The following is a 51,291-nucleotide window of genomic DNA, read 5'->3' on the forward strand; positions in this document are numbered from 1 at the left end:
CTGCGGGCGGCTCGGGCCGAGCAGGTGCTGCAGGTGGGGTCGGCTTCGCGGGTGCTGCGGCCGGCGGCGGAGCCGGATGCGCAGGCGGCGCGGCTGCTGGAGGCGGTGCTTGCGGATGCGGCGCAGCGGCGGGCGGTGCAGGATGTGCGGGTGCGCCCGGTGCCGGCTTTGGCTTCGGCTTTCCGTCAGGTCCGAGCTCTTCCTTTTGCTGCGCCTGTGCGACGACCAGCGGCGAAGTTTGGGCGTGCGACGCTGAGGTGGCGAATTGCATCACCGTCAGCGCAGTCGTGGCAAGCAGCACGAGACGAAGCTTTGTCATGATCTTGGAGTCCCCGGCGGAAAGTCTGGGCAGGAAGGAAAGAAAGTCAGAACCGAACAATTCGGCAGGACGATGAATTGCCAGCGGTTAGGCCGGATTGTGGCGAGCGCCGAATCATCGGCGAAGTTTATTTCGACATCATAACGGGTTGCATGTGCCTTTGTTCACTGGACATTCAGAAGAAACGCTCCGACACATTCGCAATCGATGTGGAACTAAGGCGCGAGGGTGATTCACCGCGCGGCGGGTCGATCTGTCGCAGGCGGCGGGCCCGATGGTCCGGGCGGTCCGCGCACAGGTGATTCGTCGGGCGTCTTGCCGGGTAACTCGTCCGGTCGCGGTGGCTCGCCGGGTTCGCGCGCCGGCGGAGGAATCTCCGGCTGCGGATTGCCGGGCGGAATTCCCGGCGGCGGCTCGCTCGGCGTGCCAGGAGTTGCCGGCGGAATGTCCGGGGGCTCGATCGGCATCACATCGAGACCAGGCGGCTGATGCCGATGCCAAATCTGGCGCTGTCAGGTCGCATCGCGCGCATCGATCGCTCCATCGCAGTTCGAAGCGACAACGAACCGTGCGCGACACCGTTCCTGTGCGCCTCATCAGGGCGCGTGGCAGACCGCCTCGATGTTGTGGCCGTCGGGATCGAGCACGAACGCGCCGTAATAGTTCGGATGATAATGCGCGCGAATGCCCGGTGCGCCGTTGTCGCGGCCGCCGGCCGCCATCGCGGCCTTGTAGAAGGTGTCGACGGTGGCGCGGTCCTTGGCCGTGATGGCGATGTGCACCGGCTTGTTCATCGCGCCTTCGCCGCCGATCCAGAAATCCGGCTTGCCGTTGGCGCCGAAGCCTGCCGCCGGCGCGTGCCCGGTTACTTTCGCGGGCACTTCCATGATCAGGCCGTAATCAAGCGGCGCCAGCGCCGCCTGGTAGAATGCCTTCGCGCGTTCGTAATCAGAGACCGAAAAGCCGATATGGTCGATCATCGCGAGCCTCCCTTGTTGTGCCGCATTGGTATCTGCGTTCTCGTTTCACCTTCCCTCAAAGGGGAGGTGAAGGTGTAGCCCGGATGAAGCGAAGCGCAATCCGGGGCTGCTCTAGCCGCGGATAGTCCGATCCCGGATTTCGCTGCGCTTCATCCGGGCTACGATCAGTTCCGGCGCGACCGAACTCGGCCGCGCGCATCTCAACCCCGCACCAGCAGCGTGTTGCTTCGCGTCCGGCCCTGATCGACGTAACCACGCGTGTGCATGTCCGCAATGCAGTCGTCGGTCCATTCGTCCTTCGACAGATGTTCGATCACGACCGCGCGCGGCCAGAGTTGCTCCGGCGCGTCGCGGAAGAAGCCGATCAGCACGCGGTCCTCAAAGCCTTCGACGTCGACCTTCAGCGCATCGACCTTATCGGCGCCGGCTTCCTCGAGGATCCGTTGCAGCCGCAGCGACGGCACCTTGAATGCCTTGCCCGTGGGCGTCCCCGTGACGATGTGGCTGGCGCCGAGATTGTCGCCGTCGGTCTCGATCATCAGCTCGCCGTCGGCGGGGCCTGCGGCCGCCGCAACCAGGCGCACCTGCGGAAAGCCGGAAGCCTGCGTGTTGAATTTGAGCCGCGCATGCGTCATCGGATGCGGCTCGATCGCGATCACCTTGCCATCGGGGCCGACATCGCGCGCCAGCGCGAGCGCATAGGTGCCGACATTGGCGCCGAGATCGACGAAGGTGCCGCCAGCGCCGACATGGCGGCGCAGGAACGCGAGCTCTTCGAGGTTGTAGTCGGGGTTGAACAGCGCACCACGCTCGGTCGCGCTGTGCTGGTGATAGAAGCGGAACGACGCGCCCTGATAGGTCACATCAAGCGGTCCCGAACCGAACAGATTGACCAGCCGCGACAGCCAGGGCCGGAACGCACCGCGCTTCAATCCGGTGCCATGCGCAAGCCGGATGATGGCGGCCTGCGCCGGGTTGGGCGCCAGGGCGCCGAACGGCGCCGGCGAAATGTCGTTGCTGGGGATCACGCATTGCCCTCGTCAAAAGCGGCGCATGCATAGCCGGTTTTGACGGGAGCGCCAACGCCCGTCACGCCGCCTTGCCCGATGCCTGCCGCTGGCCCAGGAAGCGGCCGAGCAGCTTTCGCTTGCCCTTACGCGGGATCAGGTCGACGTCGCTGACCAGCTTGGCGCCGCCTTTGCGGCGCTCCAGCACGATCTTGCGGCTATGGAACGCTTCGAGCTCGATGCGATGGGCGACGCTGACGATGGTCGCCTTCGGCAATTCCGTCGTCACGGTCTCCATCATCTTGTCCTGGCTCTTCTCGTCGAGCGCCGAGGTCGCCTCGTCGAGCACGACAATGTCGGGGCTGTGCAGCAGCAGGCGGGCAAAGGCGAGCCGCTGCTTCTCGCCGCCGGACAGGGTCTGGTCCCACGGCGCATCCTCCTCGATCTTGTCCTTGAGATGGTCGAGGCCGACCTTGTGCAGGGCGTCGCCGATCTCCTCGACGCTCCAATCCTCCGCCGCGCCGGGATAGGCCACTGCGCGCCGCAGCGTGCCCGAGGGCACATAGGGCTTTTGTGGCAGCATGAACAAGCGGCGGTCCGCATGCAGGCCGACACTGCCGCCGCCCCACGGCCACAGGCCGGCGATGGCGCGGACCAGCGTGCTCTTGCCGCTACCGGATTCGCCGGCGACCAACAGCCGTTCTCCAGGCTCGACCACGACCTCGGTCTCGGCGACCACGGCGGTGCCGTCATCGAGCGTGACCGAGAGGTCGTTGAGGCTCAGCATCGCCTCGCCCTCAGTCTCGGCGCGTTCGATGCGTCCGAAGCCGTCGCCGGTCTCGGCGCGTTCGAGGCCGTCGAGCGACATCATCAGCGATGCGATGCGGCGCGCACATGCGTTCCAGTCGGCGAGCCGCGGATAATTGTCGACCAGCCAGCCGAACGCCGTCTGCACGATGGTGAAGGCGGATGCTGCCTGCATCACCTGGCCGAGCGTCATGCTGCCCTCGAGAAATTTCGGGGCGCACAGCAACAGCGGGACCACCGGCGCGATCAGGTTCGATCCCTGCGAGACCAGCGTCGTGCGCATGTGCTGCCCGGCGAGTCGCGCCCATTGCCGCAGCACCTTCGAGAACGTCTTGTCGATGCCGTCGCGCTCCTCGGTTTCACCGCCAAGCAGCGCGATGCTTTCGCCGTTTTCGCGGACGCGGGTCAGGATGTAGCGGAATTCCGCTTCCGCCTGGTTCTTGTCCTCGGAGATCTGCACGAAGCTGCGGCCGATCGCCGTGATCGAGCCCGACGCGATCGCCGCATAGATGATCGCGGCAATGACCAGGAAGCCGGGAATGCTGATGGACGAGCCGCCGAGCGTCAGCGTCAGGGCGCCGCCGATCGTCCAGAGCACGGCGATGAATGTGATGGCGGACAGCAGCGCCGAAGTCACCCCGGCGATGAAGTCGACCGGCGAGTCGGTCGCGATCCGCAGGTCCTCCGCGATGCGGTACTCCGGATTCTTGTGATCGCCGTCGACCAAATTGAGCTGGTAGTAGCGGCCGTTGGTCAGCCAGCGCGATACGACGGCGTTGGTCAGCCAGGCGCGCCAGCGCCGTTGAATCCCCATGCGGCCGAATACCTGTGCGACGCCCAGCAGGGCGCTGCCGATTGCGAGGGGAAAGAAGATGGCGGTGAGGTGGAAGACAGTCGCCGAATCGCGCTTTTCGATCGCATCGAAGATCGCGCGATTCCAGACGTTGATGCCGTATTGGACGGCGACGTTGGCGACGATCAGCAGCAGCAGGCCGATCGTGAACAGCCACGCCAGCCGGTCGCCATTGCGGCCCCAGTAGCCGCGCGCGGTGATCCAGAACCGCGTCAGCAAATAATCCTTGCGCGCCCGTTCGGCCTCTTCGGGCGACAGTTCAGGATCGGGTTCGAGGGTTTCCGGCGGCGGTGGTTCGACATGGTCGTCGTCTTCGGCGACGACTTCGACGAGTTCGGACTTATCGTCCGCTTCGGTCTTCGCGTGGTCCTTGCTTTCAGAATCGCTTCGCTTTGCGCTTGCCTTCCGACGCGGGGCGGCCTTGCTCGAGGATTGCTTGCACGCAGATCCGAATTTTGCCGCGGCTTTGCCCATGGCACGTCAACGCCAGAGAAATCAGCCGGTTCCATCCCATTTCCGGCAGCAGACCGCGAGCATCCTCGCTTGTCATTGCACGGCTGAAGTCTTGAATCGATCTATCCCCAGCGTCGTCCTGGCGAAGATCAGGACCCATTATCCCGAATGCGAATTGTTGCGCGACGCTGGGCCACGACCCCGTTCATCACCGAATGCGGTGGTGATGGGTCCTGGCCTTCGCCAGGACGACAGTGTGCTGAGCTGTGCCAGCGCAATCACCTCACCCTGCCGGCGCCTGATCCCTTCGCAGCCGGCGAGAGCGCGCGGCCTTGTGCAGCACGCGCGCCAGCTGCTCGGCCGAATAGGGTTTTTGCAGCAGCTCGAAGCCGCCGCTGCCCTGCTGCGACAGCACCTGGCTGTAGCCGGAGGCAAGCACGATCGGCAGATCGAGCCGCTGCCGGCGGATCTCCTCCGCAAGCTCGATGCCGCTCATGCCGGGCATCACGACATCGGTGAACACAAGATCGAATCTGCCGGGGTCGACGGCCAGCTCCTCCAGCGCGTGGGTGGCGTTCTCCACCAGCACACAGGTGCATCCGAGCTGGGTCAGCGTGTCGGCCGCGAACTTTCCGACCTCGGCATTGTCCTCGACGATGAGGACCGACGCGCTGGCCGGATCGACCGGAGGCGCATCCTCCGTGAGCGGCGATTGTGCGTTGTGTCTGCCGACGACGCGCGGGAGATACAGCGTGAAGGTCGAGCCCTTGCCGATTTCGCTGTTGACGGTGACCTCGCCGCCGGATTGCTTGGCGAAGCCGAACACCTGCGACAGGCCGAGGCCGGTGCCGTGACCGACTTCCTTGGTGGTGTAGAACGGCTCGAAGATGCGGCCGAACAGCTCCTGCGGAATTCCGACGCCGGTATCGGCCACCGACACTGCGACATGGCCGTGCGGGCTCGGCGGCGTGCTCATCTCGGACGGCAGTTTGTCGACGGCGCGGACCGCGATCGTGAGCCGGCCGACGCCGTCCATCGCATCGCGCGCATTCACTGCCATATTGATGATGGCGGTCTCGAACTGGCCGGCATCGGCGTTGACGAGACAGGTCTGGTCCGGCACCTGTGCTGTGATCTCGATGCGCGAGCCGATCAGGGTCGCGATCATCTCGCTCAGGGTGCGGACGTTCTGGCAGGCGTCGAACACCTCGGGCTTGAGGGTTTGCCGGCGCGCGAATGCGAGCAGCTGGTTGGTCAGCTTGGCGGCGCGATTTACCGTGTTGGAGATCGCATCGATGTAACGCTGCCGCCGCGGGTCCGGTAGGTCCGGCCGCCGCAACATGTCGACCGACGCGCGGATCACGGTGAGCAGATTGTTGAAGTCGTGCGCGACGCCGCCGGTCAGTTGCCCGAGTGCCTCGAGGCGCTGGCCATGCCGCAATGCCTCCTCGGCTTCGATGCGCTTGCTGGCCTCCTCCTCCAGGCGCTCGGTTCGCTGATAGGCGAGCACCAGCAAGCCAAACAGCAGCGCGGTGGCCGGGATGCCGAAGATCAGGTGCTGGGCCATGGTCGTGATCCAGCGCGCCCGGATCGCCAGGGTTTCGAGGCCGGCGCTGACATAGATCGGGTATTCGGACAGCCGCTCATAGCGCATGCGCCGTTCGATGCCATCAACGGGGGAGCGGATCGTCATGGTGCCGGCCTGCGGATTGGCGGCCATCTGTTGTCCGAGCGGCCCGCTCGGCTCGAACCGGGCGTCGTGGTCGACAATCGGGTAGTGCGCCAGCACCGCGCCGTCGGTCCGGATCAGCGCCAGGAAGCTGCCGGGCTCGCGGCCGATCCGCGCATAGAAGTTCTCGAAATACTCCGGAAGCACCGAAGCCTGGATCACGCCGCCAAAGCTGCCGTCCGCGTTGCTGCGGCGCCGCCCGACGCTGAAGAATCGCGCGCCCTGGTAGGGCGGCCGCGGGGTCAGCACCTCGCCGATATAGGTGCCGATGTCGCGCTCGGCATGGATCCGGAAGTAGTCCCGATCCGAGAAATCAATGTCGGGAGCCGGCTCCACCAGGCTGTTGACCAGGGCATGGCCGCTGGCATCGAATATCCAGATCGATTTTACCTGGGGAAGCGCCTCGGCGACCTTGCGCAGCCGCTCGTGCAGGCTCTTCTCGCGCGCGACGATCTCGGCATCGCTCATGCCGCGGACGACCTCGGTGACCTCGCCCAGGCTCCGGTCGATGGTCTCGAACACCTTGAGCGCGTGCTCATGGGTGACGTCGAGGGTCCGCTGGATCTCCTGGTCGGCGGCCTCGCTGTTGGAGATCCGGGACATTGCCGAAGCAAACAGGAACAGCGCCAGCGGAAGGGCCAACGAGGCGGCCATCATCCATTGCAGCAGTTTCAGCGAATTGCGTTGTGCGGTCGGCACGGGCGCTCCGGCTCCTTGCAGACCTTAACGCAAACCATTGTGCCGGAGGAAGCAAATCCCCGTCCCGGATGGCCGTATCGGAGCTCGTCCACCGTTCGTGGTAACGAAAGTCCTTGCGGAGCGATCGGTCGGCTGCCGGCTCGAATTCAGGCCCGGCGTGGAAGGGCGATACCGCCGGCGTGGCTGGCCGAGTTTCCGCCAGCCTGCCACGCCGGGAAGGCGACGCCCAGAAGGACCCGGAGGGATCACGACCTCGTTAGCTGGAGCGCGGCAGTCAAGCGGAAAATCGGCCGGGATGACGGGCGCGGACGCTGTTTTTAGGAGTTCTAAAACCTCTCACGGGCAAATGCTTGACCCTGTGACTACCTGCTGAAAAACAGGCCGCATGACAGGCGATCCAGACACTTCCCAGGATAATCTTCAGGACATCCGGCTCGGACATGCGGATCGCGGTTTTGTCGGAAAGATCATCAGGCTCGATGCGCTCGTGACGGGTTCATCGCTCTCTCCGCAGGAGCTGGAGCAGCGCTTGGTGGAGATGGGATTTGTCGAGGGCGCGCGCGTGGAAATCCTGCATGAAGGCACGATCCGGCGGGATCCGATCGCGGTGCGCGTCGACAACATCACGATCGCGCTGCGCCGGAGCGAAGCCATGGCCGTGATCGTCGAATGACAACTGCATCCCTGCGTCTGGCGCTGGTGGGCGCGCCGAACACCGGCAAGACGTCGCTGTTCAACAGCCTGACCGGCAGCCGCCAGAAGGTCGCCAATTATCCGGGCGTCACGGTCGAGCGCAAATCCGGCGGCTTCGTCACGCCCGAGGGCCGCAGCGTCACCGTGCTCGACTTGCCCGGCACCTATTCGTTGCGCGGCCGCAGCCCGGACGAGGAGATCACCCGCGACATCGTGCTCGGCCGCTTGGACGGCGAGGCGGTGCCCGATCTGATGCTCTGCGTCGCGGACGCCACCAATCTGCGGCTGACCCTGCGGCTGGTGCTCGAGCTGAAGCGCGTCGCCGGCCGATGATGCTGGTGCTCAACATGATCGACATCGCAAAGCGCCGCGGCGTGACGATCGATCTCGACCGGATGTCGCAGGAGCTCGGCCTGCCGATCGTGACCTCGGTCGCGGTCCGCAAGGGCGGCGTCGACGAACTCTTGAAGCGGACCGACGAATTCCTGGCGAAGTCGCACGAGGCGGCGGCCAGCGAGTGGACGACGCCGACGATTGCCGACCTCAAGGCTGCGCAGCGCGAGGCGGACCGCATCATCGCGGCAGTGGTGACGCTGCCGACCAAGCCGGACACGCTGACCAACCGGATCGATTCGGTCGTGCTGCATCCGATCTGGGGTCTCGTGATCCTGGCCGTAATCCTGTTCGTGATGTTCCAGGCGGTGTTCACCTGGGCGCAGCCGGCGATGGAGCTATTGTCGGACGGCTTCGCCGCACTCGGGCAGTTGATCCATGACGTGATGCCCGAAGGCTGGGGCCTGCTGCAGAGCTTCCTGCAGAACGGCCTGATCTCGGGCGTCGGCAGCGTCATCGTGTTCCTGCCGCAGATCATCATCATCTTCCTGTTCATCCTGCTGCTGGAAGATTTCGGCTACATGGCGCGCGCCGCGTTCCTGATGGACCGCATCATGGGGGGCGCCGGGCTGCATGGCCGCGCCTTCATTCCGTTGCTGTCGAGCTTCGCCTGCGCCATTCCCGGCATCATGGCGACGCGGGTGATCGACAATCGCCGCGACCGCCTGACCACGATCCTGATCGCGCCGTTGATGACCTGCTCGGCGCGCATTCCGGTCTACACGCTGATCATCTCGGCCTTCGTTCCGGCGACCACGCTGTGGGGCTTCGTCAATCTGCAGGGGCTCGTGATGTTCGGGCTCTACGCCGCAGGGATCACCAGCGCGCTGACGGTCTCGGCGATCGCAAAGTTCTTCCTGTGGCGCGACCATGCGCCGGCGCCGTTCATGCTGGAACTGCCCGACTACAAGATGCCGCGGCTGAAGAGCATCGCGATCGGCGTGTTCACCCGCGCCAAGATGTTCCTGTATCGCGCCGGCACCACGATCCTCTCGATGATGGTGCTGATCTGGTTCCTGGCTTCGTTCCCGCAGGCGCCGGCCGGCGCCGAGACCGGCGATCAACTACAGCTTTGCGGCGATGATCGGCCATGCGCTCGAGCCGCTGCTGCGGCCGATCGGCTTCAACTGGCAGATCGCGGTGGCGTTGATCCCAGGCATGGCGGCGCGCGAGGTCGCGGTCGCGGCGCTCGGCACCGTCTATTCGATCGAGGGCGGCAAGGAAGCGGCCGATCAGATCGGCCAGGTGCTGGCGCAGAAATGGACGCTGGCGACCGCGCTGTCGCTCCTGGTCTGGTACATCTTCGCCCCGCAATGCGCCTCGACGCTGGCGGTGATCCGCCGCGAGACCGGCGGCGCGAAATGGATGGTGGTGACGTTCCTCTACATGCTCGCGCTGGCCTATGTCGCGAGCTTCCTGACCTTCAACCTGGCGCAGGCGTTGGGACTGCATTAGACGGAGGATTGAGTTCCGTCATACCAGCCAGGGGTCGCAACGGGTACAATGGGTCGAACGAGGAAGTAGACTTCATTCGAAGCGCATCACGCGCTTCCTGCGGGACCACGCTATGTCGACGTTCGGCCTGGAGCGGGTATTTTCGCCGCGAAGCATCGCGGTGGTCGGCGGCAGCCCACGCCCGTCGTCGCTCGGCGCGGCGGTGCTCCGGAATATCAAAACGAGCGGCTTCGCCGGCAAGCTCGGCGTCGTCAACCGGCACTATGCCGACGTCGATGGCGCGCCGACCGTTCCCGACCTGAAGTCGCTGCCGTTCACGCCGGACCTCGTCGTCATCAGCGCACCGGCGGCTGCGGTTCCCCAGATCGTGGCGGAAGCAGGCGCCGCCGGCGTTGCCGGTGCGGCGATCCTGTCGGCCGGTCTCGGTCATGGCGTGGGCTCGCTCGCGGAGATCGTGGAGCAGACGGCGCGGCGGCACGGCATGCGCCTGATCGGGCCGAATTGCCTCGGTGTCATGGTGCCGCGCGTCAAGCTCAATGCGAGCTTCGCCTCGCATCAGCCGTCCGATGGGCATGTCGCGCTGATCTCGCAGTCCGGCGCGGTCGCGTCGGCGATGATCGAGTGGGCGGCGGAGCGGCGGCTCGGCTTCTCCGGCATCGCCTCGATCGGCGACCAGCTCGACGTGGACGTCGCCGACCTGCTCGATTACTTCGCGCTCGACGATCATACCAACGCGATCCTGATCTACCTCGAAGCGGTCAAGGACGCGCGCAAGTTCATGTCGGCGGCGCGCGCCGCGGCACGCATGAAGCCGGTCGTCATTGTCAAATCGGGGCGGATGGCGGAGGGGGCGAAGGCAGCCGCGACCCATACCGGCGCGCTGGCCGGCTCCGATGCGGTCTATGACGCCGCGTTCCGCCGCGCCGGCATGCTGCGCGTCTACGACCTTCGCCAGCTCTTCGATTGTGCCGAACTGCTCGGCCGCGGCTTCGTGCCGCGCGGCAACCGGCTGGCGATCCTGACCAATGGCGGCGGCCTCGGTATCCTCGCGACCGACCGGCTGGCCGAGCTCGGCGGCGTTCCCGCGACGCTTGCGACCGAGACGATCGAACGGCTCGACAAGATGCTGCCGACAGGCTGGTCGTGCGCCAATCCGGTCGACATCGCCGGCGATGCCGACGCCGCCCGCTACGTGGTGGCGCTCAACGCGCTGCTCGACGACGCGAACAGCGACGCCGTCCTGGTCGCAAATGTCGAGACGGCGGTGGCACCGGCCGTGGGTATTGCGGAAGCGGTTGCGCAATGCGTGCGCGATCGCCGGTCAAAACGGAGTGCGGTCGCCGCGCTGGTGCTGGCGGCCTGGGTCGGCGCCGACGAGCGCACCGGCGCGATCTTCGAGGCGGCGCGGATTCCGCACTTCCCGACCGAGGACGATGCGGTCCGCGCCTTCATGTATCTGGTACGCTATCGCGAGGCCTCCACGGCGCTCGCCGCGACCCCGCCCGGCGTCGCGTCGGTGTTCACGCCGGAGACGGCGGCGGCGCGGCACGTCGTCGTGAAAGCGTTGTCGGAGGGACGGGCGTGGCTCGATCCAGCCGAGGTCGTCGCCCTGTTCGAGGCCTATCGTATTCCGATCGTGACGACGCTCGTCGCCGACACTTCCGAGGACGCCGGTGCGAAGGCGGCGCCGTTCCTCGCCGAAGGGCATGCCATCGTGGTCAGGGTGTTCTCGCGCGACATCAGGCACGCGTCCGATGTCGGCGGGGTGATCCTCGACCTGCGCACCAAAGATAGTGTCGTCGAAGCCGCCAGGACAGTGCTGGAACGCGCACGCAGCGCGCGGCCCGATGCCACCCTGCAGGGCGTGACGATCCAGCCGATGATCGTGCGGCGTGCTGCGCGCGAACTGATCCTCGGCATTGCCGACGATCCGACCTTCGGTCCGGTGATCGTGTTCGGCCGCGGCGGTCCGGCGGTCGAGGTGATCAACGACAAGGCGCTGGCGCTGCCGCCGCTTGACATGAATCTCGCCCATGAGCTGGTCGGACGCACGCGCGTCTCGCGGCTGCTCGGCGGCTATGGCGACGTGCCGGCTGTCCCACCCGATGTGGTGCCGCTCACCCTCGTCAAGCTGGCGCAGATGGCCGCCGACATTCCCGAGGTCGCCGGGCTCGATATCAATCCGATGCTGGCGGACGAGAGCGGCGTGCTCGCGCTCGATGCGCGCGTCGCGATCCGCAAGCCTGCGCGGCTGTTCGCCGGTCAGACCCGGCTCGCGGTCAGGCCCTATCCCTCGCAATGGGAGGGCGAGCTTGCGTTACGCGATGGCTCGCACGTCACGGTGCGCCCGATGCGGCCGGAGGACGAGCCGATGGTCGAGGCGTTCTTTCGGCGCGTCACCGCCGAAGATCTCAGGCTGCGCTTCTTCCACGCCATGAAGGAGTTCTCGCACGCCTTCATCGCGCGCCTCACGCAGCTCGATTATGCCCGCGCGATGGCATTTGTGGCGCTCGATCCAACCACCGGCGAGATGATGGGCGCAGTCCGGCTGCATTCGGACTCGCTGTACGAGAACGCCGAATACGCGATCCTGCTGCAATCCGATCTCAAGGGCAAAGGCCTTGGCTGGGCGCTGATGCAGCTCCTGATCCACTATGCGCAGTCGGAGGGACTGAAGCGCCTGTCCGGCCAGGTGCTGACCGAGAACACCACGATGATCGGGATGTGCCGCGATCTCGGCTTCACCGTCACGATGGATCCGGAGGATCACAGCATCGTCGACGTCGTGCTCGACCTCCGCAAGCCGGGAGTCGCTGCGGTCGGCTCGGATATCCTGATCCGGCCGCCGGCGGCTGGCCGCTGAAAACAGCGCCAGCCGTATTCGGGTCGGATCAGATCTGGCGTTCGACCATCTTGAACTTGAGCTCGGCGATCGCCTCGGAGGGATTGAGGCCCTTCGGGCACGCCTTGGCGCAGTTCATGATGGTGTGGCAGCGATAGAGGCGGAACGGATCCTCGAGATTGTCGAGCCGCTCGCCGGTCGCTTCATCGCGGGAATCGGTGACCCAGCGCGTTGCCTGTAGCAGCGCGGCGGGGCCGAGGAAGCGTTCGCTGTTCCACCAGTAGCTCGGGCATGAGGTCGAGCAGCAGGCGCACAGGATGCACTCGTAGAGACCGTCGAGCTTCTCGCGATCCTCGTGGCTCTGCCTCCACTCCTTCTGCGGCGTCGGCGTCGTGGTCTTCAGCCACGGCTCGATCGAGGCATACTGGGCGTAGAAATTGGTCAGGTCGGGGACCAGGTCCTTGACGACAGGCTGGTGCGGCAGCGGATTGACCTTCACCGCGCCGCCGGCGCCGACGTCGTGCATCGACTTGGTGCAGGCCAGCGTGTTCTGGCCGTCGATGTTCATCGCGCAGGAGCCGCAGACGCCTTCGCGGCAGGAGCGGCGGAAGGTCAGCGTCGGGTCGACGTGGTTCTTGATCCAGATCAGACCGTCGAGCACCATCGGACCGCAATCATGGGTGTCGACATAGTAGGTGTCGACGCTCGGATTTTTGCCGTCGTCCGGGTTCCAACGATACACCCGGAATTCGCGGGTCTCGGTGGCGCCGGCCGGCTTCGGCCAGGTCTTGCCGCCGGAAATCTTCGAATTCTTCGGAAGTGCGAATTCAACCATGCTTGCTCGCCTTCGTTCTCAGTAGACCCGCGCCTTCGGCGGGATGTACTGCACGTCATTGGTCATCGTGTAGCTGTGCACCGGACGGTACTCGATCGCGGTCTTGCCGGCCGGATCGATCCAGGTCAGCGTGTGCTTCATCCAGTCCTTGTCGTTGCGGTCCGGGAAGTCCTCGCGCGCATGCGCGCCGCGGCTCTCGGTGCGGTTCGCCGCCGAATCCATCGTCACGACCGCCTGCACGATCAGATTGTCGAATTCCAGCGTCTCGACCAGGTCGGAATTCCACACCAGCGAGCGGTCCGAGACCGAGATATCGCCGACGCCGCCATAGACCTTGTGGATCAGGTTCTGGCCTTCCTGCAGCACGTCGCCGGTGCGGAACACCGCGCAATTGTTCTGCATCACATGCTGCATGCTGTCGCGCAGCTTCGCGGTCGGTGTGCCACCGGAGGCGTGGCGGAAGCGATCGAGCCGGCCGAGCGCGAGATCGGCCGAATCCTTCGGCAGTTCCGGCTGCTTGGCGTTTGCCGTCAGCTTGTCGGCCAGCCGCAGCGCGGCGGCGCGGCCGAACACCACGAGGTCGATCAGCGAGTTGGAGCCGAGGCGGTTGGCGCCATGCACCGAGACGCAGGCCGCTTCGCCGATCGCCATCAGGCCCGGCACCACCGAATTGTCGTCGCCGTTGCGCTTGGTCAGCACCTCGGCGTGATAGTTCGTGGCAATGCCGCCCATGTTGTAGTGCACGGTCGGCACGATCGGGATCGGCTCGCGGGTGACGTCGACATTGGCGAAGATCTTCGCCGATTCCGAGATGCCCGGCAGCCGCTCATGCAGCACCTTCGGATCGAGGTGATCGAGGTGCAGGAAGATGTGATCCTTCTTCTTGCCGACGCCGCGGCCCTCGCGGATCTCGATCGTCATCGCGCGCGAGACGACGTCGCGCGAGGCGAGGTCCTTGGCCGACGGAGCGTAGCGCTCCATGAAGCGCTCGCCCTCGGAGTTGACGAGATAGCCGCCTTCGCCGCGGGCGCCCTCGGTGACGAGACAGCCCGAGCCGTAGATGCCGGTCGGATGGAACTGGACGAACTCCATGTCCTGCAGCGGCAGGCCGGCGCGCAGCACCATGCCGCCGCCGTCGCCGGTGCAGGTGTGCGCCGAGGTGCAGGACGCATAGGCGCGGCCATAGCCGCCGGTCGCAAGGATCGTGGTCTGGGCGCGGAAGCGATGCAGCGTGCCGTCGTCGAGCTTGAGCGCGATCACGCCGCGGCAGACGCCCTGGTCGTCCATGATCAGGTCGATGGCGAAGAATTCGATGAAGAACTCGGCCGAATGCCGCAGCGACTGGCCATACATCGTGTGCAGCATGGCGTGACCGGTGCGGTCGGCGGCGGCGCAGGTGCGCTGCGCCTGGCCCTTGCCGTAGTCCATGGTCATGCCGCCGAACGGGCGCTGATAGATCTTGCCGTCTTCGGTGCGCGAGAACGGCACGCCCCAATGCTCGAGCTCGTAGACCGCGTCGGGCGCATTGCGCACCATGTATTCGATCGCGTCCTGGTCGCCGAGCCAGTCCGACCCCTTCACGGTGTCGTACATGTGCCAGCGCCAGTCGTCCTGATGCATGTTGCCGAGCGAAGCCGAGATGCCGCCCTGCGCCGCAACCGTGTGCGAGCGGGTCGGGAACACCTTGGTGATGCAGGCGGTGCGCAGTCCCGCTTCCGAGCAGCCGACCACGGCGCGCAGGCCCGCGCCGCCGGCGCCGACCACGACAACGTCGTAGGTGTGGTCCTGGATCGGATAGGCCTTGCCGTTCGTGGCCGGGCCACTGCCGTTGGTGGCCTTGCCGTTACCTTCACCGGCCATGGGTCAAACTCCCGATGACAATTTGAGAATTGCGTAGATCGAGGCCATGGCGACCGCGACGCAGAAGAAGTTGTTGGCCATCACGCTGGCGATCTTCAACTTCTCATTGTGGATGTAGTCTTCAATCACGACCTGCATGCCGATCTTCATGTGCCAGGTGCTGGCGATGATGAAGAGCAGCAGGATGATGGCGATCGGGATGGAGCCGAGGATCTGGGCGGCGCCAGCATGGTTGCGGCCTATCAGCATGATGACCACGACGACCACCGGGACGATCAGCAGCGTCATCGCGACCGCGGTGAGGCGCTGGCGCCAGAAATCGGAGGTGCCGGAATGCGAGGCGCCGAGATTGCGGACGCGCGCCAGCGGCGTGCGCATCGAGGAGGGGCCGCTCATCGTCCACCTCCAACAGCGTAGGCAATGATCCAGATCAGCATGGTCAGCGCGATGCCGGCGACCAGCGCGCCCCAGGTCAGGGCTTCGCGCTCATTGGCCTTGAAGCCGTAGCCGAGGTCCCAGACGAAATGGCGGATGCCGCTGCACAGATGGTGCATCAGCGCCCAAGTGTAGCCGAACACGATCAGCTTGCCGATCGCGCTGCCGGTGAAGGCCTGCACATTGGCGTAGGCGGTGGGGCCGGAGGCGGCGGCGATCAGCCACCAGGCCAGCAGCAGGGTGCCGAAATAGAGGGCCAAACCTGTTGCGCGGTGGACGATGGACAGCGCCATCGTCAGCGTCCACCGGTAGGTCTGCAAATGGGGTGAAAGCGGTCGTTCGATCCTGGCGGTCATCGGCGGGCTTTATGATGTGAGGGACCGCGCCCGGCCCATCGGGGAACGCGGTAGAGGAGTTCTATTTACGGACTAGGATCAGCCCGCGCAACGGCCAAATAGCCTTCGGTCGAACCGAAGTTCATTGTTAGACTTGCCGAATTCTGGTTGATCCGCAGTTTGGTATACCAGATGCAAGCATCGGTGAACAAAGAAATGAATCGATCGTCCGCAACATCGGCTGGCGTGTTCACTGACGCGCAGACGGAGCCCGGAAGGCATCGGTTTTGCCCCATTGTTCCACCAGATAGTCGACGAATGCCCTGATCTTAGGCGATGCGAGGCGTGACGGCTGGAGCATCAGATGCAGTGGCGTCGGGGCCGGCTCATGATCCAATAGTAGCCGTCGCAGGCGGCCGCTCGAAAGATCGGACTGCACCTGCCACGACGGCACGCGAACGACGCCCGCACCATCCCGCGCCGCAGCAACCAGCGCGTCGAGGCTATTCATCCAGAGCCGACCGGATATGCGGAATTTGCGACCCGTCTTCGAGCTGTCGGCAAAACGCCACGCGGCGCTGCCGGGCGAATCGGAAAACACCAGGCAGTCGTGACCCGCAAGATCGTCCGGCGTGTGTGGTTCGCCGCGTCGCGCCAGATAGTCCGGCGCCGCGCACACGATCATCTGCAGGTCGGTGAGCTTGCGCGTGACGAGCTGCGAGTCGCGCAAGCGGCCGATGCGGACAGCGAGATGGATGTCCTCCTCGACCATATCGACAGCGCGGTCGATCAACAGCAGGTCGACGGAGATTGCCGGATAGCGGCGCAGAAACTCGACCAGCATCGGTGCGATCACCAGCCGCCCGACCAGGCTCGGTGAACTCAGCCGAATCCGGCCCGACGGCTGATGCGGGTCGCGCGCCAGCGCCGCCTCGATCTCCCTCATCTCGCCAAGAATCGATTTCGCGCGCTCGTAGAGAATTTGGCCATCGTCGGTCAGCGCGAGCCGGCGCGTGGTGCGCAGCAGCAGGCGGGTGCCGAAATGCTCTTCAAGCGCGCTGATCTGGCGGCTCACCGAGGTCAGCGAGCTCGGCAACGCGCGCGCCGCCGCCGACAGGCTACCGGTCTCGACCGCGCGGACAAACGCTGCCATCGCCGCAAGCTGGTCCAAGCTAGATCCTTCCGCATTTCGCAAGAGAGCCTGCTCAACAGCATAGATACTCCCGAATCTCAAAAGGGGCTATTCCTCTGGCGAACAGTCTCAAGACGGCGCCAATACCAAACGTGTGGCGCCAAACACTGCACCAAGGGACATGATGGCCGGCCTGGATCCCAAGGAATTGCTCGAGCTTGCGCTGCTGCTGATCGCGGTCGGTGCGCTGTCCGGCTTTCTCGCCGGCCTGTTCGGCATCGGCGGCGGCGCGATCCTGGTGCCGGTGTTCTACGAATGCTTTCGCCTCGCCGGCGTGCCGCTCGAAGTGCGGATGCCGCTCTGCATCGGTACCTCGCTCGCGATCATCATCCCGACGTCGCTGAGCTCGTTCCGCGCCCATTATCGGCGCGGCGCGGTCGACATGGAAATCCTGAAACGCTGGTGGCTGCCGATCGTGATCGGCGTCGCCGCCGGCAGCGTCACCGCGCGCTTCGCGCCGGAGCGCTTGTTCAAGATCGTGTTCGTGATGGTGGCCTGGTCGGCGGCGGCGCGACTGCTGTTGGCGCGCGAGACCTGGAAGTTCGGCGACGACGTGCCGAACGGTTTTCTGATGCGTGTCTACGGCTTCTTCGTCGGCCTGCTGTCGACGCTGATGGGCATCGGCGGCGGCCTGTTCGCCAATCTGCTGATGACCTTCTACGGCCGGCCGATCCATCAGGCGGTCGCGACCTCCTCGGCGCTCGCGGTGCTGATCTCGATCCCCGGTGCATTGGGTTACGTCTATGCCGGCTGGCCCGCCGCCGCGCGCTTCCCCGACGTCGCCGCACTGCAACTGCCGTTTGCGCTCGGCTACGTCTCGCTGATCGGTGCGCTGCTGGTGATGCCGACCACGCTGGTCACCGCACCGCTCGGCGTGAAGGTCGCGCACGCGCTGTCGAAGCGGGCGCTCGAAGTGGCGTTCGGGACCTATCTCTTCATCGTCGGTGGGCGGTTCGTGATCAGCCTCGTCGGCGGGCATTAGCCGGGAAGGCTACGACACCTGGCCCACAAGCGAGGCCTTCGGATCATGCTATTGCCCCAGTACCGCAGGTCGCCCTGGCACTCAAAGTGGCCCGCACCTGCCAATGCCTGAATCCGGGCCGCGATCGTCTCACTGCTGATCGCCAACCCGATGTCGTCACACGCCACAAGTGCCTGACCCACAATCATCATCATCGTCCGCCATTTTGGCTCCATGACAGAGAAGATGATCTGGTCGAGTTTGGTGACCGATATGGACAGGCTTGGCGAAACCTCATCCCAGGTGAGCGTGCTGCTGATCCGTGGACGTTTCGGTCGCGGCGCCAGCTCCGGATACTGGTCATAGAGGTCGAACAGTTTCTTGTAGACGACTTCGCAGGCCTTGGTCAGATGCTCCAACAAGGCGTCGTAATCGACCTTGTCGATTTCCTTCGTGGCGATGACTGTACGATCGAGTGCCCGGCTCACTTTCAGGAGATGTTTCTTTAATTCGGCCGCCCGCTCTCGATTCATGCCAAAGGCCTCGTGACTACACCTTGCAAATATTGGGCGCGCATTCGCGCAACCCGTTGGCTCCATCCAGACGACAAACTAATCCTTTAATCGGACTTCACTGCCGCCCCATATTCGAAGGTCGCCAACACCTTCAATCCGATCGGAATCTGAGAGTAGCCGCAATCGCGCTGCGATCACCTCGTGACTGATAGGTAAGCCGAGCTGCTCGCAACGCTTCCCGGCATTGGTGAGAAGTACCGCCACCTTCTGCCACTGCGACCTCAAGAGCGAGAGGATGATCTCGTCGAGCTGGCCTTCGCCTACCGATGACGGGAGATTTACGTCGTTCCAAGTCAGCTCGCTGCATATCTCGGGTGGCGTACGATCATTTTCCGGCGGGATCAGATCGGGATATTGCTCCCAGATCTGCAACAGCACCTTGTCCTGCAAGTCGGAGACGACTTCGTGAAGCAGGTTGTCAAATTTGACCCGCTCGGCCTTGGCAAGGCCCGCGACGGCCATTCTCGCCTTGTGGATCGCCTCCCAGGCATCGAGCAAGTGATCGTTGATCCGGTCAGCCTGCTCCCGCTTCATGGTCCCTCGCGAAACTTCGCGTCCCCTCAAGCCTTCGAATAAATATCCTTATACGTATCCCGCAGAATGTTCTTCTGCACCTTGCCCATCGCGTTGCGCGGCAATTCGTCGACCACGAACACGCGCTTGGGCATCTTGAATTTGGCGAGCCGTCCGTCGAGCGCCTTCAGTACCGAGGCCTCGCTGATATCGGCGCCCTTGCTGCAGACCAGCACGGCGGTGACGCCTTCGCCGAAATCTGCATGCGGCACGCCGATCACGGCCGACTCGATCACGCCGGGCATGGCGTCGATCTCGCTCTCGATCTCCTTCGGATAGACGTTGAAGCCGCCCGAGATCACGAGATCCTTGCCGCGGCCGAGGATGTGGACGTAGCCCTTGTCGTCGATCTTGCCGAGGTCGCCGGTGATGAAGAAGCCCTCGCCACGGAATTCGGACTTGGTCTTCTCCGGCATCCGCCAGTAGCCCTGGAACACGTTCGGGCCCTTCACCTCGATCATGCCGATGGTCTCGCGCGCCAGCTCCTTGCCGGATTCGGGATCGGTGACCCGCACGGTCACGCCGGGCAGCGCGAAACCGACGGCGCCGGGCACGCGATCGCCGTCATAGGGGTTCGAGGTGTTCATGTTGGTCTCGGTCATGCCGTAGCGCTCGAGCACGGCATGTCCGGTACGCGCCGACCATTCGCGATGGGTGTCGGCGAGCAGCGGCGCCGAACCTGAGATGAACAGCCGCATGTGTTTTGTCGCGTCCTTGTTCAGGCCGGGGTTCTGCAACAGGCGGGTATAGAAGGTCGGCACGCCCATCATCACGGTGGCGCGGGCCATCAGCTTCAGGATCGCGTCCGGATCGAACTTCGGCAGGAAGATCATCGAGGCGCGCGCAAACAGCGTCACGTTGCTCGCCACGAACAGGCCGTGGGTGTGATAGATCGGCAGCGCGTGGATCAGCACGTCCTTGTCGGTGAAGCGCCAGTAATCGACCAGCGAGTACGAGTTCGACGCGAGATTGTCGTGCGACAGCATCGCGCCCTTGGAACGGCCGGTGGTGCCCGAGGTGTAGAGGATCGCGGCGAGATCGTTGTTTGCCCGTGACACGGTCGCGAATTCCTTCGGCGCCTTGTCGGCGGCTTCGGTGAGCGAGCCCCTGCCGCTGGAATCGAGCGTTTCGACCTTCGCGCCGACCCTGGCGGCGATCGCCTTGATGCCTTCGAGCTTCGAGGGATCGCAGACCACGACCGTCGGCTCGGCATCGGTGATGAAGTATTCGAGCTCGTTCAGCGTATAGGCGGTGTTGAGCGGCAGATAGACGCCGCCGGCTCGCACGGTCGCAAGATAGAGCACCAGCGCCGAGACCGACTTCTCGGTCTGCGCCGCGACCCGGTCACCCGGCTTGACGCCGCGCTCAACCAGCACATTCGCCATCTGGCCCGCGCGCGCGATCAGATCGCCATAGGTGATGCGGCTGCCGTCGAGCTGCTCGATCGCCAGCCGGTTGGGATCGTCGAGGCCGTCGAACAGGCGGGAAAACAGGTTGGCGTTGGTGGTCGTGTTCATGCAACATCCCCCGAAGGGCGAAAGAGCCGGAAAGGTCTGGCTGGATTAGCAAAAACGCCCTTCGGAAAGCAACGGAGACAGTTTGCATGACAAATAATGGGAAACGCGTGGCCTGGGTCACCGGCGGTGGAACGGGAATCGGTGAATCCGGGGCGGAATTCCTGGCTGCGGACGGCTGGACGGTGGTGGTTTCCGGCCGCCGCAAGGAAGAGCTGGACCGCGTGGTGGCCAACATCACGAAAAAGGGCGGCAAGGCCGAGGCGATCCCGCTTGACGTCAGCAGCAAGGCCGACGTCAACAAGGCGGCCGAGGCGATCGTCGCCAAGCACGGCCGCATCGACCTCCTGGTCAACAGCGCCGGCATCAATGTGCCGAAGCGCAGCTGGGCCGACATGGAACTGGAAGGCTGGGACAAGCTGGTCGAGGTCAACCTCAACGGCGTGCTCTATTGTATGCGCGCGGTGCTGCCGACCATGCGCAAGCAGCAGGACGGCTGCATCATCAACGTCGCCTCGTGGGCCGGCCGCCACGTCTCGAAGATGCCGGGCCCGGCCTACACCACGACCAAGCACGCGGTGCTGGCGCTGACCCATTCCTTCAACATGGACGAATGCATCAACGGCCTGCGCGCCTGCTGCCTGTCGCCGGGCGAGGTCGCGACCCCGATCCTGAAGCAGCGGCCGGTGGTGCCGAGCGAGGCCGAGCAGGCCAAGATGCTGCAGCCCGAGGATTGCGGCCGCACCATCGCCTTCGTCGCCAGCATGCCGGCGCGGGTCTGCATGAACGAGATCCTGATCAGCCCGACGCATAACCGGGGATTCATCCAGACGCCGGCGAACAGGGATTAGGCCGAGCTCTATCAACGAGTCGTCCCTGCTTTCGAAAGCAGGGACCCATAACCACCGATATTGGTTGTTGCGTACGCTGGAGCCGCAGCCTTCGCCAAACGACTATTCGTGGTTATGGTCCCGGCTCGCGCTTCGCTTGGCCGGGACGACAGCGTTGATGGATATCGCCATCGCGCTCTACCTCACTCGCTGATCTCGTTCAGCTCCTTGCCGGTATGCTCCGGTACGAACAGGAAGACCCCGATCGCCATCGCGATCATCAGCACCGGGATGCAGAGGAACGCCAGCGCGAACGAGCCGGTGTGCTGCTGGAGTGCGATCGAGACGAAGGGAAACAGCACGAAGCCGACGAAATAGGCGATCGCCCAGACCACGCCGTTGGCAGCGCCCCGGATCCGGGTCGGGAAGATCTCCGCCGTCAGGGTCGTGCTCGGGCCCCAGAAGCCGAGGAAGCCGAGGCACCAGAGAAGCCCGAACGTCCACAGCAGCACGCGGTCTTCGGAATAGACCCAGAGAGTCATGAAGATCGCGCCCTCGATCAGGGTCACGATGAAGGTGCGGCGGCGGCCGATCTTGTCGATCAGCCAGCCGACGACGCACAGGCCGACGAAGCCGCAGAGGCCGTAGAACACGTAGAACAGGCTGTATTCGGCGGTCGACCAGTGCTTCTCGGTGGACAGATACAGCGGCATCCAGGCGCCGACCGTGCCGTAGATGCAGGTCGAGGCGCAGGCAACGAACAGTGCGACTAGGGTTGAGGGCAGCACGTCGGGCATGAACACCTGGCTGATGCCGACCGACTTGGCCTTGGTGAACCAGTTGCGGTCGTCGTCGCTGACCGTGCCGCCGCGCGCCAGCGTCTCGGAGATGTGCCGCTTGCGGTCCTGCGAACGCACCCAATAGGGCGATTCCGGACAGGTCGAGCGGATATAGATCGCGAGCAGCGCGATCACGCCGGGCACCATCACGGCGATACGCCAGCCGAAATTGGCGGCGACGAGGCCGGTGATCGCACCGGCAAGCGTCGCGCCCAGGCACCAGGCCGAACGCGTGATGCTGATGACGCGGCCGCGCAGTCGCGCCGGCCAGGTCTCCGCCACCAGCATCGAGCCGAGCGACCATTCGCCGTTCAGCGCAAAGAACAGCAGCGAGCGCGCGATCACGAACACCGCGAAGGTCGGCGACAGCGCCGCGACCGGCATCAACAGCGAGAACAGTGCGATATTGACGGCGAGCAGCGTGCGGCGGCCGTAGCGGTCGGCGAGCCACGGCCAGAAATAGAGCCCGGCGATGCCGACGAACAGCGCGATCTGCATGCCGGAGCGATACTCCGGCAGGGTGAGCTGGAATTCCTTGATCACCATCGGCGAGATCAGGGCGAAGATCACGCCGTCCATGCCGTCGAAGCCCCAGCCGAGCGCATTGGCGGTGGCGATGTGCCAATGGGTTTTCGTGAGCTCGGTGCTGCCGGCGACGGCGCGGTAGTTGTCGTATTGCAGGTGTTTCTGTTCGAGCGGTCCGACGTCGCTGCCGGCATCGTTCACCATCGGCGCGGCGCGCCCATCCGCCGTAATGCTGCTCATGACTGGCATCCCCACGACCGCCGGCGGCGAAGCTGCGCCGCAATCTCAGGCTGAACCAATCGAACAATGGCAGCAAGCAAATTGCTTGCGGCAGCGCACGCGTCCATTCCGCTGAATGGAATGGCGCGCAGGTCGTGCAATGAGCGCGCGTACGCAGCGCGCCGCCGCCGGTTTCAGGAATCACAAAGAATTATTTCCGGAAACCGCCCGGAAAACCTCGCGTAGCTCAGCTCAACGATGGCGCTCTCATCAACCAACCCGCGCCGTTGTTGCCCCTTCATCGCCGGCGGAGACGCGCCGGCCAGATTAGCCATTGGGAGACGAAATCATGTCGAAGCGTATTGCCTATCTCGCCGCCGCCGCCTTCAGCGCGCTCGCGATCACTGCCACCGTCATCGCGCCGGTCCGCGCCGAGGAAAAGACCGTGATGGTCGGCGGCGCCGCGATGTTCCCGTCCAAGAACATCGTCCAGAACGCCGTCAATTCGAAGGACCACACCACCCTCGTCGCCGCGGTGAAGGCCGCGGGCCTGGTCGGCACGCTGGAAGGCAAGGGCCCGTTCACGGTGTTCGCGCCGACCAACGCCGCGTTCGGCAAGCTGCCGGCCGGAACCGTCGACAGTCTCGTCAAGCCCGAGAACAAGGCGACGTTGACCAAGATCCTCACCTACCATGTGGTGCCCGGCAAGCTCGAGGCCTCCGACCTCACCGACGGCAAGTTGCTGAAGACCGCCGAGGGCGAGGAGCTGACCGTGAAGCGGCAGGACGGCAAGGTCTGGATCGTCGATGCCAAGGGCGGCACCTCGATGGTGACGATCTCCAACGTCAACCAGTCGAACGGCGTCATCCATGTGGTCGACACCGTGCTGATGCCGGCGTCGTGACACCTGGCCGCCCGGTTAGGCCCTGACCGGTCCGACGAAATCGCGAGCCGGAGCCTCGCCCCGGCTCGCATTTTTGTGACCACATGAAGTGGCCTATATCGAACTGATGATCCGCCACCCCGTAACGGAACGCCGGTTCCCGGCGTATAAGCCGGTAACGACCACCAGCAGAGAACTTCCATGACGAGCCTTGCCGTCAGCGACCACCAGGCAGAGACCGCAACACCGGCGAAGGTGATCCAGCCGGTCTGGGTCCGGATCGTGCACTGGGTCAACGCCTTCGCGATGATCCTGATGATCATGTCCGGTTGGCAGATCTACAACGCCTCGCCGCTGTTCAGTTTCACCTTCTCCCACAGTATCACGCTCGGCGGCTGGCTCGGCGGCGCACTGCTCTGGCACTTCGCCGCGATGTGGCTGTTGATGGTTAACGGCCTGGTCTATCTGGCGCTGGGTTTTGCGACCGGCCGCTTCCGCAAGAAGCTGCTGCCGATCACCCCCGGCGGCGTGATTGCCGACACCAAGGCGGCGCTGACCTTCAAGCTGTCGCATGACGATCTCAGCAAGTATAATTCGGTGCAGAAGCTGCTTTATACCGGCATCATCACCGTCGGCGTCGTCATCGTGCTATCCGGCCTGTCGATGTGGAAGCCCGTGCAATTGCACTGGCTGGTGTCGCTGTTCGGCGGCTACGACATCGCCCGCTACGTTCACTTCACCTGCATGGCGCTGATCGTCGCCTTCCTGGTGATCCATGTCGCGCTCGCGCTGCTGGTGCCGAAGAGCCTGCGCGCGATGCTCATCGGGCGTGAGGGAGGGTATTATGGGTCGTCTCAGAAAACTCCTGATCCCCGGTGTCGACAAGAAGCTGCTGGTGCGCGATGCGGTGAAGACGATGCCGGAGCTGACGCGCCGCCGCTTCATCACGGCCGGCACCAGCCTCGGCGCGCTGACGCTGCTCACCGGCTGCGACGTGGTCGATTCGTCGTCGGCGGAGGAATTGCTGAAGAAGGTCTCGAAGTTCAATGACGCAGTGCAGGCCTGGATCTTCAATCCGGACGCGCTGGCGCCGACCTTCCCCGAGAGCATGATCACCAAGCCGTTCCCGTTCAATGCCTATTACGATCTCGACGATGCGCCCGAGATCGCGGGCGCGGACTGGAAGCTCGAGGTGCGCGGGCTGGTCGACAACAAGAAGTCGTGGACGCTCGACGAATTGTACAAGCTGCCGCAGGTCAAGCAGGTGACGCGCCACATCTGCGTCGAGGGCTGGAGCGCGATCGGCAGCTGGACCGGCACACCCTTACGCGATTTCCTCAAGATCATTGGCGCCGACACGCGCGCCAAATATGTCTGGTTCCAGTGCGCCGACAAGGACGGCTACAATTCACCTTTGGACATGCGCACGGCGCTGCACCCGCAGACCCAGATGACGTTCAAATTCGCCGACCAGATCCTGCCGCGCGCCTACGGTTTTCCGATGAAGATCCGGGTGCCGACCAAGCTCGGCTTCAAGAACCCGAAATACGTGCTCTCGATGGAAGTCACCAACGACTACAAGGGCGGCTACTGGGAAGACCAGGGGTATAATTCGTTTAGTGGAAGTTAGCCGTCGTCCCGGCGAAAGCCGGGACCCATACTCCGCGGCAGCGGGAATGGGCAGGCGGGGAGACGCTTCCTTCCATCACAACCACTCGTGGTTATGGGTCCCGGCCCCCGTGCGCAATTGCGCACTCGGCCGGGACGACGGAGGACTACGGCCCGGCCTTCCGCTGAAACGCCGCCAGCAGCGCCCCCAGCGCGAGCATCGCGGCAGAGACGTTCAGCGCAAATGACAGGCTGCCGACCGCATCCGTGATCGCGCCGACCACGATCGGCCCGAGCGTCTGGCCGACGCCGAAGGCGATGGTCATCGCCGCGATCGCGGTCGGCCAGGCTTCCGGCGGGTAGTTGTAGCGCACGAAGGCGGTGGTCGAGCCGACCACGGCGAAGAACGCGACGCCGAATACCAGTGCCGAGATCGCGAGCAGCAGCGGCGAGTGGCCGAAGATCGGGAGCGCCGCGCCGAGCGCGTTGACGCCGAGGATGATCGTTGTCGCGAGCCCGCCGCGGTCGAGCGCCAGCACCCGCCGCCAGACCCACGGCGTGACGAATGCGCTGACGCCGATCAGGCTCCAGAACGCGCTCTGCGCCACCGCGCCGCCGCCGCCGTCGCGGACATAGGCGATCATGAAGGTCATGTAGGCGATGTAGCCCGCGCCGAACAGGAAGTAGGCGGCGAGATAGATCAGGACCGGCGTGACCGCGAATTTGGTCCGCACGAAGCCGCCGGCGATCGCGTCAGTGTGGAATGGCGCGAGCATCAGCGGCACGGTCATGATAACCGAGAGCAGGGTCATCGCCCACCACACGATCCACCATGAGCCGGCGCCGAAGCCCTGCAACACGAAGGGCGCGATCAGGCCGGATGCCAATATGCCGATGCCCGGCCCGGCATAGAACAGGCTGAGCAGGAAGTTGGCGCGTTCCGGCCGCGACTGCGCGATCGTCGCCGCCAATGCGCCGCCGCCGACAAAGCCGATCGCGGCAGCGAAGCCGACCAGGAGGCGGGCAAAGCTCAGCACCACGAAATTGCCCGAGAGGGCGCAAAGCGCCAGCGATAGCACGCAGGCCAGCGTCGACCAGCGCACCGATGTCGCGAGCCCAAAGCGCTGGATCAGCCGCGAGGCAAACAGCGCGCCGACCAGATAGCCGGCGGCGTTGATCGTGTTCATGAAGCCGGCGGCCGAATACGACCAGGCCAACGAATCGCGCATGTCAGGCAGCACCAACGAATAGGCAAAACGGCCGATGCCGAGACCGACCGTCGGTGCGAGCGATAAAATCAGGATCAGCCGCGCGGGATGCGGGTAGGATGGGGCGGGGGCTCTCACAATTCACTCCGGCAATGCGGCCATTGTGGCAGGCCGCGACGGTCCTGCACAGCACCGGCGGCAGCAACACTGTCTTGCGTATCGGGCAATCAGGCGATCAGGACCAGCGCGACGCCGATCACGGTCAGCAGGGTTCCGGCGACGATCCGCGCTGATATCTCGACATGCTTGAGCATGACAGCGCTCAGCGCCACGGTGACCAGCGGGTAGATCGCAGCAAGGGGCGCCACCAGCGTGATCGGGCCGTTACGGACCGCGGCGAACAGGCTCAGCGCGCTGAGTCCGTTGCTGATCCCGGTCAGTGCAAACCAGAAGTGGCCCTCGCGCGGCGCCTGCACCATGAAGCTCCCCTTGCGGATCCGCTGCACGGTCAGCACCACCAGCGAGGACATGACATAGCCGACCAGGCAGGCCCATAGCGGGCTCGGCCAGATCGCCAGCCCGAGCTTGGCGATCGGCGGCACGATGCCGCGCACCAGCGCGCTCGTGAGCGGCAGCAGCAGGGCCCAGCTGCGCCAATGGCCGAGGTCGCGCGGCCGGGTCACGGTGATGACGGCGGCGCCCGCGACTGCGACCACGAGGCCAACGAGTTGCTGCGGCTGCAGCGGCTCGTGCAGCAGCACCACGGCCGCGGTGACCGCAAACAGGGGCGCCAGATTGCCCAAGGTCGAGGTGATGACCGGCCCGAGCGCCCGGTTCGAGGCAAAGGTCAAAAGCGTCAGCGAAGCCGGGAAGAACAGGCCGATCGCCATGAAGATCGGCAGCGCGCGCCAGACCACCGGCTCGCCATGCAGGATCAGCGGGGACAGTAACAGGAACAGCAGGGTGAAGGAGGGCACGCTGATCGCGGCGCCCGACAGCGGCTCGACGGTGCGCAGGCCGAGCTGCGCCAGCACCACCCCGGCGCCGAGGAAAATCGCCGAGGCGAAGGCGTAGACGATGGCTGCGGTCATGAGGTCCGTCTTGTTGGCTTCTTGTTGGCTTCTTGGGGCGCGGCGGGCTCGCTCAAGGGCCATTTTGGCCCTGCTCGGGGTGCCTTGCCAATCCGCCCGGGGCGTTTTAGCACTCGCGCCTGACGATGACGGGCATGCCCGATTGAGTGAGGTAACGACCATGGCGACCCATAAACTGCTGCTTCTCCCCGGCGACGGCATCGGCCCCGAAGTGATGGCCGAGGTGCAGCGCGTGATCGACTGGCTGAATGCGCAGGGCATCGCCAAATTCGAGACCGAGCAGGGCCTGGTCGGCGGCTCCGCCTACGACGCCCATAAGGTGTCGATCTCCGAGGGCGACATGGCCAAGGCGACCGCGGCCGATGCCGTGATCTTCGGCGCGGTCGGCGGTCCGAAGTGGGACAGCGTGCCCTATGAGGTGCGGCCCGAGGCCGGCCTGCTGCGGCTGCGCAAGGATCTCGGCCTGTTCGCCAATCTGCGCCCGGCGGTGTGCTACCCGGCGCTGGCGGAGGCCTCGAGCCTGAAGCGCGACGTCGTCGAAGGCCTCGACATCATGATCGTCCGCGAGCTCACCGGCGGCGTCTATTTCGGCGAGCCGAAGACCATCACCGATCTCGGCAACGGCCAGAAGCGCGCGGTCGACACCCAAGTCTACGACACCTACGAGATCGAGCGCATCGGCCGCGTCGCCTTCGACCTGGCGCGCAAGCGCCGCAACAAGGTGACGTCGATGGAGAAGCGCAACGTCATGAAGTCGGGTGTGCTCTGGAACGAGGTCATGACCCAGGTTCACGCACGCGAATACAAGGACGTCACGCTGGAGCATCAGCTCGCCGATTCCGGCGGCATGAACCTGGTCAAGGCGCCCAAGCAGTTCGACGTCATCGTCACCGACAATCTGTTCGGCGACATGCTGTCCGACATCGCGGCGATGCTGACCGGCTCGCTCGGCATGCTGCCGTCGGCCTCGCTCGGCGAAGTCGATGCCAAGACCAAGAAACGGCGCTCGCTGTTCGAGCCGGTGCATGGCTCGGCGCCCGACATCGCAGGCAAGGGCCTCGCCAACCCGATCGCGATGATCTCGTCGTTCGGCATGGCGCTGCGCTATTCCTTCGACATGGGCGACCTCGCCGACAAGGTCGACGCCGCGATCGCGGCCGTGCTCGCCAGCGGCCTGCGCACCGCCGACATCAAGTCGGAAGGCACCACGCCTGCCAGCACGACCCAGATGGGTGAAGCGATCCTGAAGGAATTGCAGAAGCTGTACGCTTAAGAGTACCGCGTCATTCCGGGTTCTCGCTTCGCGAGCCCCGGAATGACGAAACCAAAACAAAAATGCCCGGCCGGAGCCGGGCATTTTCGTATCGGCTGCTTGCCGAAATTCTCAGTACAGCGGGAAGGTCCGCGGATAGCCGCCGAGGTCGGATGGCGGGCTGAGCGGCTGGCGGTCGATCGGGCGGTTGTTGTTCTCGCGTCCGAACGAGGGATAGCCGACATCAGGCGGATAGGCGTAGTCGTTGAACTTGCGGTCGCCCGGCAGCACTTCGGTGCCGGCATCCAGCCACGAGCGCGTGGTGACGTAAACGCGGGTGCGTGGGCCCTGCTGATAGACCCGGTTCGGACCCTGCGCGCCGTAATAGCGGCGGCCGTCGCGGTCATACTGCTCCTGCTGCTTGCGCTTGCTCGGGGTCTGGCTCTGCGCGTTGGCCGCGGTCATGCCGAATGCGGTTGCGGTGACGGCAGCCGCAGCAAGCAACACCACGAGCTTGTTCGCGGCAGGGAATTTCAAAGACATCGCATCCTCGTCATTACGGGCCCGTCGGGGCTGGCGCGTCCGCCAAAATCACTCGGAACACATTGTAGCCATGGTGGGGAGGCCGTCACTAGGTCAATTGCGCCACACCATCAGAGATAATTAGTGTCCAGGCGCAAAAGTTTCATGAAAACCAGTGCCTTGCCACGGTCTCGCCATCAAAGCGCGCCGCGCAGCAGCGGGTTCTCGCTGCCCATCACCCAATCCGCCGACAGAGCGGGCGGGCCGGAGGTAACGCAGTCGGTGCGCTTGAGCTCGGCATGCGCGAACAGCGCGGCGAGCCTCGGGTCATTGCCGGCGGCCAGCAGGGTCAGGCGGTTCAGCATGCAGACGATCGCGGCGCGCTGGGCCGGCAGGCTCGCGCCCTGGCAGGTCCAGCCGGAGATGCGCAGATCGGGTGCGTCGGCCTGCTTGAGGAAGCCGAGGCAGGCGAGGTTGCCGTCCTGCCGCGCCGGGCGCAGCAGGGTGACGCTGCCGAACTTGCTGTCGACGATGCCGGCGGCCTCGAGCCCGCGGTCGCCGCCGGGGTCGAGCCGCCCGGCAATCTCGGTCACCGCAGGTCCCATGGCCTCGCCGCCGGGGCGGTAGATTTCCAGCTCGGCCATCGCCGCGCCATTGGCATCGGCCCAGCGGAAGACGTCCTTGCGGCCGCCCTCGGGATGCCGGAAGACTTCGTAAGTGTCTGTTTTATCTCGTTGATCTGGTCTGCTGATGGCGAAGGCCGGCGCTTGGCGGCCGGCCAGGCTCCAGCCCGCGGCAGCGGGTACCGGCATCGCCGTTGCGTCCGGCAGTTGCCGCCATAGATAGACGCCCAGGACAACGAACAGCGCGAGCACGGCGGCATAGGCGAACAGCCCGGAGAGCGTGGCGTACACCTCGTCGACGAAGCTCGTCAGGTCAGACGGATTTCTCGTATGATGGGGTGCGGCCGGATCGGCCCGAAATAAACGCATCAAAACGCTCAAACGCTACGCAACGTTGTCTTGACGGGGTTTCTCGCATAGAAGCGCTGCCTCTTCCCTTTCCGCACGTGGCGGGGGAACGGGCATATTTCGTCGGAGAGTGAACGATGGGTTACAAAGTCGCGGTGGTCGGTGCGACCGGCAATGTCGGGCGCGAAATGCTCAACATTCTCGACGAGCGCAAATTCCCCGCCGACGAGGTCGTCGTGCTGGCCTCGCGCCGCAGCGTCGGCATCGAGGTGTCCTATGGCGACCGCACCCTGAAGGTGAAGGCGCTCGAGCACTATGATTTCTCCGACATCGACATCTGCTTGATGTCGGCCGGCGGCTCGGTCTCCAAGGAATGGTCGCCCAAGATCGGCGCCGCCGGCGCGGTCGTGATCGACAATTCCTCGGCCTGGCGCATGGACCCGGACGTGCCGCTGATCGTGCCGGAGGTGAACGCGGATGCGGCCGCCGGCTTCACCAAGAAGAACATCATCGCCAACCCGAACTGCTCGACCGCGCAGCTCGTCGTCGCGCTGAAGCCGCTGCACGACAAGGCGACGATCACCCGCGTCGTGGTCTCGACCTATCAATCGGTGTCGGGCGCCGGCAAGGATGCGATGGACGAATTGTTCTCGCAGACCAAGGCCGTCTACACCAATGACGAGCTGATCAATAAGAAGTTTCCGAAGCGCATCGCCTTCAACGTCATTCCGCAGATCGACGTCTTCATGGAAGACGGCTTCACCAAGGAAGAGTGGAAGATGATGGCGGAGACCAAGAAGATCCTTGATCCCAAGATCAAGCTGACCGCGACCTGCGTGCGCGTGCCTGTCTTCGTCGGTCACTCCGAAGCGGTCAATGTCGAGTTCGCCAATCCGATCACCGCGGACGAGGCGCGCAACATCCTGCGCAATGCGCCGGGCTGCCTCGTGATCGACAAGCACGAGCCGGGCGGCTACGTCACGCCCTATGAGGCCGCCGGCGAGGACGCGACCTATATCAGCCGCATCCGCGAGGATGCGACGGTCGAGAACGGCCTCGCGTTCTGGTGCGTGTCGGACAATCTGCGTAAGGGCGCGGCGCTGAACGCCGTGCAGATCGCCGAGGTCCTGATCAACCGCAAGCTGATCACCGCCAAGCAAAAAGCGGCTTAAGACAGACCAAACGGGGGGCGGAACCATGTCGGAACAAGCGGCTCCCACCCCAGCAAGTCCGGCGACGCCGCGCATCATGCGCGGCTTCGAATATGTGCTGTTCAACAGCCGCTGGCTGATGGCGCCGTTCTATGTCGGCCTGGTGGTCGCGCTTGCCGTGCTGCTGCTGAAATTCGCGCGCATGCTGTGGGAGTTCGTGCTGCATGCGGCCGGCTACAAATCGACGGAAGTCATCCTCGATGCGCTGGCGCTGATCGACGTCACGCTGGTCGCCAATCTCATTCTCATCGTGGTGTTCTCGGGCTACGAGAACTTCGTCTCGCGCATCGACACGTCAGGCAACCCGAACTGGCCGATCTGGATCACCAAGATCGATTTTGCCGGGCTGAAGCAGAAGCTGCTGGCCTCGATCGTCGCGATTTCCGCGATCCACGTGCTGGAAGCGTTCCTGAACATCGATGCCGCGTTCGACGCGACGCGGATGACCTGGCTCGTCGCCGTGCACCTGGTGTTCGTGATCTCGGCGCTGCTGCTCGCGCTGTCCGATCGCTGGGGCAACGCTCACGACGAGGCGTAGCCGGCAGCGCTACTCGCCGGCTTTCAGGGCATCGGTGACGCTGATGAATTCCTTCGCAGCCCGGTCGAGCACGAACAGCGAGCCCTCGGCGACGCCGAAATAGGCGCCGTGCAGCTGCGTCTCGCCGCTCTCCACGCGTTCGCGGACGAACGGGAACGTCATCAGATTCTCCAGCGAGCGGAACACCGCCGCCTTCTCGATGCGGGTGACGAAGTCCTGCATGCTCTCATGGTCGCGCTGCTCGACCACTTCGCCGGGCTTGATGAACATCTGCATCCATTTGCCGATGAAGTCGCCGGGGGTCAGCGGCTTGATCTTGTCGACGAAGGCACGGATGCCGCCGCACTGGGCATGGCCCAGCACCACGATGTTCTTCACCTTCAGCACGGTCACGGCGTATTCCAGCGCGGCCGACACGCCGTGCGCGTTGCTGTCGGGTTGATAGACCGGAACCAGGTTGGCGATGTTCCGGACCACGAACAATTCACCCGGACCCGCGTCGAAGATCACTTCGGGCGAGACGCGGGAATCGCAGCAGCCGATCACCATGGTTTCGGGAAACTGGCCGCGTTCCGACAGGTCCCGGTAGCGCGACTGTTCAGTCGGCAACCGCTGGGTCGCGAAGGTCCGGTAGCCGTCGATCAACTGCTTCGGAAAGAATTTCATGGCCTCTGGCTAACCACATGCCAATGACGGGAACAAGACTTTCGGCGTGCCGCCTGAGATGATACGGCAACGTTGAAATGGGGTTCCTGCTCGTGCCCAAACAATGGACACTGGCTAAGCCCAAGCTCCGAGGAGACATGCCGATGACCCGTCCGCGCCGCAGCCTGTTGTTCATGCCGGGATCGAATGCACGGGCGCTGGAGAAGGCCCGCACGCTGGCGGCCGACGGTATCATCCTCGACCTGGAGGATTCCGTTGCCCCCGATGCCAAGGCGGTGGCCCGCGAGCAGATCGCCAAGGCGGTTGCCGCGAAGGGTTTTGGCAAGCGCGAGGTTCTGATCCGCATCAACGCGCTCGATACGCCCTGGTGGGTCGACGACATCGGCATGGCCGGCAAGGCGCAGCCGGACGGGATCCTGGTCCCGAAGATTTCCACGGTCGACGATCTCAACGCCGTCGCCGATCGCCTCAGCGACATCAACGCCCCTGCCTCGGTCCGGGTCTGGGCGATGATCGAGACCGCGCGCGCGGTGCTCGACGCCGACAAGCTTGCCGCGGCCTCGAAGGACTCCGAGACGCGGCTCGCCGGCTTCGTGTTCGGGCCGAACGACATTGCGCGCGAAACCCGGATCCGCATGAAGCCGGGCCGCGCGGCGATGATCCCGATGATCACGCATTGCATCCTGGCGGCCCGCGCGCACGGGCTCGAGATCCTCGACGGGCCCTACAGCGACATCAGCAACATCGACGGCTTCGCGGAGGAATGCGCGCAGGGCCGCGATCTCGGCTTCGACGGCAAGACGCTGATCCATCCGAGCCACATCGATGCCTGCAACGCGATCTTCACGCCGCCGGAGGCCGAGGTCGCCGAGGCGCGCAAGATCATCGCCGCCTTCGCACAGCCGGAGAACGCCTCGCGCGGCGCGATCCAACTCGACGGCCGCATGGTCGAGCGCCTGCACGCCGAGATGGCCAAGCGCACCATCGCGATCGCCGACGCAATCGCCGCGATGGGGCATTAGGACGCGCCGTTCTTCCCTTCTCCCCTTGTGGGAGAAGGTGGCGCGGACGCAGTCCGCGACGGATGAGGGGTTGTTGCCACTTGCGGAATTCTTCCGTGTGGAGAGAACCCCTCACCCGGCTTCGCTTCGCGAAGCCACCCTCTCCCACAAGGGGAGAGGGTGAACCTGCGTCGTGACTACGCCCCAAACTTCTCCGCGGCCCAGGCATAGAGGCTGCCCGGGATCGGCGCTTCCTTGCCGCGGCCCTTCGGCGAGATGTGCAGGCCGATGATGTCCGGATCGTTCAAATACCGCGAAAAATCCGACGGCTCGAAGAATAGCTTCGGCTCGGCGTGCACCGTATAGAACGAACGCTTCGGCAGCGCGTATTGCAACTCGCCTTCGCGGCGTGCGAGCGCGGTGAGCGCGGCCGGGCCGTAGATCGCGATGCGGATGTCGGAGAGGCGGTTGGATTTGGCGCGCAGCTTGCGCATCGCAAAGGTCAGGCGGTGACGCAGCGCCAGCCAGTCCGGCGCCAGCTCGTCCTGCTGCATCAGCGCTTCGAATGCGCGCACGATCGGATCATGCGGCGGCAGATACAGCACCGAGTTGCCGAGCTGCCGCGGCCGCTCCCAGGCAAAATAGGGCTTTGCCGGATCGATCGCGACGGGCTTGAGCAACAGCACATCGGCGTCGAGCCAGAGGCCCGCGCGCCGCGCCATCAGCCGCATCCGGAAGAAGTCGCTGAATTGCAAGATGGTCCAGTCGCGCCACGAACCGTCGCGCTCGGCAGGACGCAGCTTCTCCGAGAACGCATGCGGCAGTACCGCCTCGGCCTCGGCATTGCCGACGCCGTCGGGCAGACCGGGAATCGGGTCGAAGCTGTAGACGGTGACCTTGTGCCCGGCCGCCAGCTGCGAGCGCAGGCAGGTCTGGCGCAGCGCGTCCATCGAGCCATGCCAGAAGGTGACGATGTCAGGCAGCATGCGCGTCAGCCATCAGCAGGTTCGTGACAGGACAAGTTCGCAAAGAAAAACCCCGGCGCCTGGAGGCACCGGGGCGCGATGATACGCCGGACCTCAGGCCCAGGCACGTTCCTTGAGCTTGGCCTCATAGGTGTCGATCGACTTCTTCTTCTCCATCGTCAGGCCGATGTCGTCGAGGCCGTTGATCAGGCAGTGCTTGCGGAACGGATCGATCTCGAACTTCACCTTGCCGCCGTCGGGACCGCGGATCTCCTGGCTCGGGAGGTCGATGGTCAGCGTCGCATTGGCGCCGCGCTCGGCATCGTCGAACAGCTTGTCGAGATCCTCCTGCGACACGCGGATCGGCAGGATGCCGTTCTTGAAGCAGTTGTTGTAGAAGATGTCGCCGAACGAGGTCGAGATCACGCAGCGGATGCCGAAGTCGAGCAGCGCCCAGGGCGCATGCTCGCGGCTCGAGCCGCAGCCGAAATTGTCGCCGGCGACCAGCACCTTCGCGTTGCGATAGGCGGACTGGTTGAGGACGAAATCCGGGTTCTCGCTGCCGTCATCCTTGTAGCGCTGCTCGGAGAAGAGCCCCTTGCCAAGGCCGGTGCGCTTGATGGTCTTCAGATACTGCTTCGGAATGATCATGTCGGTGTCGACATTGATGATCTTCAGCGGTGCCGCGACGCCTTCCAGCGTGGTGAACTTGTCCATCGGTGCTCTTCCCGGGCCAAAAAGTGGGGATAGGGGCCGGATATCTATCGCGAATGTGACAGCCGTAAAAGGGCCATTTCTGCAGGGCTGGAGCCCATTCCGCTTCGATAGAAGCGGAATGGGCTCCAGCTTCTTGTTTTGACGCGTTTTCTTCATGCGAACCGGGGTCCATCCCGGATCAAGTCCGGGACAGGCTTGCGCTCGAAAACGCTTTACCCCGCATCGGCCTCAATCGCCTCCATATCGGCGTCCGAGAGGCCGAAATGGTGCCCGATCTCATGGATCAGCACGTGGCGGACGATGTGGCCGAGGGTCTCGTCGTGCTCCGCCCAATAGTCCAGGATCGGCCGGCGGTAGAGCCAGACCAGGTTGGGGAGCCGGGCCACGTCGCCATGGCTCTGCTGCGGCAGCCCGATGCCGTGGAACAGGCCGAGCAGGTCGAACTCGCTCTCGGCCTGCATCTCGTCCAGCACCTCGTCGGCCGGGAAGTCGTCGACACGGATGATCAGGCCCTCGCAGAGGGCCCGGAACGTGTCAGGCAGGCGCGCGAAAACCTCGTGCGCCATGGCCTCCATCTCGGCGAGCGAGGGGGCTTTTGCTGTGGTCCACATGACACTCCTTTAGCGCGAGTGCCTCCGGCGGCGCCAGCGCAGTTGACCTTGGCGGCGCAATGGGAGACCGTGCGGCCAATAATTGGGGCTCGGGTGGCGTGATGAAGAGGATCGTGGCGGCAGCGCTGTTGGCGGCATCAGTCGGGCCTTTGCTTGCGGCCGGAGAGGCGCGCGCGCAGAGCGCAGCGGCCGAAGCGCGCATCGGCGAGGCACCGGTTGTCCGCGAGCGCGTCGTCGAGCGCCGCCACTTGAGGCGGGTGCCGATCTACCGGTCGCGGCCCGATCATTGGGAACCGGACGTGATCCCGCGTTACAATCCCGGTCCGAACGCCGTGCGGGATTGCACCGCGACCTATGTGCAGGAGCACCGGCCGAGCGGCACCGTGATCACGCCGCGCATGAACTGCTTCTGGCGGCCGGGCTAGCTGCGCATACGTCGGCTTGCTGCACTGATCACCGCGACGGTTGCGATCGCTCCCATCGTTCCATAGACCACGAGCGCCATCAGCATTTGCGTGAGATGGCTCGCCGTTCCCATGCCGCCGCCCGGGCCTTGCGAGGCGAGCGCGACATCAATTGAAATCATGGAACCAGCGAGCGCGGTCGCGCCGAGCGTGAGCCATCTGCGCAGGCCGTGTTGTGTCATCGGCGATCTCCAGCGAGAGGCACCTCGCAAGATACGACCATTGTCTATGCCGGGTTTTACGCACAGACACGAAAATTCCTGCGGCTTTGCCGGAACCTGAGCACGCCTGCTGCATTCATGATCGTGGCGCAGATATTCCCTTCCCACTCACGTCGTCCGCATCCAGCTCGCGATCTGCGTCGCGGCAACGAGGTCGATTCAAAACAAATCGTCGTTGCAAGACGTGACCTCAAGGGATCAAGGAGACGACGCATGAAGGTGTTGAACGTTCTGGGGCTTGCGGCCGTCGGTGCCGTACTGGTTTTGGCGGCGCCGGCCGAGCGCGCGAACGCGATGTCGCTGGCGACGCCGGGCACCGCCGCAACGGTTCAGGACAACGCGAACCAGACCACCACGCAGGTACGCTGGGGCCGTGGACATAATCGCGGTTGGCATCGTGGTTGGCATCGCGGACATCACCGTGGCTGGGGCCATCGCCGCCACTGGCGCCGCTGATCGCGCGGCGTATCAGCGCAGTTGAGACACAGGCCCGTGAGCAGCGGGCCTGTCGTCGTTCGCAGCCATCAAACCGGCAGATTCGCGCGCGCGAGATGATACCGATCGAAATCTGCAGGAGTTGATCATGATGAGATGGATCGGTGTCGCCGCTGTCGCTTGTGCATTCGCGTTGACGGCGCCGGCATCGGCGACCGCCGCGGCATCAGCCAAGCCGCAGGCTGCGGCGCAAGGGCGGCAAGCGGGCAAGGCGACCGACTTCAGCGCACAGCGCCATCATCGCCATTACCATCGTCACCATTATCACCACGGCTACCGTCCCTATTACCGGCCGTACTATCAGCCCTATTCCTACTATCGGCCGTACGGCTCCTATTATTACGGGCGGCCCTATTATTATCGGCCGTATCCTTACGCTTCGCCGGCGCCGTTTACCTTCGGCTTTGGGTTCGGCCCGTTCTGGTGATGCACGCGGCGTAGCAGACCGACACACGCGCAGCTCCGCTAGACCGGAGCTGCGCCAGCTGACGTCACGGCGCAAAGCCCTTCGCCAGCAGCACGATGCCTTGCGCGCCTGCTTTACGATCCCTGGAGATCTCGACGTACTCAGGCGATTCCGACCAGGCGCGGAAGGCGGCTTCGTCGGGGAACGACATCAGCACCAGCTTGTCGCGATCCCAATTGCCTTCGAGAACGGCGGGATGTTCGTCGGCCGACAGCAGCCGCCCGTTGAACTTCCTGAACACGTCGAGGAAGCGCGCCTGATACCGGTCATAGGCGGCCCGATCGGTCATCTTGAGTTGCACGATCACATAGACAGTCACTGACGTCCCCTCCGGACTTTTCGCCGCACAATCCTGCGCGGTCATGGCGCATTCAGTTCGGCATTTCTAGCGTTGCGGCGGGAGCGACTGCAATGAACGCAGTGCGACCGGCTGCCATGCAGCGCGGCTGTCACTGCTGTTGTCAGGGAGGTTCAGAGATGAGGGAGAGCTCTTTGCGGCGTCGACTGGTGCGCCGTCTTGGTGTTGCGACGGCCGCGGTCCTGGCATTGTCGATCGCCTCGCAGCACCGCGCCGAAGCGCTGTCGCTGGCGAGCCCCGGCACCGTGTCCGCGGCGAAGTCCACGGCCGATGCCATGACGACCCGGGTTCGGCATGGCGGTGGCGGCGGCCACGGCGGAGGCTTTCATGGCGGCGGTTTCCACGGTGGCGGATTTCACGGCGGTGGCTTCCATGGCGGTGGTTTTCGCGGCTCTCATGGTGGCGGCTTCCGCGGCGCGCCGGCGTTTCACGGCGGCTATCGCTATGGCGGCTTCCACCGCCATTACGGCGGCTACCACCGCTTCTACGGCGGCGGTTACCGCTACGGCTATCGCCGGCACTTCCATCACCGGCGCTACTTCTATGGATCGTCCTACTATTACCCGGCCTATTACCATCACCGTCGCTGCCGGGTGGTCTGGACCTATTACGGACCGCGCCGGATCTGCCGGCCGCGGTGGCATCACTGTCACTACTGGCGGCCGTACGGCTATTGGTGAGGGCTGAAATGACAGCGGGCGCCTCACGGCGCCCGTTCACTCCTTACGCTAATCCCAGTTCTTCAACTTCCAGGATTTGATCTTCCACGGCGTCAGGTTCTCCATCCGCCATTGCGTCCAGCGCTCTGGCGGCCAGTGGCTGAGGCGCGAGGTCTCCTTCACCTCGGGAAGCGGATCGATGATGCGCGGCGCTGCGTGACGACGGCGCTTCTGGCGCGTCGCATCGCTGATCATATCGACGAATTCGGGTTTATCGGCCACGGCACGCGCTCCTTGCGAAGCTGGTCTTCGCAAGGAGGCAGTGTGCGTGCGCCCCGTTAACGAGCCGTTTCCACAACGGCTCGAGGTTGAGGCGAAACCTCTCCCTACCGCCAGTCGCGGACGTCGACGAAGTGGCCGGCGATCGCGGCGGCCGCGGCCATCGCGGGCGACACCAGATGGGTGCGGCCCTTGAAGCCCTGGCGGCCCTCGAAGTTGCGGTTCGAGGTCGAGGCACAGCGCTCTTCCGGCTTCAGCTTGTCCGGGTTCATCGCAAGGCACATCGAGCAGCCCGGCTCGCGCCATTCGAAGCCGGCCGCAATGAAGATCTTGTCGAGGCCTTCGGCTTCCGCCTGCTCCTTCACGATGCCAGAGCCCGGCACGATCATCGCGTTGACGTTGGCGTTGACGGTCTTGCCCTCGGCGATCTTGGCCGCGGCGCGCAAATCCTCGATGCGGCCGTTGGTGCAGGAGCCGATGAAGACGCGGTCGAGCTTGATGTCGGTGATCTTGGTGCCGGCGGTCAGGCCCATATATTTCAGCGCGCGATGCTTGGAGAGACGCTTGGCCTCGTCCGCGATCTTGTCCGGATCCGGCACGAAGCCGGTGATCGAGATCACGTCCTCAGGCGAAGTGCCCCAGGTGACGATCGGCGGCAGCTTGGCGGCGTCGAGCCGCAGCTCGTGGTCGAAATGCGCGCCCTCGTCGGAGCGCAGCGTCTCCCAATAGCGCATCGCGGCATCCCAGGCGGCGCCCTTCGGCGCCTTCGGGCGGTCGCGCAGGAAGTCGAACGCCTTCTGGTCGGGCGCAACCAGGCCGGCGCGCGCGCCGCCTTCGATCGACATGTTGCAGACCGTCATGCGGCCTTCCATCGACAGCGCACGGATCGCCTCGCCGGCATATTCCAGCACATAGCCGGTGCCGCCGGCGGTGCCGATCTCGCCGATGATCGCCAGGATGATGTCCTTGCCGGTCACGCCTTCAGGCAACTTGCCGTCGACGATCGCGCGCATGTTCTTGGCCTTCTTCTGGATCAGCGTCTGCGTCGCCAGCACGTGCTCGACCTCGGAGGTGCCGATGCCGTGCGCGAGCGCGCCGAACGCGCCATGCGTCGAGGTGTGGCTGTCACCGCAGACGATCGTGGTGCCGGGCAGCGTGAAACCCTGCTCCGGGCCGATGACGTGGACGATGCCCTGACGCTTGTCGAACTCGTTGTAATATTCGATGCCGAATTCCTTGGCGTTCTCCGCCATCACCCGCATCTGCTCGATGCTCTCGGGGTCCGGGTTCGGCTTCGAGCGATCGGTGGTCGGGATGTTGTGGTCGACGACGGCGAGCGTCTTCTCGGGCGCGTGCACCTTGCGGCCGGCGGCGCGCAGGCCTTCGAACGCCTGCGGCGAGGTCACCTCGTGCACCAGATGGCGGTCGATGTAGAGCAGGCAGGTGCCGTCCTCGGCCTCATGGACCAGGTGGTCGTTCCAGATCTTGTCGTACAGCGTGGTCGGTTTGGACATGAGCTTCAGCTCCAGAAGGAAATTCAGTGGTGAATGGCGTTGAGCGCGTCTCAAGCGCGCGAGCAGGCGAAAGCGTCCAGGCAGCGTTACGCTGCGCGTCTAAGCTCAGACGTTGCCGACGTCGCAAAGCGCCCGAAGAAGCGGCCGGGCAGCCGCGAGCGATCGTCGATCACGACGCGCTTGCAGGGCTGGTCTGCTTGATCCGGAACCATTCTAAATTTCTAACACAGGGCTCGCGCCCGCGACAATCGATCGATGCGCGGGCCTGCAAGTCAGATAGGTATGCCGCAACGAAAAAGCGCGGGGCAGGCCCCGCGCTTTTGGTCACATCCGGTTCTTGTTTTGACGCGTTTTCTTAACGCGAACCGGTCCCCACTTCGCTCGAAAACGCTACGAGGGAAAAATTACTCGCCGACGGCGGTCTGGCGGTCCTGCTTCTCGACGATGCGGGCCGACTTGCCGCGCAGGTTGCGCAGGTAATAGAGCTTGGCGCGACGCACCTTGCCGCGGCGCACGACCTTGATCGAGTCGATCATCGGCGACATCACCGGGAAGACGCGCTCGACGCCTTCGCCGTACGAAATCTTGCGCACGGTGAAGCTCTCGTTGAGGCCCTGGCCGGAACGGCCGATGCAAACGCCCTCGTAGGCCTGCACGCGGGTGCGCTCGCCTTCGACCACCTTCACGTTGACAATGACGGTATCGCCGGGGCCGAACTCCGGAATGTCCTTGGTGGCGGCAAGCTTGTCGAACTGCTCTTTTTCGAGCTGCTGAATAAGGTTCATCGAAATCTCCATCGGCGGCGCGCCCAGCCTGTATGGGGGCTGCGCAAACGTCCATCTATCCTGCGCGTGTGCGGATTAGGCCGTGCCTATAAGGCAAAGCGCAGGGTTTGTCACCCGTCTGTCGTGTTTTTTGTCCTTCGCGGAGCGGCTTTTTGGCCGGCCCGCCTGGCCCAGAGATCGGGCCGCCGGGCCGCCGTCAGGGCCTCGGATTGGGCCAGCCGCCAGGCTGCGACCTTGGCATGATCGCCGGAAATCAGGATTTCCGGGATTTGCCGGCCCTCGAACTCTTGCGGACGGGTGTATTGGGGGTACTCCAGTAGTCCTTCGGAGAAGCTCTCCTCGGTTCCCGAGGCCAGCTTCCCCATTACCCCCGGCAGCAGGCGGACGCAGGCGTCGATCAGGGCCATCGCGGCGATTTCGCCGCCGGACAGCACATAATCGCCGATCGAGACCTCCTCCAGCCCCCGCGCCTCGATCACCCGCTGGTCGATGCCCTCGAAGCGGCCGCAGACGATCAGGGGGCCGGGCCCGGCCGCCAGCTCGGCGACGTGGGTCTGGGTCAACGGCCGACCCCGCGGGCTCATCAAGAGGCGCGGCCGATCAGGCGCGATGGCGGCGGCATCGATCGCCGCCGCCAGCACGTCGGCACGGAGCACCATGCCCGGACCGCCGCCGGCCGGCGTGTCGTCGACGCTGCGGTGCTTGTCGGTCGCGGATGCCCTGATATCGCGCGCCTCCAGCGACCAGAGGCCGCCAGCCAGCGCCTTGCCGGCGAGGCTGACGCCGAGCGGCCCCGGAAACATGTCCGGGAAGAGGGTCAGCACGGTTGCGCGCCATGGTGTCGCTTGGGCCGGGGTCTCTTGCGGTGTCATGGCGTCTGGTTACGGCACCACGGCCGTGAGGTCGAGGCTCTGCATCATGGCGGCCGCGTCCACCGCGCGGCGGAAATCGGCGAGGGCGAAGCTCGCGACGTTGATCTTGCGCAGATCAAGCAGGCGCTCGGCGGCGAGACCGGCGAGTTGGCCAGGTGCCGTGCGGTCGTACATGAACTGTCCGACTATCTCCCAGTCATTGGCCAGCATCTCGCGGAACGAGAGTTCGAGCGGCACCTCGGCGCTGCCCATCAGCACCATGCGGCCGCCGCGCTTCAGCGCGCGCAGGCAGGACAGCGTGGTCGAGGTGCTCTTCGCGGCGCCGAGCAAATCGAGCGCGACATCGGCGCTGCCGCCGGCGGCGCGGCGGACGGTCTGAAGATCGGCCGATGCATCGCCGGTGACGGCGGCGGGAATGACGCGCGGGCCGAATGCCTCGCGCAATTGCTCGAGTGCGGCCTGCTTGCGGCCGACCGCGACGACACGGCCCGCGCCCATCGCGACCGCGAGCATCACACCGCCCGAACCGAAATAGCCGGTCGCGCCGTTGACGACGATGGTCTGCCCGCCGCGCAGGCCGGAGCGCTGCAATCCGCCGAACGGCACGATCAGTTTGGCGAGCCCGATCAGCTCGGTCGCCGGTTTGTCGTCGAGATTGGCGAGCGGCGTGACGCAGGCGGCCGGCCAATGCGCGATCTCCGCGAACACGCCGTCGCGCCAGCGTGCCTGCAACGCCAGCGCCTCCGGCGTCTTCACCGTGGCAGTGAGGCCGATCAGGATCTGCGGCGGATCGCGATCCGGCACGTCGCCGCGCAGATGCGGGCTGAGGAATACGCGGTCGCCGCTGCGGACATGCGTAACGTTTTCGCCGGCGGCGACGACGCGCGCGATCGCGTTGGTGCCCGGCACGAACGGCATCGGCGGCAGGCTGTAGGGCAGTGCACCTGAGAGCAGCTTGTTGGTGTAGGACAGCACCATGCCGGCTTCGATCTTGACGATGACCCCGTCGGGCGCGGGCTTCGGCGTTGCGACATCCTCGAAACGAAGATCATTGTGGGCGTGCAGCCGCCAGGCCTTGTGCGTGCTTGTCATTGGGATGCTCCGTGAGACCATTGCTTAAGTAGCCCGGATGGAGCGAAGCGCAATCCGGGAATCGCGCCGGCAACGAGGAACGGCCCCGGATTTCGCGGAGCCTGTCATCGGGCGCGCATTCGCGCGACCCGTTGGCTTCATCCGGGCTACGGGCTAGTTGTGCGTCATGTCGCCTTTGGCTCGTCCGCGAGATGCCGCGCCAGCGCCACCGCAAGCGGACAGATCGCCAGCGCCGTGAGTGCGGTCGCCGTGGTGGCGAGCGTCGGGCCGAGCGCGTCGCCGAGCAGGCCATAGAGCACCGGCGCGATCGCGCCCGATCCGATCGTCCCGGTATAGAACAGCGCGAAGGCGCGCTCGGTCTGATGCGGCGGCGTCAGCTCGGGCACCGTGCCGTACAACACCGAGGAGGTGCCGTTGAGCATCACGCCGAGCAGCGGCAGCAGCACGATGGCCGGTGCCAGCGGCAACACGAGGACCGCAACGATCAGCGCCGCCGTGCCGCCTTCGGTGATCAGCACGGTGCGCAGTGTGCCGACGCGTTCGCCGAGCCAGCCGCAGGTGAATTTGCCCGCGGCGCCGCCGATAAAGACCAGCGCCAGCGCGAGACCGTTGGTCGGCAGCGAGGCGCCTTTGTCGCGCAACAGGAACGGCAGGAAGGTGAGAAAGCCCATCCTGACCGCGGTGTCGAGAATTCCGATCGCGAGCAGCCAGGGGAAACCGCCGCTTGCGCTCGCGCGGTGTGAAGCTGTGCTCGCCTTGTGCTCGGCGCCCTTGCCGACCGACGGCATCCAGAGCGTGATGCAGATCGCGACAAGCAATCCTGCCAATGCGAGCACGAGCAGCGCGTGCCGCCATGACATGATCACGAGCAGGATCGAGGTTGCCGCCGGGATCGCCGCCTTGCCGAGATCGCCCGAGAAATTGTAGATGCCGAGCGGCCCGCGCGCTCCCGCGCCATAGGCGCGCGAGACTGCGGCCGAAGCGATCGGGTGCTGCGTGCTCGAGCCGGCGCCGGAGAGCGCCAGCGCCAGGCCAAGTCCGATGACGCCGCCGGAAAAGCCGGCGAACACATAGCCGAGCGCCGACAGCGCCGTGCCAGCGATCAGGATGATCTTGCCGTCGATCCGCTCCGCGATGCGGCCGACCGGAATCTGCAAGCCGGCCATGGCGCCGGCATAGAGCCCGCGCAGCAACGCCAGCAGCCCGTAGCTCAGCGCGAATTCGGCCTGCCAGACCGGCAGCAGCACGTAGATCAGGTCCGTGTAGCCGTCGTGGAGGGCATGGTTCAGCCCGGTCACCGTCAGCGTGCGGGTCGCCTTGACGCTGCCGGGGGAGGATGTGCCGGCTTCTGCGGATACGCTCATTGCCGCCATCCGGAACAAGAAAATCTAAAGCTTGGGCGGATGGGCATCAGGAGAGATTTCCAGAAAGAGAAGAGATACGAAAAGCTTGCATGGCACTATGCGCCGCCAAAACGCCTGTCACAAATCAGTAATAATCGGATCATGCGTTAGAAAATCTGGTATTGAGGGAGCATGTTCGTCCCACGCCGCAGCCTGCCGCCGCTCAATGCGGTCCGCGCCTTCGAGGCCGCCGCGCGGCTCGGCAGCTTCAAGGAAGCCGCCGCCGAGCTCAGCGTTACGCACGGGGCCGTCAGCCAGCAGATCCGCCTGCTCGAGGAATGGCTGGGCGCGCCGGCGCTGTTCCGGCGATCGGTGCGGCGCGTGGTGCTGACGCCGGCGGGCGCGGCGCTGCTGGCGGAGTTTGCGCCGGCGCTCGACCGGGTCTCCGCCGCCGTGCAGCAGCATCGCGCCCGGCGCGGCGACACAGCGGTCGCGGTGTTGCGCGTCAATGCGCTCGCGACATTCAGTTTGCGGTGGCTGCTGCCGCGGATGAGCCGGTTTCGCGCCGAGCATCCTGACATCGAGGTGCGGCTGAGCACGTCGAACGATCCGGTGGATGCGCTGCCTGAATCCTTCGACGTCGTGATCCGCGGCGGGCCGGATACCTTCCACGGCTTCTCGTCACGCTTCCTGGTGTCGGAGCGGCGGTTGCCGGTGTGCAGCCCGTCATTGCTCGCGCAATTGCCGCTGCACGAGATCGCGGATCTCTCGCGGCACACGCTGCTGCATGTCACGTCGATGCCGCGGTTGTGGCGCGACTGGCTGACTGAAGCGGGGCAATCCGCGCTGGAGCCTACGGCCTCGCTGACCTTCGATCATTTCTATCTGACGATCCAGGCCGCGCTCGATGGCCTCGGCGTCGCGATGGGGCCGACGGCGCTGATTGCCGATGACCTCGTGGCCGGGCGTCTGGTGACGCCGTTTCCGGACGTCAGCCTGCCGGCGCGGAGCTACTTCGCGTATTTCCCGGCGGGCCGCAGCAACGATCCGCACAGCGCGGTGTTCTGCGACTGGCTCGAGCAGCAGGGCCGGATGACAGGCTGAAGAATACTTCGGATCAGGCCGCCGACGGATCGTCGCCGTCGATTTCCTGCGGCAGGTCGATCACGACGCGGCCGCCGGCAAGATCGACCCTCGGCACCACCGCGTTGGTGAAGGGCAGCAGCATCGTCGCGCCCTGCGGCGGGGCGATCTCGATGATGTCGCCGGCGCCGAAATTATGGATCGCGATCACCTTGCCGAGCGGCTGCTCTGCCGTCGTCACCGCGGCGAGCCCGATCAAATCGGTGTGGTAATATTCGCCGTCGTCGGTTTCCGGCAGGCGATCGCGCGGAACGTAAAGCTCGAGACCGTTGAGCCGTTCGGCGTCGTCGCGGGTGGCGACGCCCTTCAGCGTCACCACCAGATGGTCCTTGGCCTCGCGCGCATGCGTGACCTCGAACTGGCGCGTGCCGTCCTTGGTCATCAGCGGGCCGTAATCCTTCACGGCCAGCGGATATTCGGTGAAGGTCCACAGCCGGACGCGCCGCGCACACCATGCGCAGCGCCGATACGGGCGACACAAACCGGTGCAGCCACCGTGGTCGCCGTTCAGCTTAAGCCTTGGCGGCGGCTTCGGCCTGCGCCTTGCGCTCCTTGCGCGGGACGGCCTTCTCGGGGTTGTTGCGCGGCGCGCGCTTCTTGACGCCGGCGGCGTCGAGGAAGCGGGTCACGCGATCCGACGGCTGCGCGCCCTTGGCGAGCCAGGCCTTCACCTTGTCCATGTCGAGCTTCAGGCGGGCCTCGTTGTCCTTCGGAAGCAGCGGGTTGAAGTGGCCGAGACGCTCGATGAAGCGACCATCGCGCGGGAAGCGCGAGTCGGCGACGACGACGTGATAGACCGGACGCTTCTTGGTGCCTGCGCGAGCGAGGCGGATAACAACGGACATTGAGTTCTCCTTAAGTGTTGGTTTGAAGTCTGTATTGGTCAGTTACGCCGTCATTGCGAGGAGCGAAGCGACGAAGCAATCCATGTCTCGGCGGGCGGTGAGATGGATTGCTTCGCTGCGCTCGCAATGACGAAAGAGGGTCATTTCTTCTTGCCCGGGAAGCCGCCGAGGCCCGGCAGCATCGGCTTGCCGGAAAGGCCGGTCAGGCCCGGCACGTTCGGCAGGCCGCCGCGCAACCCGGCCGGCAAATCCTTCGGCAAATTGGGCAGGCCGCCGCCGGCGCCGCCCTGCATCTTCTCGGCGAGCGCCTTCATCTCCTCGGGCGAGGGCGGCTTCATGCCGCCGCCAAAGCCCATCGCCTGGGCGATGCCGGCGAGCGGGCCGCGCTTGCCGGATCCCATGGCCTTCATCATGTCGGCCATGTTCCGGTGCATCTTCAGCAGCTTGTTGACGTGCTCGACGCTCTGGCCGGCGCCGGCCGCGATGCGCTTCTTGCGGCTCGCCTTCAGGAGATCCGGGTTCTTGCGCTCCTGCCGCGTCATCGAATCGATGATCGCGACCTGGCGCTTCAAAATCTTGTCGTCGATGCCGGCGGCCGCGATCTGGTTCTTCATCTTGGAGATGCCGGGCATCATGCCCATCAGGCCGCCGATGCCGCCCATGTTCGCCATCTGCTGCAGCTGCTCGCGCATGTCATTGAGGTCGAACTGACCCTTGCGCATGCGCTCGGCGGTGCGCGCGGCCTTCTCGGCGTCGATATTGGCGGCGGCCTTCTCGACCAGCGAGACGACGTCGCCCATGCCGAGGATGCGGCCGGCGATGCGGTTCGGATGGAAGTCTTCCAGCGCGTCGGTCTTTTCGCCGGTGCCGATCAGCTTGATCGGCTTGCCGGTCACCGCGCGCATCGACAGCGCCGCACCGCCGCGGCCGTCGCCGTCGACGCGCGTCAGCACGATGCCGGTGAGGCCGACGCGCTCATCGAACGAGCGTGCGAGGTTGACCGCGTCCTGGCCGGTGAGCGAGTCCGCAACCAGCAGCACTTCATGCGGGTTGGCGGCGGCCTTGATCTCGGCCGCCTCCTTCATCATGTCTTCGTCGAGCGTAGTGCGGCCGGCGGTGTCGAGCAGCACGACGTCGTAGCCGCCGAGCTTGCCGGCCTCGAGCGCGCGCCGGGCGATCTGCGGCGGCATCTGGCCGGCGACGATCGGCAGCGTCGGAATGTCGAGATCGCGGCCGAGCACCGCGAGCTGCTCCATCGCCGCCGGGCGGTAGACGTCGAGCGAGGCCATCAGCACCTTGCGCTTGTCGCGCTGGACCATGCGGCGCGCGAGCTTTGCGGTGGTGGTGGTCTTACCGGAGCCTTGCAGACCGACCATCATGATCGGCACCGGCGGCACGGAGTTGATGTCGATGGTCTGGCCGTCGGAGCCGAGCGTGGCGACGAGCTCGTCATGGACGATCTTCACCACCATCTGGCCCGGCGTCACCGACTTGACGACGGTTGCGCCGATCGCCTGCTCGCGGACCCGGTCGATGAAGCTGCGGACCACCTCGAGCGCGACGTCGGCCTCGAGCAGCGCGCGGCGTACCTCGCGCATTGCGGCATCGACGTCCTTTTCGGTCAGCGCACCGCGCCCCGTCAGACGATCGAGAATGCCACCAAGCCGTTCCGACAGATTGTCGAACAATGCCGTTGTCCTCTTTTCACCTCGCCCCGCTTGCGGGGAGAGGTCGGATCGCCCTTGCGATCCGGGTGAGGGGGTACAGGACTATCCACGCGCATCACGCGCGGAGAGAGCCCCTCACCCCGACCCTCTCCCCGCAAGAGCGGGGCGAGGGGGAAGGAAGTCCAAACACTTTCGCGCCCGAGGGCGCATCGCGCTGTCGGGCGTTGGCCTCTGGCCTCCAGGACCAGTCGGCGGGTCGAAAAGACGAAGCTTTCCGAGAAAGTCGCGGCGTTAAACGCTGCCGGGGCGGCAAAGTCAAGGAAAGTTTCGCTGCAACCGGATTAGGTCTGGCCTTAAATCACTGAAATTGCGTCGATTTGTTGCCTCCGTTCCGAATTCGCCGCTGCCACCCATATAAACGGAGCCTGCCTCCTATTCGGGAACCCGCTTGCCCATCACCCGCCGCCGCATTCTCGCAACCTTGACCGGAGCCGCCGCCGCAATCGGCGTGCCCTCGATCTGGATGACCTACATGAAAACCTACGACGGCCCCGTCTCGGATCATTTCGACGGCCTGCACTTCTTCGATCCCGACGGCTCGCCGCCGAAATCGCTCGGCGAGGTGCTGCGCTGGCAGTTCGGGGGCGGCCGGAAACGCGCGGTCTGGCCGGAATGGGCGCCAAGCCCCCATGCCGATACGCCGCCGCCACGCGTCGAGGGCGATAAAGTGCGGTTCTGCTTCGTCGGCCATGCCAGCTGGCTGATCCAGACCGGCGGCCTCAATATTCTTGTCGATCCGGTCTGGTCGATGCGCGCCTCGCCGTTCAGCTTTGCTGGGCCGAAGCGGCACAATGATCCCGGCATTGCCTTCGACAATTTGCCTCACATCGACATCGTGCTGGTGTCGCACGGCCATTACGACCATCTCGACGTCGCGACGCTGTCGAAGCTGAATGCCGCGTTCGGCCCTCGCGTGATAACGCCGCTCGGCAATGATGTGACGATGCGCGCATCCGATGCCGCGATCAAGGCCGAGGCGTTCGACTGGCATCAGCGCGTCGAGCTTGGCGGCGGCGTTGCCGCAACGCTGGTACCGACCCGGCACTGGTCGGCGCGCGGCCTGTTCGATCGCAACAAGGTGCTGTGGGCGAGCTTCGTGCTGGAGACGCCGGCCGGCAAGCTCTACATCGTCTGCGATTCCGGTTACGGCGACGGCCGGCATTTCCGCCGCGTGGCCGACGCGCATGGACCCTTAAGGCTCGCGATCCTGCCGATCGGTGCCTACGAGCCGCGCTGGTTCATGCAGGACCAGCACATGAACCCGGAAGACGCCGTGAAGGCGCTGGCCGATTGCGGCGCGGCGCAAGCGCTGGCGCATCACCACGGCACGTTCCAATTGACCGACGAGGCAATCGACGCGCCCGCGATCGCGCTGGGCGCGGCATTGGACGCGGCGAAAGTGCCGCGCGAGAAGTTTGTCGCGTTGAAGCCGGGGCAGGTGTTCGAGATTTAACCGTCATTGCGAGCGCAGCGAAGCAATCCACATCTCCGCAAGGCGGTAGATGGATTGCTTCGTCGCTTCGCTCCTCGCAATGACGGTTGAGGCTACTGCGCCGGCTTAATCGCCCACGAAACGCTCACATTCACCGTCAGCGTCTCCTCGCCTTGCGCCACCGGCGTCGGTGCAGCGGCGAATCCGGCGGTGGCCATCTTGGCGCGGAACATCGGCACCGGCGCCGAACCGACCTCCGCGATGTTCAACGGCGCGCCGAGCGTGACGCCGGCGGCCCTGGCGTAGATCTCCGCCTTGCGGCGGGCGTCGGCGACAGCCTTTTCGCGCGCGTCGTCGAGCAGCTTCGAGGCCTGCGACACCGAGAAATTGAGCGCGCCGATGTCGTTGGCGCCGGCGCCCACCAGCACGTCGATGACGCCGGCGACCTTGCTCACGTCGTGCAGCTTGATCGTGACGCGGTTGCTCGCGTGATAACCGACGATGCTGGGCGGCGCGTTCGGCGACGATGGCGTGCGGTTGGCGAATTGCGGCTGCAGCGACAGCCGCGAGGTCTGATAATCCTTCTCCGCGATGCCGGCGCCCTTCAGCGCGGCCAGCACCTTGCCCATCGTCACGTTGTTGGCTTCGGTGGCCTCGCGTGCGGTCTTGCCGTCGGTCGTGACGCCTGCGTCGAGCTGCGCCTGATCGGGCGCCGCCGATACGGTGGCTTCGCCGGTGACCGAGATCGCCGGCGGAAAGTCGGAATCGGCCATTGCGGGTGCAGCGAGCAGGGTGGTTGCGAGGAGGGCGGCGGCGAAGGGGAGGCGATAGGTCATCTGGTTCACTTCAAGGGTACGTAGACGTTGATCACAAGCTTGTCTTCGGCGGTCTTCAGCGGATCGGTGATGTATTCCTCGATGAAGGTGTCCTTGGCTTCGAGCTTCTTGTCGTCGAGGTGATTGGTGATCGCCTCATAGGTGTTGTCCATGTTGTCGTAGGAACCGCGGTGGACGAACTTCAGCGCCTTGCCGTCTGGCGAATTGCCCATGCTCATGTTCTTGCCGAGGTTCTTCGCATCCTGATCGACCGGGATTTCGGCGATGAAGGTGAAGCCGGTGTCGTCGGTCGAGGTGTAGACGATCATCGGGTTGCCCGATGCCTTGATGCCGTCCTTGTCGAGCAGGGCGGTGAGCTGCTTGAACGCCTCGATCAGCGCGTCGAAGGCGGAATCCCAATTGGCCGTGCCCTTCAGCATCACGACCTTCTTCGGCTCCAGCGTGAACGGCTCGCCGAACGGGTCGGCGGTCTGGACCGGGGCGGCCGGCGGTGGTGTCGGAGACTGCGACGCGGCCGGGCTGTCAGCCGGCGACTTGGTCTCGGCCGGCGGGGGCACGGGCGTTGCCGCCGGGGTCGGGGCGGGGTCGGGCTC

Annotated in this window: 50 protein-coding genes and 4 pseudogenes; 18 read left to right on the forward strand and 36 right to left on the reverse strand. The window is 65.1% G+C overall.

Annotated elements, in window-relative coordinates:
* From AKN84_RS47540 to AKN84_RS34620, 6 genes and pseudogenes are all read right to left on the reverse strand, one after another.
* Positions 1–319, reverse strand: a pseudogene (locus tag AKN84_RS47540) (OmpA family protein); the annotation flags it as partial.
* A 233-nt stretch (positions 320–552) separates the two neighbouring features.
* Positions 553–786 carry a hypothetical protein gene (locus AKN84_RS49495; protein WP_128971425.1) on the reverse strand — a complete coding sequence of 78 codons (234 nt, stop codon included), beginning with the start codon at positions 784–786 and terminating at the stop codon, positions 553–555.
* A gap of 129 nt (positions 787–915) precedes the next feature.
* Complete coding sequence (locus AKN84_RS34605; protein ID WP_050424939.1) at positions 916–1,299, reverse strand: VOC family protein; 384 nt, start codon at positions 1,297–1,299, stop codon at positions 916–918.
* A gap of 200 nt (positions 1,300–1,499) precedes the next feature.
* Positions 1,500–2,327, reverse strand: coding sequence for an FkbM family methyltransferase (locus AKN84_RS34610; RefSeq protein ID WP_050424940.1), 828 nt, complete (start codon positions 2,325–2,327; stop codon positions 1,500–1,502).
* A 61-nt stretch (positions 2,328–2,388) separates the two neighbouring features.
* Entirely contained in the window at positions 2,389–4,440 is a 2,052-nt protein-coding gene (locus tag AKN84_RS34615) for an ABC transporter ATP-binding protein/permease (protein ID WP_050424941.1), read from the reverse strand.
* A 262-nt stretch (positions 4,441–4,702) separates the two neighbouring features.
* Positions 4,703–6,847, reverse strand: coding sequence for a hybrid sensor histidine kinase/response regulator (locus AKN84_RS34620; protein WP_128971426.1), 2,145 nt, complete (start codon positions 6,845–6,847; stop codon positions 4,703–4,705).
* Between the two features lie 385 nt (positions 6,848–7,232).
* Here AKN84_RS34620 and AKN84_RS34625 point away from each other — a divergent pair, with 385 nt between their 5' ends.
* From AKN84_RS34625 to AKN84_RS34635, 3 genes and pseudogenes are all read left to right on the forward strand, one after another.
* Positions 7,233–7,520 (forward strand): FeoA family protein, encoded by a 288-nt coding sequence (locus AKN84_RS34625; protein ID WP_050424942.1) that lies wholly within the window; start codon positions 7,233–7,235, stop codon positions 7,518–7,520.
* Positions 7,517–9,388, forward strand: a pseudogene (gene feoB, locus AKN84_RS34630) (ferrous iron transporter B). The gene AKN84_RS34625 and the pseudogene feoB overlap by 4 nt, the downstream one beginning before the upstream one ends.
* 112 nt (positions 9,389–9,500) lie before the next feature.
* Complete coding sequence (locus tag AKN84_RS34635) at positions 9,501–12,251, forward strand: bifunctional acetate--CoA ligase family protein/GNAT family N-acetyltransferase (RefSeq protein WP_050424943.1); 2,751 nt, start codon at positions 9,501–9,503, stop codon at positions 12,249–12,251.
* A 28-nt stretch (positions 12,252–12,279) separates the two neighbouring features.
* Here the strand turns inward: AKN84_RS34635 and AKN84_RS34640 are convergent, their stop codons facing one another.
* From AKN84_RS34640 to AKN84_RS34660, 5 genes are all read right to left on the reverse strand, one after another.
* Positions 12,280–13,065 (reverse strand): succinate dehydrogenase iron-sulfur subunit, encoded by a 786-nt coding sequence (locus tag AKN84_RS34640; RefSeq protein WP_050424944.1) that lies wholly within the window; start codon positions 13,063–13,065, stop codon positions 12,280–12,282.
* A gap of 18 nt (positions 13,066–13,083) precedes the next feature.
* Positions 13,084–14,925 (reverse strand): succinate dehydrogenase flavoprotein subunit, encoded by a 1,842-nt coding sequence (gene sdhA / locus AKN84_RS34645; RefSeq protein WP_050424945.1) that lies wholly within the window; start codon positions 14,923–14,925, stop codon positions 13,084–13,086.
* 3 nt (positions 14,926–14,928) lie between these two features.
* A complete protein-coding gene (sdhD, locus tag AKN84_RS34650; protein ID WP_128971432.1) occupies positions 14,929–15,303 on the reverse strand; it encodes a succinate dehydrogenase, hydrophobic membrane anchor protein in 375 nt (124 codons plus the stop codon).
* 14 nt (positions 15,304–15,317) lie between these two features.
* Complete coding sequence (gene sdhC, locus AKN84_RS34655; protein ID WP_050424947.1) at positions 15,318–15,716, reverse strand: succinate dehydrogenase, cytochrome b556 subunit; 399 nt, start codon at positions 15,714–15,716, stop codon at positions 15,318–15,320.
* Between the two features lie 229 nt (positions 15,717–15,945).
* The gene (locus AKN84_RS34660; RefSeq protein ID WP_050424948.1) at positions 15,946–16,866 is read right to left on the reverse strand and encodes a LysR family transcriptional regulator; all 921 of its coding nucleotides are present in this window, start codon (positions 16,864–16,866) and stop codon (positions 15,946–15,948) included.
* A gap of 142 nt (positions 16,867–17,008) precedes the next feature.
* Here AKN84_RS34660 and AKN84_RS34665 point away from each other — a divergent pair, with 142 nt between their 5' ends.
* Positions 17,009–17,869 (forward strand): sulfite exporter TauE/SafE family protein, encoded by an 861-nt coding sequence (locus tag AKN84_RS34665; protein WP_050424949.1) that lies wholly within the window; start codon positions 17,009–17,011, stop codon positions 17,867–17,869.
* Here the strand turns inward: AKN84_RS34665 and AKN84_RS34670 are convergent.
* The 3 genes from AKN84_RS34670 to AKN84_RS34680 all read right to left on the reverse strand — a co-directional run bounded on the left by AKN84_RS34670 (position 17,866) and on the right by AKN84_RS34680 (position 20,513).
* Positions 17,866–18,381, reverse strand: coding sequence for a DUF3658 domain-containing protein (locus AKN84_RS34670; protein WP_050424950.1), 516 nt, complete (start codon positions 18,379–18,381; stop codon positions 17,866–17,868). The genes AKN84_RS34665 and AKN84_RS34670 overlap by 4 nt on opposite strands.
* A gap of 78 nt (positions 18,382–18,459) precedes the next feature.
* Complete coding sequence (locus AKN84_RS34675; RefSeq protein ID WP_050424951.1) at positions 18,460–18,957, reverse strand: hypothetical protein; 498 nt, start codon at positions 18,955–18,957, stop codon at positions 18,460–18,462.
* Between the two features lie 26 nt (positions 18,958–18,983).
* Positions 18,984–20,513, reverse strand: a complete 1,530-nt coding sequence (locus AKN84_RS34680; protein ID WP_050424952.1) for a malonate--CoA ligase — start codon at positions 20,511–20,513, stop codon at positions 18,984–18,986.
* An 86-nt stretch (positions 20,514–20,599) separates the two neighbouring features.
* Here AKN84_RS34680 and AKN84_RS34685 point away from each other — a divergent pair, with 86 nt between their 5' ends.
* Positions 20,600–21,361, forward strand: a complete 762-nt coding sequence (locus AKN84_RS34685) for an SDR family oxidoreductase (RefSeq protein ID WP_050424953.1) — start codon at positions 20,600–20,602, stop codon at positions 21,359–21,361.
* Between the two features lie 182 nt (positions 21,362–21,543).
* Here AKN84_RS34685 and AKN84_RS34690 read toward each other — a convergent pair whose 3' ends face one another.
* The gene (locus AKN84_RS34690; protein ID WP_050424983.1) at positions 21,544–22,944 is read right to left on the reverse strand and encodes an MFS transporter; all 1,401 of its coding nucleotides are present in this window, start codon (positions 22,942–22,944) and stop codon (positions 21,544–21,546) included.
* 328 nt (positions 22,945–23,272) lie between these two features.
* Between AKN84_RS34690 and AKN84_RS34695 the strand changes: the two genes are divergently transcribed.
* The 3 genes and pseudogenes from AKN84_RS34695 to AKN84_RS34705 all read left to right on the forward strand — a co-directional run bounded on the left by AKN84_RS34695 (position 23,273) and on the right by AKN84_RS34705 (position 25,436).
* A complete protein-coding gene (locus tag AKN84_RS34695; RefSeq protein WP_050424954.1) occupies positions 23,273–23,827 on the forward strand; it encodes a fasciclin domain-containing protein in 555 nt (184 codons plus the stop codon).
* Positions 23,828–24,007: 180 nt separating this feature from the next.
* Positions 24,008–24,637: pseudogene (locus AKN84_RS34700) on the forward strand (cytochrome b/b6 domain-containing protein); the annotation flags it as partial.
* A gap of 13 nt (positions 24,638–24,650) precedes the next feature.
* Positions 24,651–25,436, forward strand: coding sequence for a molybdopterin-binding protein (locus tag AKN84_RS34705; protein ID WP_050424955.1), 786 nt, complete (start codon positions 24,651–24,653; stop codon positions 25,434–25,436).
* 145 nt (positions 25,437–25,581) lie between these two features.
* Here the strand turns inward: AKN84_RS34705 and AKN84_RS34710 are convergent, their stop codons facing one another.
* Both AKN84_RS34710 and AKN84_RS34715 read right to left on the reverse strand, forming a co-directional pair.
* Positions 25,582–26,760, reverse strand: coding sequence for a YbfB/YjiJ family MFS transporter (locus tag AKN84_RS34710; RefSeq protein WP_050424956.1), 1,179 nt, complete (start codon positions 26,758–26,760; stop codon positions 25,582–25,584).
* An 89-nt stretch (positions 26,761–26,849) separates the two neighbouring features.
* The gene (locus AKN84_RS34715; protein ID WP_050424957.1) at positions 26,850–27,713 is read right to left on the reverse strand and encodes a DMT family transporter; all 864 of its coding nucleotides are present in this window, start codon (positions 27,711–27,713) and stop codon (positions 26,850–26,852) included.
* A gap of 160 nt (positions 27,714–27,873) precedes the next feature.
* Here AKN84_RS34715 and leuB point away from each other — a divergent pair, with 160 nt between their 5' ends.
* Complete coding sequence (gene leuB, locus AKN84_RS34720; RefSeq protein WP_050424958.1) at positions 27,874–28,986, forward strand: 3-isopropylmalate dehydrogenase; 1,113 nt, start codon at positions 27,874–27,876, stop codon at positions 28,984–28,986.
* Positions 28,987–29,097: 111 nt separating this feature from the next.
* On the opposite strand, the gene AKN84_RS49500 is transcribed toward leuB, so the two are convergent.
* Entirely contained in the window at positions 29,098–29,508 is a 411-nt protein-coding gene (locus AKN84_RS49500) for a hypothetical protein (protein ID WP_050424959.1), read from the reverse strand.
* A gap of 176 nt (positions 29,509–29,684) precedes the next feature.
* Positions 29,685–30,479, reverse strand: coding sequence for a hypothetical protein (locus tag AKN84_RS34730; protein WP_050424960.1), 795 nt, complete (start codon positions 30,477–30,479; stop codon positions 29,685–29,687).
* A 116-nt stretch (positions 30,480–30,595) separates the two neighbouring features.
* Between AKN84_RS34730 and AKN84_RS34735 the strand changes: the two genes are divergently transcribed.
* Together AKN84_RS34735 and AKN84_RS34740 are read left to right on the forward strand one after the other, a co-directional pair.
* Positions 30,596–31,630: an aspartate-semialdehyde dehydrogenase gene (locus tag AKN84_RS34735; protein WP_050424961.1), complete on the forward strand. Its 1,035-nt coding sequence runs from the start codon at positions 30,596–30,598 to the stop codon at positions 31,628–31,630.
* 25 nt (positions 31,631–31,655) lie between these two features.
* Positions 31,656–32,207 carry a TIGR00645 family protein gene (locus tag AKN84_RS34740; RefSeq protein WP_050424962.1) on the forward strand — a complete coding sequence of 184 codons (552 nt, stop codon included), beginning with the start codon at positions 31,656–31,658 and terminating at the stop codon, positions 32,205–32,207.
* A 9-nt stretch (positions 32,208–32,216) separates the two neighbouring features.
* Here the strand turns inward: AKN84_RS34740 and AKN84_RS34745 are convergent, their stop codons facing one another.
* The gene (locus tag AKN84_RS34745) at positions 32,217–32,873 is read right to left on the reverse strand and encodes a carbonic anhydrase (RefSeq protein ID WP_050424963.1); all 657 of its coding nucleotides are present in this window, start codon (positions 32,871–32,873) and stop codon (positions 32,217–32,219) included.
* A 143-nt stretch (positions 32,874–33,016) separates the two neighbouring features.
* Here AKN84_RS34745 and AKN84_RS34750 point away from each other — a divergent pair, with 143 nt between their 5' ends.
* Positions 33,017–33,895: an HpcH/HpaI aldolase/citrate lyase family protein gene (locus AKN84_RS34750; RefSeq protein ID WP_050424984.1), complete on the forward strand. Its 879-nt coding sequence runs from the start codon at positions 33,017–33,019 to the stop codon at positions 33,893–33,895.
* Positions 33,896–34,071: 176 nt separating this feature from the next.
* On the opposite strand, the gene AKN84_RS34755 is transcribed toward AKN84_RS34750, so the two are convergent.
* From AKN84_RS34755 to AKN84_RS34765, 3 genes are all read right to left on the reverse strand, one after another.
* Complete coding sequence (locus AKN84_RS34755; protein WP_050424964.1) at positions 34,072–34,860, reverse strand: glycosyltransferase family 32 protein; 789 nt, start codon at positions 34,858–34,860, stop codon at positions 34,072–34,074.
* A gap of 93 nt (positions 34,861–34,953) precedes the next feature.
* A complete protein-coding gene (gene leuD / locus AKN84_RS34760) occupies positions 34,954–35,556 on the reverse strand; it encodes a 3-isopropylmalate dehydratase small subunit (RefSeq protein WP_050424965.1) in 603 nt (200 codons plus the stop codon).
* 212 nt (positions 35,557–35,768) lie between these two features.
* The gene (locus AKN84_RS34765) at positions 35,769–36,167 is read right to left on the reverse strand and encodes a metallopeptidase family protein (protein ID WP_050424966.1); all 399 of its coding nucleotides are present in this window, start codon (positions 36,165–36,167) and stop codon (positions 35,769–35,771) included.
* 101 nt (positions 36,168–36,268) lie between these two features.
* On the opposite strand from AKN84_RS34765, the gene AKN84_RS34770 reads away from it, so the two are divergent.
* Entirely contained in the window at positions 36,269–36,592 is a 324-nt protein-coding gene (locus AKN84_RS34770; RefSeq protein ID WP_050424967.1) for a hypothetical protein, read from the forward strand.
* Here the strand turns inward: AKN84_RS34770 and AKN84_RS34775 are convergent.
* Positions 36,589–36,813, reverse strand: a complete 225-nt coding sequence (locus AKN84_RS34775) for a hypothetical protein (RefSeq protein ID WP_050424968.1) — start codon at positions 36,811–36,813, stop codon at positions 36,589–36,591. The genes AKN84_RS34770 and AKN84_RS34775 overlap by 4 nt on opposite strands.
* 252 nt (positions 36,814–37,065) lie before the next feature.
* Here AKN84_RS34775 and AKN84_RS34780 point away from each other — a divergent pair, with 252 nt between their 5' ends.
* Both AKN84_RS34780 and AKN84_RS34785 read left to right on the forward strand, forming a co-directional pair.
* Entirely contained in the window at positions 37,066–37,308 is a 243-nt protein-coding gene (locus tag AKN84_RS34780; RefSeq protein ID WP_050424969.1) for a hypothetical protein, read from the forward strand.
* Positions 37,309–37,435: 127 nt separating this feature from the next.
* The gene (locus AKN84_RS34785) at positions 37,436–37,774 is read left to right on the forward strand and encodes a hypothetical protein (protein WP_128971430.1); all 339 of its coding nucleotides are present in this window, start codon (positions 37,436–37,438) and stop codon (positions 37,772–37,774) included.
* A gap of 64 nt (positions 37,775–37,838) precedes the next feature.
* Here the strand turns inward: AKN84_RS34785 and AKN84_RS34790 are convergent, their stop codons facing one another.
* Positions 37,839–38,132 (reverse strand): DUF1330 domain-containing protein, encoded by a 294-nt coding sequence (locus tag AKN84_RS34790; protein ID WP_050424970.1) that lies wholly within the window; start codon positions 38,130–38,132, stop codon positions 37,839–37,841.
* A 158-nt stretch (positions 38,133–38,290) separates the two neighbouring features.
* Between AKN84_RS34790 and AKN84_RS34795 the strand changes: the two genes are divergently transcribed.
* Positions 38,291–38,851, forward strand: coding sequence for a hypothetical protein (locus AKN84_RS34795; protein ID WP_050424972.1), 561 nt, complete (start codon positions 38,291–38,293; stop codon positions 38,849–38,851).
* Between the two features lie 48 nt (positions 38,852–38,899).
* On the opposite strand, the gene AKN84_RS34800 is transcribed toward AKN84_RS34795, so the two are convergent.
* The 6 genes from AKN84_RS34800 to AKN84_RS34825 all read right to left on the reverse strand — a co-directional run bounded on the left by AKN84_RS34800 (position 38,900) and on the right by AKN84_RS34825 (position 44,736).
* Positions 38,900–39,112, reverse strand: a complete 213-nt coding sequence (locus tag AKN84_RS34800) for a hypothetical protein (RefSeq protein ID WP_050424973.1) — start codon at positions 39,110–39,112, stop codon at positions 38,900–38,902.
* A gap of 104 nt (positions 39,113–39,216) precedes the next feature.
* The gene (leuC, locus tag AKN84_RS34805) at positions 39,217–40,623 is read right to left on the reverse strand and encodes a 3-isopropylmalate dehydratase large subunit (RefSeq protein ID WP_050424974.1); all 1,407 of its coding nucleotides are present in this window, start codon (positions 40,621–40,623) and stop codon (positions 39,217–39,219) included.
* 404 nt (positions 40,624–41,027) lie between these two features.
* On the reverse strand, positions 41,028–41,408 hold the full coding sequence (gene rplS, locus AKN84_RS34810) for a 50S ribosomal protein L19 (RefSeq protein WP_018269387.1): 381 nt from the start codon (positions 41,406–41,408) through the stop codon (positions 41,028–41,030).
* A gap of 110 nt (positions 41,409–41,518) precedes the next feature.
* Positions 41,519–42,280, reverse strand: a complete 762-nt coding sequence (gene trmD / locus AKN84_RS34815; RefSeq protein ID WP_050424975.1) for a tRNA (guanosine(37)-N1)-methyltransferase TrmD — start codon at positions 42,278–42,280, stop codon at positions 41,519–41,521.
* Between the two features lie 9 nt (positions 42,281–42,289).
* Positions 42,290–43,372, reverse strand: a complete 1,083-nt coding sequence (locus tag AKN84_RS34820; protein WP_050424976.1) for a quinone oxidoreductase family protein — start codon at positions 43,370–43,372, stop codon at positions 42,290–42,292.
* A 164-nt stretch (positions 43,373–43,536) separates the two neighbouring features.
* Positions 43,537–44,736 (reverse strand): MFS transporter, encoded by a 1,200-nt coding sequence (locus AKN84_RS34825; RefSeq protein WP_050424985.1) that lies wholly within the window; start codon positions 44,734–44,736, stop codon positions 43,537–43,539.
* A 171-nt stretch (positions 44,737–44,907) separates the two neighbouring features.
* Here AKN84_RS34825 and gcvA point away from each other — a divergent pair, with 171 nt between their 5' ends.
* Positions 44,908–45,819, forward strand: a complete 912-nt coding sequence (gcvA, locus tag AKN84_RS34830; protein WP_050424977.1) for a transcriptional regulator GcvA — start codon at positions 44,908–44,910, stop codon at positions 45,817–45,819.
* A gap of 13 nt (positions 45,820–45,832) precedes the next feature.
* Here gcvA and rimM read toward each other — a convergent pair.
* From rimM to ffh, 3 genes and pseudogenes are all read right to left on the reverse strand, one after another.
* Positions 45,833–46,353, reverse strand: a pseudogene (gene rimM, locus AKN84_RS34835) (ribosome maturation factor RimM).
* A gap of 17 nt (positions 46,354–46,370) precedes the next feature.
* Entirely contained in the window at positions 46,371–46,703 is a 333-nt protein-coding gene (rpsP, locus tag AKN84_RS34840) for a 30S ribosomal protein S16 (RefSeq protein ID WP_050424979.1), read from the reverse strand.
* A gap of 140 nt (positions 46,704–46,843) precedes the next feature.
* Positions 46,844–48,391: a signal recognition particle protein gene (gene ffh / locus AKN84_RS34845; protein WP_050424980.1), complete on the reverse strand. Its 1,548-nt coding sequence runs from the start codon at positions 48,389–48,391 to the stop codon at positions 46,844–46,846.
* Between the two features lie 427 nt (positions 48,392–48,818).
* Here ffh and AKN84_RS34850 point away from each other — a divergent pair, with 427 nt between their 5' ends.
* Complete coding sequence (locus AKN84_RS34850) at positions 48,819–49,883, forward strand: MBL fold metallo-hydrolase (protein WP_050424981.1); 1,065 nt, start codon at positions 48,819–48,821, stop codon at positions 49,881–49,883.
* Positions 49,884–49,975: 92 nt separating this feature from the next.
* Here the strand turns inward: AKN84_RS34850 and AKN84_RS34855 are convergent, their stop codons facing one another.
* Entirely contained in the window at positions 49,976–50,698 is a 723-nt protein-coding gene (locus tag AKN84_RS34855) for an SIMPL domain-containing protein (protein ID WP_050424986.1), read from the reverse strand.
* Positions 50,699–50,703: 5 nt separating this feature from the next.
* The coding region (locus AKN84_RS34860) for a GyrI-like domain-containing protein (protein WP_050424987.1) at positions 50,704–51,291 on the reverse strand (588 nt) is incomplete at its 5' end.

Origin of the sequence: Bradyrhizobium tropiciagri (assembly GCF_001189845.1) — a bacterium.
GTDB lineage: Bacteria > Pseudomonadota > Alphaproteobacteria > Rhizobiales > Xanthobacteraceae > Bradyrhizobium > Bradyrhizobium tropiciagri.

What these genes read in the sequence shown, in the direction of transcription:
- AKN84_RS34680 (WP_050424952.1), bottom strand. Translation starts at nt 20,513, where the DNA reads ATGAACACGACCACCAACGCCAACCTGTTTTCCCGCCTGTTCGACGGC.
- AKN84_RS34775 (WP_050424968.1), bottom strand. Translation starts at nt 36,813, where the DNA reads ATGACACAACACGGCCTGCGCAGATGGCTCACGCTCGGCGCGACCGCG.
- AKN84_RS49500 (WP_050424959.1), bottom strand. Translation starts at nt 29,508, where the DNA reads ATGTCTTTGAAATTCCCTGCCGCGAACAAGCTCGTGGTGTTGCTTGCT.
- AKN84_RS34750 (WP_050424984.1), top strand. Translation starts at nt 33,017, where the DNA reads ATGACCCGTCCGCGCCGCAGCCTGTTGTTCATGCCGGGATCGAATGCA.
- AKN84_RS34665 (WP_050424949.1), top strand. Translation starts at nt 17,009, where the DNA reads ATGATGGCCGGCCTGGATCCCAAGGAATTGCTCGAGCTTGCGCTGCTG.
- AKN84_RS34820 (WP_050424976.1), bottom strand. Translation starts at nt 43,372, where the DNA reads ATGACAAGCACGCACAAGGCCTGGCGGCTGCACGCCCACAATGATCTT.
- rplS (WP_018269387.1), bottom strand. Translation starts at nt 41,408, where the DNA reads ATGAACCTTATTCAGCAGCTCGAAAAAGAGCAGTTCGACAAGCTTGCC.
- AKN84_RS34705 (WP_050424955.1), top strand. Translation starts at nt 24,651, where the DNA reads ATGGGTCGTCTCAGAAAACTCCTGATCCCCGGTGTCGACAAGAAGCTG.
- gcvA (WP_050424977.1), top strand. Translation starts at nt 44,908, where the DNA reads ATGTTCGTCCCACGCCGCAGCCTGCCGCCGCTCAATGCGGTCCGCGCC.
- AKN84_RS34730 (WP_050424960.1), bottom strand. Translation starts at nt 30,479, where the DNA reads ATGCGTTTATTTCGGGCCGATCCGGCCGCACCCCATCATACGAGAAAT.
- leuC (WP_050424974.1), bottom strand. Translation starts at nt 40,623, where the DNA reads ATGTCCAAACCGACCACGCTGTACGACAAGATCTGGAACGACCACCTG.
- AKN84_RS34715 (WP_050424957.1), bottom strand. Translation starts at nt 27,713, where the DNA reads ATGACCGCAGCCATCGTCTACGCCTTCGCCTCGGCGATTTTCCTCGGC.
- AKN84_RS34615 (WP_050424941.1), bottom strand. Translation starts at nt 4,440, where the DNA reads ATGGGCAAAGCCGCGGCAAAATTCGGATCTGCGTGCAAGCAATCCTCG.
- sdhC (WP_050424947.1), bottom strand. Translation starts at nt 15,716, where the DNA reads ATGACCGCCAGGATCGAACGACCGCTTTCACCCCATTTGCAGACCTAC.
- AKN84_RS34675 (WP_050424951.1), bottom strand. Translation starts at nt 18,957, where the DNA reads ATGAAGCGGGAGCAGGCTGACCGGATCAACGATCACTTGCTCGATGCC.
- AKN84_RS34755 (WP_050424964.1), bottom strand. Translation starts at nt 34,860, where the DNA reads ATGCTGCCTGACATCGTCACCTTCTGGCATGGCTCGATGGACGCGCTG.
- AKN84_RS34780 (WP_050424969.1), top strand. Translation starts at nt 37,066, where the DNA reads ATGAAGGTGTTGAACGTTCTGGGGCTTGCGGCCGTCGGTGCCGTACTG.
- AKN84_RS34740 (WP_050424962.1), top strand. Translation starts at nt 31,656, where the DNA reads ATGTCGGAACAAGCGGCTCCCACCCCAGCAAGTCCGGCGACGCCGCGC.
- AKN84_RS49495 (WP_128971425.1), bottom strand. Translation starts at nt 786, where the DNA reads ATGCCGATCGAGCCCCCGGACATTCCGCCGGCAACTCCTGGCACGCCG.
- AKN84_RS34735 (WP_050424961.1), top strand. Translation starts at nt 30,596, where the DNA reads ATGGGTTACAAAGTCGCGGTGGTCGGTGCGACCGGCAATGTCGGGCGC.
- leuD (WP_050424965.1), bottom strand. Translation starts at nt 35,556, where the DNA reads ATGGACAAGTTCACCACGCTGGAAGGCGTCGCGGCACCGCTGAAGATC.
- AKN84_RS34825 (WP_050424985.1), bottom strand. Translation starts at nt 44,736, where the DNA reads ATGAGCGTATCCGCAGAAGCCGGCACATCCTCCCCCGGCAGCGTCAAG.
- trmD (WP_050424975.1), bottom strand. Translation starts at nt 42,280, where the DNA reads ATGACACCGCAAGAGACCCCGGCCCAAGCGACACCATGGCGCGCAACC.
- leuB (WP_050424958.1), top strand. Translation starts at nt 27,874, where the DNA reads ATGGCGACCCATAAACTGCTGCTTCTCCCCGGCGACGGCATCGGCCCC.
- AKN84_RS34765 (WP_050424966.1), bottom strand. Translation starts at nt 36,167, where the DNA reads ATGTGGACCACAGCAAAAGCCCCCTCGCTCGCCGAGATGGAGGCCATG.
- rpsP (WP_050424979.1), bottom strand. Translation starts at nt 46,703, where the DNA reads ATGTCCGTTGTTATCCGCCTCGCTCGCGCAGGCACCAAGAAGCGTCCG.
- AKN84_RS34685 (WP_050424953.1), top strand. Translation starts at nt 20,600, where the DNA reads ATGACAAATAATGGGAAACGCGTGGCCTGGGTCACCGGCGGTGGAACG.
- AKN84_RS34745 (WP_050424963.1), bottom strand. Translation starts at nt 32,873, where the DNA reads ATGAAATTCTTTCCGAAGCAGTTGATCGACGGCTACCGGACCTTCGCG.
- AKN84_RS34690 (WP_050424983.1), bottom strand. Translation starts at nt 22,944, where the DNA reads ATGAGCAGCATTACGGCGGATGGGCGCGCCGCGCCGATGGTGAACGAT.
- AKN84_RS34695 (WP_050424954.1), top strand. Translation starts at nt 23,273, where the DNA reads ATGTCGAAGCGTATTGCCTATCTCGCCGCCGCCGCCTTCAGCGCGCTC.
- AKN84_RS34670 (WP_050424950.1), bottom strand. Translation starts at nt 18,381, where the DNA reads ATGAATCGAGAGCGGGCGGCCGAATTAAAGAAACATCTCCTGAAAGTG.
- sdhA (WP_050424945.1), bottom strand. Translation starts at nt 14,925, where the DNA reads ATGGCCGGTGAAGGTAACGGCAAGGCCACCAACGGCAGTGGCCCGGCC.
- AKN84_RS34605 (WP_050424939.1), bottom strand. Translation starts at nt 1,299, where the DNA reads ATGATCGACCATATCGGCTTTTCGGTCTCTGATTACGAACGCGCGAAG.
- AKN84_RS34795 (WP_050424972.1), top strand. Translation starts at nt 38,291, where the DNA reads ATGAGGGAGAGCTCTTTGCGGCGTCGACTGGTGCGCCGTCTTGGTGTT.
- AKN84_RS34625 (WP_050424942.1), top strand. Translation starts at nt 7,233, where the DNA reads ATGACAGGCGATCCAGACACTTCCCAGGATAATCTTCAGGACATCCGG.
- AKN84_RS34635 (WP_050424943.1), top strand. Translation starts at nt 9,501, where the DNA reads ATGTCGACGTTCGGCCTGGAGCGGGTATTTTCGCCGCGAAGCATCGCG.
- AKN84_RS34785 (WP_128971430.1), top strand. Translation starts at nt 37,436, where the DNA reads ATGATGAGATGGATCGGTGTCGCCGCTGTCGCTTGTGCATTCGCGTTG.
- AKN84_RS34770 (WP_050424967.1), top strand. Translation starts at nt 36,269, where the DNA reads ATGAAGAGGATCGTGGCGGCAGCGCTGTTGGCGGCATCAGTCGGGCCT.
- sdhD (WP_128971432.1), bottom strand. Translation starts at nt 15,303, where the DNA reads ATGCGCACGCCGCTGGCGCGCGTCCGCAATCTCGGCGCCTCGCATTCC.
- AKN84_RS34640 (WP_050424944.1), bottom strand. Translation starts at nt 13,065, where the DNA reads ATGGTTGAATTCGCACTTCCGAAGAATTCGAAGATTTCCGGCGGCAAG.
- AKN84_RS34855 (WP_050424986.1), bottom strand. Translation starts at nt 50,698, where the DNA reads ATGACCTATCGCCTCCCCTTCGCCGCCGCCCTCCTCGCAACCACCCTG.